A 57,671-nucleotide genomic window follows, 5' to 3' on the forward strand; every position below is an offset into this window, starting at 1 on the left:
GCGCTTCACGCCCTGTCCAAGCCGCACGTCGACAAAGACACCGGGGAGCACGACCCCCGCACGCCCGGCACCCGGCGGTTGGATGCGCTGGTCACGATGGCCAAACACGCCACCAACCCGGACAAGCCGGTCCGCGGCAGCGGGGCCGCCGCGCGGATCATCGTCACCATCCCCCTGGCCGACCTCGTCTCCGGCGTCCGCAAGACCAGCCTCGCCGAACAACTGGGCCTCTTGCCTACGCAGGACGAGGAGCCGGCGGATCGCGCCGACCTCGACGCCCCCACGCCCGACAGCGGCGCGGTTACCGGGTGCGCGGTAGGTCGCGGCCCGCGCGCCGAGGGAGAGCGGGCTGACGGATGCTCGGCTGGCCACAGTCGGCTCGACGGGGATGACGAACCTCGCGTGAGCGTTCACGCGCCTCGCGTGGGCGGCGACGGTCCGTGCTGCGGCGGGGTGCAGGACTCGACGACCAACGGGACCGGCTCCGGAGTGCTCGGATCCGGCGTGCTGGGGCACGACACGATCCGCTCCAGCATCGCTGGGTGCGGGACCACGCGGTACGGGCAGGTCCTCTCGCCGGCGGACGTGCGGATGCTGGCCTGCGACGCGCAGATCATCCCGGCCGTGCTCGGCACCCGCAGCGAACTCCTCGACCTGGGCCACGCCCATCGGCTCGCCAAGCCCGGACTGGCCACAGCCTTGGAGCTGCGGGACAAGACCTGCACCTACCCCGGGTGCCGAATACCGGCCGCCTGGACCGACAAACACCACATCACACACTGGGCCAACGGCGGACCAACGACCAAAGGCAACATGTGTTGCCTCTGCCGACACCATCACACCGTCGTGCACCGACACGGCCACGTAGCGACCGTCACGCCCTACGGGGTCACCTGGACGCGCGCCGACGGCACCCCCATCGGCAACCAACCCCGCCCCGACACCACAGCAGACGACTACGGGAGAGAACCGTCACCGGGGGCGCTGATCCCCGAACGCAAAGCCCTGCCCAGCGACCAACTCACTTGTGCCACCTAAACGCTCGAAGGCGCCCGAGACCTGCTGCCCCGGGCGCCTTCGGCAGCGACCTCCAGTCGCCGGCAGATCAGCAGTCAGTACTGAATGACCACGCGCCCATCGATCGCACCGCGGTGCATCTCGTCGAACACCTCGTTGATCTCCTCCAACTGCCGCACCGTGCACTTGGGCTTGATGAGACCGCGGTTGTAGAAGTCGAGAGCCTCGACCATGTCCTGACGCGTGCCGACGATCGAACCGCGGATCGTCAGACCCTTGAGCACCACGTCGAAAATGGGCGCCGGGAAATCACCCGGGGGCAGCCCGTTGAAGACGATCGTGCCGCCGCGCCGGGCCATGCCGATCGCCTGACCGAAGGCGTCCGGGTGCACCGCCGTGACCAACACGCCGTGCGCCCCGCCGGTGGCCTTCTGGATCGCCTTGACCGGATCGACGTTCCGGGCGTTGACCAGCACCTCCGCGCCATACGACTCCGCGAGCGCCAACTTCTCGTCCGAGACGTCCACCGCCGCGACTCGCATGCCCATCGCGATCGCGTACTGCACCGCCACGTGCCCCAGCCCGCCGATACCCGAAATGACCATCCACTGACCCGGACGCACTTCGGAGACCTTCAGACCCTTGTAGACCGTCACCCCGGCGCACAACACCGGCGCGACCTCCACCGGATCACTGCCTTTCGCGATCCGGGCCGCGAACCGCTCGTCGACCAGCATGTACTGACCGAAGCTGCCGTCCACGGCATAGCCGCCGTTCTGCTGCTCCGTGCACAACGTCTCCCAGCCGGTGCCGCAGTACTCGCACTGCCCGCAGGCCGACCACAGCCACGCGTTGCCCACGAGGTCGCCCTCCGTGAGCGTCGTCACGCCCTCCCCCAGGGCGACGACCTCGCCGACCCCCTCGTGGCCGGGGATGAACGGCGTGCTCGGCTTGACCGGCCAATCGCCCTCCGCGGCGTGCAGATCCGTGTGGCAGACACCGGTGGTGAGGAGCTTGACGAGCACCTGGCCCGGGCCCGGCTCCGGCACCGGCACCTCACTGACCGAGAGCGGCGTGCCGAACTCGCGAACCACTGCTGCGTGCATCGTTGTCATGGTCTTTCCCTTCAGTCGTCATTGACGTGCGATGGGGTCATTCAGAGCTTGTCGTGCTTGCCCGCGGTGCGCGCGGGGAAACGCTTCGTGAGCGGCGAATCACGGCCTTCTTTAGAAAAAGCCGACCTTGTCCGGCGAGTAGCTGACCAGCAGGTTCTTGGTCTGCTGGTAGTGCTCGAGCATCATCTTGTGGTTCTCGCGCCCGATGCCGGACTGCTTGTAACCGCCGAAGGCGGCGTGCGCCGGGTACTGGTGGTAGCAGTTGGTCCACACGCGGCCGGCCTGGATGCCCCGGCCCATTCGGTAGGCGGTGTGTGTCGACCGGGCCCACACTCCCGCGCCCAGCCCGTACGGCGTGTCGTTGGCAACCTTCAGCGCGTCGGCCTCGTCGTCGAACGTCGTCATCGACAGGACTGGCCCGAAAATCTCCTCCTGGAAGATCCGCATCGCGTTGTGCCCCTGGAAGACCGTCGGCTTGATGTAGTACCCGCCGGCGAGATCGCCCTCCAGCTCCGCCCTGTGGCCACCGGTGAGGACCGTCGCGCCCTCCTCCTTGCCGATGTCGATGTACCGCAGGATCTTCTCGAACTGCTCGTTGCTGGCCTGCGCGCCCATCATCGTGTCGGTGTCCAACGGATTGCCCTGCACGACCGCCTCGACCCGCTCGATGGCACGCGGCACGAAGGAGTCGACCATCGAATTCTGAACGAGGGCCCGCGAGGGACAGGTGCAGACCTCGCCCTGATTGAGCGCGAACATCGTGAACCCCTCGAGCGCCTTGTCGAAGAAGGCGTCGTCCTGCTCGGCGACGTCGTCGAAGAACACATTCGGGCTCTTGCCGCCGAGTTCCAGCGTCACCGGAATGATGTTCTCCGCCGCGTACTGCATGATGAGGCGGCCGGTGTTCGTCTCCCCCGTGAACGCGATCTTGGCGATGCGCGGGCTGGAAGCCAACGGCTTGCCGGCCTCGACCCCGAATCCGTTGACGACATTGACGACGCCGGGCGGCAGCAGGTCGCCGATGATCTCCATGACCTTCAAGATCGACCACGGTGTCTGCTCGGCCGGCTTCAGCACGACGGTGTTGCCCGCGGCCAACGCGGGAGCCAGCTTCCACACACCCATGAGAATCGGGAAGTTCCACGGGATGATCTGGCCGACGACGCCCAGCGGCTCGTGGAAGTGGTAAGCGATGGTGTTTTCGTCGAGCTCGCTGATACCACCCTCCTGGGAACGCAGGCAGCCGGCGAAGTAGCGGAAGTGATCGACCGCCAACGGGATGTCGGCGTTCAGGGTTTCGCGGACGGCCTTGCCGTTGTCCCACGTCTCACACACCGCGATGTCCTGCAGGTGCTGCTCGATGCGGTCCGCGATGCGGTGCAGCACGAGTGCCCGCTGCGCCGGAGGCGTGGTGCCCCACGCCGGTGCGGCGGCGTGCGCCGCGTCGAGCGCCTTGTCGATGTCCTCGGCGGTGCTGCGGGGGATCTGGGTGAACACCTGCCCGGTGACGGGGGTGGTGTTCTCGAAGTACTGGCCCCGCACCGGCTCGACCCACTCGCCGCCGATGTAGTTGCCGTAGCGCTCCTTGACCTCGATCTGCGAGTCGGACGATCCGGGCCTGGCGTAAACGGTCATGACATTCTCCTCGTCGTTGAGTTCGTCGGCCGACGCCCCGGTGGTGCGCCGTGGCGTGCAACTGGGGTGCGGCCGATTGGGGCAGGACGCTACGCAGCCAGAGGTTGCAGCGACGTTGCAACGCGCTCGCGCAGGGGTCATCGGCCCAGGTCAGGACCGTTCAACGGCGGTGAGAGGGCGGTGAGAGGGGTCAGCGCAGTTCGCTCTCGAGCCACTCCAGGTGGCGCACGATGCGGTCGCGTCGCGGAGAGCGTGGTGGCAGCCGGCGCAGTGTCGTGAGCCAGGCGTCGGCGTCGGTCTGCGCCTCCGGCAGCGCGAGGTAGGCCAGCATCGCCTCCACCGACCCGGCGCCCACGACGGTGTCCCGCAGCGCCCCCGAGACCTCCGCGCGCAGCCGACGCACCCCCGGCGCCTCCGACGGCGGCAGCACCTGCCCGGCGTAGGCCTCCAGCGCCGCCCGGTGCCAGCCCCGGCCCGTGTGCTCCAGCACCTGATCGGCGTCCGAGGCCAGCGGTGCGGCCAGCCGGTAGGGCCGCGACTGCGGCACCCAGGCCGGCGCCTCCGCCTCCAATCGGCGCCGTAGGCGCACCATCTCGGCCCGCAGGGTCGTGACGCTCGCCTCGGGATTGACCAGCGCGGCCAGCTCCTCCAGCCGCAGCCCGTCGGGGTGCCGGGCGAGCATCACCAGGATCTCCGTGTGGCGCAACGACAGCGCGATCGTGCGCCCCCCGTCGATGAGCAGCCCGGTGTCGCGCCCGAGCACCCGCAACTGCGCCGTGTCGGGCACCGCCGCCGGCGCCAGTCCGCGCAGCCGCTGCAACGCCAACTCGGCCTGGGCGGCGGCGATCGCGGCCCCCACCAGCGCGAGCGCGTGCGGCCCGACCGCCTCGGCCCCACCGGTCAGGTCGACGACGCCAAGCACGTCGCCCGTATCCGGATCGCGGATCGGTGCCGCGGTGCAATGCCACCCCCGCACGAGCGGGCTGAAGTGCTGCGACCCGGTGATCTGCACCCCCGAGCCCAGGATCAGAGCGGTGCCGGGCGCGCTGGTGCCGACGACCGCCTCCGACCAGTCGGCGCCGGGAGCGAAGACCATCGACTCGGCGCTACGCAACGCGCCCGCGTCGCCCTCCACCCACAGCAGCCGACCCCGCGCATCCCCGACGGCGACGATGATCCCGCTGTCGGTGCAGGGCTGCACGAGCAGGCGCCGCACCACCGGCATCGCCGCGGCCAGCGGGTGCGCCTCCCGGTAACCCGCCAGGTCGGCGCCGTCGAAGACCACCTCGGCCACGGCCTGGTCCGGCACCCGCAGGCGCGCCAACGACCGGTCCCACGAAGCGCGGACGACATCGGGCGCCCGGTCCGCCCGGGGCGCCGCGATGCCGTCCGCGGTGTTGTTCGCCGTGTTGTCCGACGTGTCGTCCTCTTTGTCCGACATGACTGGCCTGTCTGCAGGGGCTACTCGGTGGCAGATTCTGCTGCAGTCTGGCGACCTGTCAAGCGGTTGCGCCTCCGCGTGGCCCGGCTAGAACACCAATCCGAGCGCGAAGCCGCCCAGCAGGTAGCAGAACAGGGTGATCAGCAGCACGCCGACGATATTGAGCACGGCGCCACCCCGGGCCATCTGCCCGATGGTCACCACCCCCGATCCGAAGACGATGGCGTTCGGTGGCGTACCGACCGGCAGCATGAACGCGCACGTCGCGGCGAGGGCGGCGGGGATGAGCAGGGTCATCGCGTCGGCACCGATACCGACGGCCACGCCGCCGAGGATCGGGATGAACGTCGCGGCCGTCGCGGTGTTGCTCGTGATCTCGGTCAGCAGCAGCACGATCGCGGTGATCGCGGCCACCAGCAGCACGATCGGCAGCACGCCGAGGCCGACGACCTGCGCGCCGAACCAGTCGTCGAGGCCGCTGGAGGCGACCGCGCCGGCCAGGCTCAGACCGCCGCCAAAGAGCAGCAGCACGCCCCAGGGCAGGCCGTCCTCGGCGTCCTTCCACTCCAGCGTCATCTTGCGGGTGCCCTTGCCGGGCACGAGGAACAGCACGACACCGGCCAGGATCGCGATCGCCGCGTCGTCGAGGCTGTCGAGGAAGTTGATGATGCCGATGCTGTCGCCGATGAACGGGAGTTCGACGAGCAGGCCGGGCACGATCCACAGGAAGGCGGCACCGGCGAACACCGCACCGACGACCTTCTCGCCCTGGCTGACCGGGCCGAGCTTGTCGATCTCGCCCTGGATCATCTCCTTGCCGCCGGGCACCTCGTCGAGCTGGAAGCGGTACAGCACGCGGGTCATGAGGAACCACGCGATGAAGATGAACGTGAACGCCAGCGGCGTGCCGAGCATCATCCACTGCAGGAAGCCGATGCTGCGCTCGAGTTCGGTCTGCACGTAGCCGGCGACGATCGCGTTCGGCGGGCTGCCCAGCAGGGTGCCCAGGCCACCCATGGAGGCCGACCACGCGATCGCGAGCACGAGACACACGCCGAACATGCGGGTGTTGGGGTCGTCGATGACCGCGCTGATCTTGTGCCCCTTGGCCAGACGCTCCGCGGCGACACCGCCACTCTGATCGGAGTTGCGTTCGACGACGAGCGTCAACACGGACAGCGCGATCGGCAGCATCATCAGCGTCGTCGCGGTGTTCGACACCCACATCGACAGGAACCCCGTGGAGAGCATGAGGCCGAGCACGATCCTGCGCGGCTGCACGCCGACTGCCCGCAGCGTCATGAGGGCGATGCGCCGGTGCAGATTCCATTTCTCCATCGCGATGGCGATGAGGAAGCCACCGAGGAAGAGGAAGACGATCGGGGAGGCGAACGGCCCGGTCGCCTGGGCGATCGTCCCTTCGGTCACCACGGGCAGCACGATGATCGGCAGCAACGAGGTGGCCGACAGTGGCACCGCCTCGGTCATCCACCAGATCGCCATGAGCGTCATCAGCGCCGCGACATTGCGCGCATCAGGGCTCAGGTCTTGCGCCGCCCCCATCGCCAACCAGACCACACCTGCGGCCACCAGGCCCAGGATCCGCACCGTCCACAGTGTGCGACCCTTGCGTTCCTGGGTGTCGGCGTCGTCGTAGTCCTCGTACATGCCTTGGTGGCGTTCTTGCTCCTCAGGGGGAGCCGACGCGTCCGGCTGGTGAGACATACAGCCTCCTTGCTGCAGTAAAGGTGATCGCAGATGCGCGACAGTTACACAGCCTTGCGGGCAATTGCCGGGAACAAAGCCTTTGGCCACCCTATTGGTGACTGAACGCTGAACGTTGGTGGCGCGCACCCACCGTTTTGGACCGCGACAAAGCGAGGAGAGTTGACGTGTTCGATGTCGAGTTGCCGCTCTTCGTCGAGACCGTTGTGCTCGTCGTGGATTTCACGATCAAGGCGCTCGCCATCGGTATCGTCCCCGAGAATCGCCGCCCTTCGTCCTCCTCGGCCTGGCTGCTGCTGATCCTCTTCCTGCCGCTCGTCGGTCTCCCGCTGTTCCTGCTGCTGGGCAGCAGCCGCGTCAACAACCGCCGCCACCGCATCCAGGCGCAGGCCAATGCACTCCTCGATGACGGCCTGGCGCACCTGCCCACGGTCCCACCCGGGCTCGAGTTGCCGCCCGGGGTCGAGTCGATGATGGCGCTCAACCGGCGGCTGACCTCCCTGCCGTGCGTGCCCGGCACCGTCGAAGAGGTGCTCACCGACTATCACGGCATGCTCGCCGACATCGCGGCCGCCATCGACGGCGCCACCCGGTACGTGCACGTGCAGACGTATATCGCCCGCTGGGACGAGGCCAGCGACCCCGTGTTCGCCGCCATGGCCCGAGCCCGGGCCCGCGGCGTGGAGGTCCGGCTGCTCATCGACCACCTCGGTTCCCGGCGCTACCGCGGCTACCGGCGCACCAAGAAGCGCTTCAAGGAGGCCGGCTTCACCTGGCACCTGATGCTGCCGATCGACCTCCTGCGCCTGCGCTGGCGGCGTCTTGACCTGCGCAATCACCGCAAGGTCATCGTCGTCGACGGGCGCCTGGGCTACGTCGGGTCGCTGAACCTCATCGCCCCCCACTACGGCACCGACGTCCCCGGCGGCACCAAGCGCGAATGGCTGGAGACGGTGGTGCGGGTCAGCGGGCCCATCGTCGCCTCGTTGGAATCGGTGTTCGCCGTGGACTGGTACACCGAATGCGCGGAGTTGCTCGACGCGCAGACCTACCTGCCGGAGGCCGGTTCGAGCCCCGACCTGGCGATCGGGGGCCCGGTCAACGCGCTGCAGGTCGTGCCCTCGGGCCCCGGGTTCCAGACCCAGCCGAACCAGCGGCTGTTCACCTCCCTGATCCATCGGGCGCAGCGCGAACTGCTCATCGTCAGCCCCTACTTCGTGCCCGACGAGTCGATTCTGGAGGCGGTGACGACGGCCGCGCACCGCGGCGTGCGCGTCGAGCTGTTCGTCAGCGAACGGGCCGACCAGTTCGTCGTGCAGCACGCGCAGGCCTCGTACTACACCGTGCTGCTGGAGGCCGGGGTGCGGATCCACCGGTACCCCGCGCCCTTCGTGCTGCACGCCAAGTTCCTCACCGTCGACGACGAGGTCGCGGTCATCGGCTCCAGCAACATGGACATGCGCAGCTTCGGCCTCAACTACGAGATCAGCCTCATGGGCGCGGCAGGCGACATGCCGGCCCGCTTGCGGCGCATCGCCGCGGCGTACCGCGGGCCGAGTGCCGAACTGTCCCTAGCGGATTGGGAGACGCGGCCGTGGCTGCGGCGGTACACCGAAAATGTGGCGCGCCTGACCTCCGCCCTGCAATGAGCGCACCGGCCTGAGAAACTGCAGGGGTACGCCGTACCGCAAGCCAAGGAGGATCATGACCGACGCGGCCCAGTTCCAGGACATCGCCGACCCCGTGACGCTGGAGACCTTGCGGCAGTTGACCGAGCTGCCGACGCCGGTTGTCTCGCTCTACGTACCGACCGCCCGCTCCCGCCCAGAATCCGAGCGCGCGCCCTTGGAACTGCGCGCCCTGCTGGACCCGGCGCGCGAGCAACTGGCCGAGCGCGGCCTGACCGACGACGAGACCGACGCCCTGCTGGCTCCGGTGCGCGCGCTGCAGGAGGACCCGGTCGTGTGGAGCGAGCAGGCCGAGGGCCTGGCGATCTTCGCCTCCCCGGGCGGCATGCGCAGCTACCGGATCGCCCGCGACGTACCGGCCTCGGTGACCGTCGGACAGGTACCCCACCTGCTGCCGCTCGTGCCCGTCGCCGCCGGCGACGACCGCTACGTCGTGCTGACGCTGAGCCAGAAGCAGGTGCGCCTGTTCGAGGCGACCCCGCACTCCATCACGCAGATCGACCTCGGCGACACCCCAGCCGACATCGACGACATGGAGCGGCGCAACGTGCGTCAGACCCAACTGCAGCACCAGCACCAGCCGCGCGGGGGCGGGGGCGGGCAGACCGCGAGCCACCACGGCCACGGCGGCGCCGCCGATATCGCCGACATCCAGGTCGACAAGTTCGTCCGCGAGGTCGCCGACGGGGTCCGAAACCGGGTCGGTCGCACCGCGAGCGCCCCGCCGATCGTGCTCGCCGCGGTCGCCGAGTACCTGCCCAAGTTGAAGGAGACCGGGCAGCTGCCGACCCTGCAGGAGGAGATCGTCGCCGGCAACCACGAGGCCACCTCGCCCGCCGAGCTGCTCGAACGCAGCCGCTCGATCGCCGCGGCCCGCCTCGCCGACGACCGGCAGGAGCGCCGCGACCGCGCCGCCGAGCTGCTCGGCACCGGCCGCGCGACGCTCGACCCGCGGTCGGCGCTGGCCGCCGCGCGGGAGGGGCGCGCCGGGGAGCTGCTCATCGATCCGCAGGCCGTCGGCTCGGCCGACGACGAGGCGACCGCCCTCGACGAGGCTGTTGCCGCCGCCCTGCTGACCGGCGCCGAGCTGCACGACGTGCCCGACCTGCCGCAGGGCGCCCAACTCGCCGCGTTGCTGCGGTACTGAGGCGGTACTGACGCAGGTCCGACTCGGTTCCGAATCGGTACTGACGGGTCCGGGGGAGCGCCCTTGCGGGCGTGCCCTCAGGGCTCGATGAGCCCGGCGCGAATGGCGTACTTCGTCAGCTCCAGCCGGTCCTTGAGGCCCAGCTTGGTGAGGATGTTCGCGCGGTGCCGTTCGACGGTCTTGGGGCTGATGAACAGCATCTGCGCGATCTCCCGCCCGGAGTGCCCCTCGGCGATGAGCTTGAGCACCTCCTCCTCGCGGGAGGAGAGCACGCTCGCCTCCTCCTCCTGCCCGTCGCGGCGGGCGAGGAACTCGCGGATGATCGTGCTCAACGCGCCCGGGTAGAGGAAGGGCTCGCCGCGTAAGGCGGCGCGACAGGCGTGGATGAGGTCGCGGTCGGCGACGGACTTGTGCACGTAGCCGGCCGCGCCGACCTTCAGCGCCTCGAAGAGGTACTGCTCGTGGTCGTGCATCGACAGCAGCAGCACCGCGACGTCGAGTTTGCGGCGGCTGATCTCGCGGGCCGCCTGCAGCCCGGTCATCCGCGGCATCGACACGTCGAGGATCGCCAGGTCGACCCCGCCGGCCGCCACGGCATCGACCGCCTCCGAGCCGTCGGAGACCTCGGCGACCACCTGCAGGTCGGGCTGCGACTCCAGGATCAGACGCACGCCCTGGCGCACCAACGCGTGGTCGTCGGCGAGCAGAATCCGGGCGACGTGCGGGGTCTGGCTCATGATGTTGCCTCCTGTGGCTGGTGCACGGGCACCGTGAATCGAACGAGCGTGCCAGAACCCTTGGCGGGCTCGACGGTGAGCCAGCCGCCGACGATAGCGGCCCGCTCCATCATCCCGGTCCGGCCGGTGCCCGGTGGGCCCGTCAGGCCGACTCCGTCGTCCCCGACCTCCAGCAGGAGCCGGCCGCCGAGCGGACGCAAGGTGACCCAGACGGTGCGCGCGCTCGCGTGCCGCAGCACATTGGTCAGCGCCTCCTGGGCGATGCGGTAGACGACGAGGGCCTGCTCGTCGGTGGTGCCGGGCACCTCCCGGATGTCGCGGCGCACCTCGATCCGGCCCTCTCGGGCGGTCTGCGTGGCCAGCGCGGTCAGGGCCGGCTCCAGGCCCAGATCCTCGAGCACCCCCGGCCGCAACTGGGCGGCGACCCCGCGAACCTCCTGCAAGGCGGCCCGCACGACCTCCTGGGCGGCGACGACATCCTCGCGTTGCGGCTCGGGTACGGCGTCGACGATCCGGCCCAGGCGCAGCAGCGCCACCGTCAACGTCTGCCCGATCTGATCGTGCAGCTCACGGCTCACCCGCCGGCGCTCGCTCTCCTGAGCGGTCAGCGCGATGCCGGCCGCGCGGGTCTCCTGGGCGGCGAGCCGATCCAGCAGCGCGTTGTAGGCGGCGGCGACCCGGCCCACCTCGTCGTCGCGGTGCACCGGTGCCCGCCCGGGGGCGCTGACCTCGTCCCGCCCCTCCATTGCGATCCGCAGGTCCCGCAGCGGGGCCAAAGCCCGCCGCAGCAGGAGCGCCGCCACCGCCAGCACCAGGGCCAATCCGACACTCAGCTCGACGATCTCGGCGCCGCTGACGGGATGGGAGACCGACAACGGCGAGAGCACCAGCACCAGCAACGCGAAGACCAACAAGGCCGTCATCGCGGAGAAGATCTTGGCGAACAGCGTCAATGCCACCCACCTCCTCGTCGCCGTGCGGGACCAACGCTGGACCCGCTACATGTGTGCCCCCGCCCGGATGAGGGTCGGCACCACTGTGCCGCATGCCCGCCGTCCAGGCACGATGGCGTGGTCTGGACACGCAGGCGGGTCCCCGGTCGGCGCCGACAGGGGAGCTGGTCGGTAGGGAGCCGGCTGGGAGTTGAGGGAGGCGCTGTGCACGAGGCACCGATCGTCGTCGGGGTCGACGGTTCGTCGGCCGCGACCGATGCCACGGCCTGGGCTGCCGACTGGGCCGGGCGGGTCGGGTTGCCGTTGCGCCTGCTCACGGCCGGTAACCCCGCTCGGGCCCGCGGCGCCAAGGCCGTCACCTCGTTGTTCGTGCGGGAGACGGCCGCCGTGCTCGAATCGCACCCCGACCTGCACGTCGACTGCGTGCACGAGAACGCCGAGCCGTCGGCCGCGCTCATCGAGGCCAGCGGGTCGGCGGCGGCCCTGGTCATCGGCTCCCGGGGCGCCGGGGGCTGGGACGACCTGCGCGTCGGCAGCGTCGCCTACGACGTCAGCGCCTACGCCCGCTGCGTGGTCGCCGTCATCCCGCCGGTGGCCGGGGGGCACCTCGACGGGCCCGTCGTGGTCGGCGTGGACGGCTCGCCGGAGTCGGCGGAGGCGGCCGAGTTCGCCGCCCGCCAGGCGCACGACCGGGGCCTCGACCTGCTTGTCGTCACCGCCTACGACAACGGAGATCCCCAGCGCTCGCGGGCCGCCGGTGACCTCGCGCAGCGGATGGCCCGCGACGCCGTGCGCGACCTGCGCGGCTTCGCCGGTCGGGTGCACTCGCGGGCCGTCGTGGGTGCGCCCGCGTTGGCGTTGGCGCAGGCCGGGGCCCGCGCGTCGCTGCTGGTCGTGGGGTCGCGCGGGGCCGGCGGCTTCGCCGGCAAACTGCTCGGGTCGGTCAGCCGCGCGGTGCTGGGCCTCTCGGATCGGCCCGTGGCCATCGTGCGGGCCTGGGAGCCGCAGGAGGCCTGACCGGCCTCGCCAGAACGAGCGGCTCAGAAGATAGTGTTCGCTTTTACACGGTCAGCCGAGCAAAAACGAACACTATCTTTCGGGGTCAGCCGCCTAGCCTGGGTCGCATGCCCGCCTACGTCGCCTTTCTGCGCGCGATCAACCTCGGCCAGACCCGCAAATTCGCCAAGGGCGACCTCGTGGCCGCGACGCAGGCTGCCGGGGCGACGGCCGTGCAGAGCTACCTGACCAGCGGGAATGTGCTGCTCACGAGCCCGCGCACGAGTGCCGCGGAGGTGGCGGCCGACCTGGAGTCCGCGTACGAGGCCGATCGCGGCTTCGCGGTGCCCACGATCGTCTTTCCGCTGGCCGAGTTGCCGCAGCTCGTGGCGACCGGCGATGAGCTGCTCGCCGCCAACGGCCCCGCCGCCCAGTTCGCCGTGAGCCTCTACGCCCAGGCGCCGGAGCCCGCCGCGGTCGAGGCCGCGCACGCGCTCGCACAGGAGCAGCGGGACGCCGGCGAGGTCGCCGACCAGGTGTTCGTGCGCGACCGGGCCGCCTTCGTGCTGTTGCGGGTGGACGTGCACTCCTCGCAACTTCTGCGCGAGCGCGCCTTCGCCGACCTCGGCCAGGGCACCATGCGCACCCACGACGTGCTGCGTCGCCTCTGCGCCCGCTGGGCCTGACGCCCTCGCCCCCCGGTGGGCGCTAGGTCGACCGGGCAACATGGTGCCCCTTGGGCCGAGCGGCCGAGATGGGCGGGGCGTCAGGCGGAGACGACGAGGTGCTTGGCGCCGTAGAGGGTCATGCCGCGGCGGCGCTCGGTGGGCCCGGCGATGTGCAGGGTCGGGAAGCGCTGAACGAGGGCCTGCAGCGCGATCCGCCCCTCGAGGCGAGCCAGCGGTGCCCCCAGGCAGTAGTGCGCCCCGCCGGAGAACGCCAGGTGCTCGGCGGCGTTCGGCCGGGTGATGTCGAACTCCAGCGGCCGCTCGAAGACCTTGGGATCGCGGTTGGCGGCGGCCAAGAACGGGATGACCGCCTCGCCCGGTTCGAACGTCACCCCGCCGAGCTCTGTTCGCTCCAAAGCGAATCGGCTGGTCAGCTGCACCGGAGACAGGTACCGCAGGGTCTCCTCGACGGCGCCGGCGGCCAGGGCGGGGTCGGCGACGAGCGCCTGCCACTGCTGCGGGTTGCGCAGCAGGCACAGCACGGCGTTGCCAATGAGGTTGACCGTCGTCTCGAAGCCGGCCAGCAACAGCAGCGCGCACAGCCCGACCATGTCTTCGGGCGCGATGCGGTGCTCGTCTCGGGCCGCGACGAGTCCGCTGATGACGTCCTCGCGGGGGTCCTTGGCCCGCCGCGCGAACAGCTCCTCGAAGATGCGCCGCAGGTCCTGCTGGGTGCGGATCATCTCGGCGGCGTGCCGCGGCGAGCGCACCCCGTCGAGGGCGCCGCCGATCGCCGCGCCGTAGCGCAGGAACGTCGGCTCGTCGTAGTCCTCGATGCCCAGCAGGTCGACGATGACGGCGATCGGCAGGCTCGCCGAGAACCGGCTCATGAGGTCCCACGGCTCGTCCGCCGGCACGGCGTCGAGGAGCCGGTCGACGGTCTCCCGGATGCGGTTCTCGTAGCGGATCATGCGACCGCGGCCGAAGGCGGGCGTGACGATGCGCCGCAACCGCGTGTGGTCCGGCGGATTGAGCTGCAGCAACGACAGATCGATGTCGCCGTCGAACCAGCCGTCGCGGTCGTGCCCCGGCACCGCGCCGAAGGCCCTGGAGGTGAGGATCTGTTGAGTGAACGCGTGGTTGGTGGTGTACCGCAGTCCCAGCGAGGACTTCGGCAGCGGGTCGCCGGCCTCAGCCGCCCGCAGCTGCTCGTACCGGTCGTAGGGGTCGAGCCGCGACCCCGTGAACAGGTCTGCGACCGGGTCGCGGCGCACCTTCGCGGCGTAGAGCGTCGCGGCGCGTTGCACCACCATCGCCGCGCTCATCCGGGTGAACCGCAGCCACGTCGGCGACTCTCGGCCCCGCAGTCGAGCCGCCGACGTCGTCGGCGCGGGCGGGGGGAGGTCGGTGCCGGTGGTGCGCTCGGTCCGAATCGACATATCTCCAGCGTAAGCGGGGCGCTGCGACCGATTCTGCTCTCTGGGGGTCTCTAGTGAGTCCGCTAGTGATGCCTAGTCTTCGCGATCGTCCGAGCGCGGGGGTTCCGCGGGATTCCCAGGTCAGCTGCGTAGCCTGAGGAGAGCGGTCGCTCGGGCCGGCACCGGCAATCGGGAGTTGAATGTGAGCAGACGCAGGCGCGGCCCCGCTGCCCGCATGGGTGCGCTGGCCGCCACGGCGCTGCTGACCGTCGGGATCGCGGGTGCCGGTGCTCCCGCGTCGTCCGCCGCCCTGCCGGGCCCCGTCTCGCAGGGTGGCGTCGCCGCTGCGCTCCCGGCAGCGGCCCCCGGCGCGGCAACAACCCCCGGTGAGCAGGAGCTGCGGATCGCCGTCGCGCCGGAGCCGGACGGCGCTGCGGTCACCCTCGACGCCACGATCTACACCCCGCGCGCGACCCGCGCCGGTGCCCAGTATCCGGCGGTGGTGCTGGCCCACGGGTTCGGCGGCAGCAAGAACGACCTGGTCACCCGCGCCCGGCTGCTCGCCGAGCACGGCTACGTCGTGGCCGCATACAGCGCCCGGGGTTTCGGGCGGTCGTCGGGGCGGATCCACCTCAACGACCCCGCGCTCGAGATCGACGACGCCTCGCGGATCATCGACCTGCTGGCCCAGCGCACCGACGTGCTGCTCGACGGCCCGAACGACCCGCGCGTCGGGGTCGCGGGCGGCTCGTACGGCGGGGCGCTCGCGCTGATGCTCGCCGGGGCCGACCAGCGCGTCGACGCGACCGTTGCCGCGATCACCTGGCACGACCTGGCCGACTCCTTCCTGCCCGGCGCTACGAACGATCTCGACGGAGTCTTCAAGCGCCGATGGGCGTCGTTGTTCTTCTCCTCCACCGTCGCCGCCGGACTTCCGGTCGCGCCGGACACCACCCCACCGGCCGGCGCCCCGCCAACCGGGACGGCGACCGCTGACGCGTCGCCGACCGGCGCGGTCCCGACGGGCTCTGCGACCGCGGCACCGACCGCGACGGCCCCGACCGCGGCGGCCCCGACCGCGGCGGCCCCGACCGCGACACCGACTGCGGCAAGCCCGATTGGCCCGGCGACCAGGGAGGCCGCGGTGTGCGGGCGGTTCGACCCGACCGTCTGCCGCCTCTTCCTGCAGGCCGCCGACACCGGACGACCCTCGGCGCAGCTCGTCGAGTTGCTACGCGCCCACAGCCCCGCCCCCACCCTCGCCGCCAACCAGGCGCCGACGCTGCTGCTGCAGGGCATGCGCGACTCCCTCTTCGGGCTCGACCAGGCCGATGCCACCGCCAAGGAGCTGCGCGCGGCCGGCACCCCCGTGGCCGTGCAGTGGTTCGACGGCGGCCACGACGGCGGCGACCAGCCGAGCGACGAGTCCACGCTGCTCCCCTGGCTCGACCACTACCTCGCCCCGGACCGAGCCGCCACGACCGCCGCCGCCCCGACCGCCGCGACGACTACGCCTGCGACCGACGCCCCCTCCGTCACCCAGACAGCCCCCAGGCCGATGCCGCTGCCGGCGTTCACGGCGTCGGTCCCGGCGGCCACCGGCGGTGGAACGCGCACGATGACGAGCGAGGCCTACCCGGGCCTCGACGGCTCCGGCGGCAGCCGCCCCACGGTGTCGCTGACCCCCACCGATGCCAGCCCGCGCGCCGGACGGCTGCTTTCGCCGCCCGGTGCCGACCCCGCCGCCATCTCCGGGGCCGGTGGTCTGGGCGGAGCGCTGGCGGCCGACGCCGGCGGCCAAGGGGGCGGCGGGGGCGCCGGGCTCGTCGGCTACCAACTCGCGGCGCTGCCCGGGCAGAGCGTCGCTTTCGATACCGAGACGCTGCCCGACGCGGTGACGGTCATCGGTGCCCCGCGCGTGCGGCTGCAGGTCACCTCGACCGCCGCGGACGCCACCCTCTACGTCTCGCTGTGGCGCATGGCCGCGGGCGGTCCGGTGTCGCCGCGCGGCCTGGTCACCCCGGTGCGGGTGGCGACGACGCCGGGCGAGCCGGTGCAGATCGAGGTGCCGCTGCCGGCCGGCACTTACACGATGGCCCCCGGCGGCCGCTGGCGCGTGCTCGTCAGCGCCACCGACGCCGGCTTCGCGACCCCGACCGACGCCCGCGCCTATACCGTCGAGCTCGCCGACCCGACGCTCACCCTGCCGACCGTTCCCGGTGCGCTCGACAGCACCCGGGAGACCGACTCCGAGACCGTCGGCGTCGCGATCGCCCTCGCGGCCCTGCTCGTCGCCATCGCCCTCGCCGCCCTCCTCGGAGTCCGGCGGCGTCGCCGCGGCGACCAGCGCGACACCCGCGCCGCGTACGCCGACGTGCCCCTGGTCGTCGACAACCTCGTGCAGACCTACAAGGACGGACACAAGGCCGTCGACGACGTCTCCTGGCGCGCCGAGGCCGGGCAGGTCGTCGGGCTGCTCGGCCCCAACGGCGCCGGTAAGACGACGACGATGCGGATGCTCGTGGGGCTGATCCGCCCCGACTCCGGCAGCGTGCACGTGCTCGGCGAACCCGTGCACGCCGGCTCCCCGGTGCTCGGCCGCGTCGGCGCGCTCATCGAGGGCCCCGGCTTCCTACCGCACCTCACGGGTTTGCAGAACCTGCACGCCTATTGGGAGGCCACCGGCCGCGACCCCGCCGAGGCCGACTTCGACGCCGCCCTCGAGGTGGCAGCCCTCGGGGGCGCCGTCGACCGACCCGTGCGCACCTACTCCCAGGGCATGAAGCAGCGCCTCGGCATCGCCCAGGCGATGCTCGGGCGCCCCGAGGTGCTGCTGCTCGACGAGCCCACCAACGGCCTGGATCCGCCGCAGATCGCCGCGATGCGCCCCATCCTGCGCGCCTACGCCGCGACCGGGCGCACGGTCGTCGTCTCCAGCCACCTGCTCAGCGAGGTCGAGCAGACCTGCACGCACGTCGTCGTCATGAACGGCGGGAAGGTCGTCATGGCGGGGGCGGTCGCCGACCTCACCGGCGACGCCACGACCCTCATCCACCTCGCGTCGCCGACCGAGTCGCCGACCGAGTCGACGACCGAGTCGACGACCGAGTCGACCACCGAATCGCCCGTCGAGCCAACCGACGCGGAGCCGGGGGCAGCAGCGGAGAACGAGCCGGACCTCGACGAGGTGGCGGCCCGGCTGCGCGCGCAGTTCGGGGAGCGCATCGAGCACCTGCGCATCGACCACGGCGACCGGGCCCTGGCCATCAGCGGCGATGTGCCCCGCGCCGACCTGGTCGCGGCGGTGGTCGCCGCCGGCGGGCGGGTCGTCGAGGTGACCGCCCGACGACGCCTCGAGGAGGTCTTCCTCGGGGTCATCGGGCAGCGAGCCACCCCGGAGGCGAGCGGCGACGCGGGCCAGGCCACGCCCTCCGACACCGGCGACGACGAAGACGAGGAGCACCGCATGGATCGCCTCCGACAGGTGCGGGCCCGATGAGCCGGGAAGCAATCACGGACCACGTCGCGCAGGGCGCCGACCACGGCGAGCCGACGCGCAGGCTCGTTCGCCGACCGCTGTCGTGGCGGGCGGAGGTGCGCCGTCAACTCGGGCGGCGTCGCACGCTGTGGGCCTTCGGGTTGTTGTTGGCGCTGCCGGTCATCCTGGTGGCCGCCTTCAGCCTCGGCGACGAATCGTCGGGCGGCGGTCGCTACGTCGACCTCGCGCAGGCGGGCTCGGCGAACTTCGCGGTGTTCACGATGTTCGCGGCCAGCGACTTTCTCCTCGTCATCCTGGCGGCCCTGTTCGCCGGAGACGCCGTGCCCGCCGAGGCGTCGTGGTCCAGCCTGCGTTACCTGCTCGTCGCGCCGGTCGCCCGGATGCGGCTGCTGGCCAGCAAACTCGTCGTCGCCATCGGTTCGACGGTCACCGCCGGGGTACTGCTGGCCGGGTGGGCGCTGCTCGTAGGTGGCCTGGCCTACGGCTGGTCGTCGTACACCAGCCCCGGCGGGTTGAGCCTGGACTGGGCGGACTTCGGGCCGCGGTTCGCGCTGGCCGTCGTCATGATTCTGGTGACGTTGCTGCAGGTCACCGGCATCGCCCTGCTCATCGGGACGGTCAACGACGCCCCGCTGGGGGCGGTCGGCGGCGCGGTCCTCGTGACGATCGTGGCCAACATTCTCGACACGATCGACGCGCTCGGCGACCTACGCCACGCTCTTCCGATGCACTATTCGCGGTCCTGGATCCAGGCACTCTCCGCCGACATCACCTGGACCGACATGCAGCGCGGCGCGCTGTGGTCGCTGTTCTACTTCGTGCTCACCGCCGCGCTCGCGTTCTGGTGGTTCCGGCGCAAAGACGTGCTCAGCTGAGCCATCGTGGTTCTCAGCCCGCGGCCCTGGCCGCCCCACCAGCTAAGGAGATTCCATGCGTGAAGTCCCGCTCGACGCCCTGATCGAGGCGCACCCGCTGGGGGCGACCGTGCTCGATGTGCGCGAACAGCAGGAGTACCTCTCGGGTCACGTGCCCGGCGCGATCCACATCCCCATGGGTGAGGTGCCCGCCCGCCTGCAGGACGTGCCCCACGCCCAGCCCCTCTACGTCATCTGCGCCAGCGGCGGACGCTCGCAGGTCAGCGCGGCTCAGTTGGAGGCCGCCGGCTACGAGGCGGTCTCGGTGCAGGAGGGGACCAAGGGTTGGATCGCGCGGGGCCAGGCCGTCGTCACGGGCGGCTCACCGAACTAGCCCGATCGGCAACGCTCTTCGCCCCTGAGCAGATTCCAGACGTTCATTTGGGGTCAATGTTATTGATCCGTTGTCCTCGGGGGCTCGCGAGCCCGCGCGGGCAGGCCTAGATTCGCCAGCACCTTCGTCGAATTGAGGCATCGATGTCGCAACCTCTGGCCCAGCAGGAGCGGTTCAACACCGCTCGGGTCGTCCAGCTGGCCACCGTCGCCGCGTTGGGCGGTTTTCTCTTCGGGTTCGACACCGCCGTCATCAACGGCGCGGTCACCCCCATGCGCAACGAGTTCGGCATGGGGGCGGGCCTGACCGGCTTCGTCGTCTCGAGCGCGCTGCTGGCCTGCATGGTCGGCGCCTATGCCGCCGGGTCGCTGGCCGACCGCCTGGGCCGCGTGAAGGTCATGATCATCGCCGCGGTGCTGTTCACGATCAGCGCCGTCGGCTGCGGGTTCGCGTTCGGGCCGTGGGACATGATCTTCTGGCGCGCGATCGGTGGGCTGGGCGTCGGCGCGGCCTCCGTCATCGCGCCCGCCTATATCGCCGAGATCAGCCCCGCGAGCATCCGCGGTCGGCTGGGTTCGCTGCAGCAACTCGCGATCGTCACCGGCATCTTCGTGGCGCTGCTCTCGGACTTCGCCATCGCGGCCGCCGCCGGGGGTGGCGGTGAACCCTTCTGGTTCGGGATGGCCGCGTGGCGCTGGATGTTCATGGCCGAGGTCATTCCGGCGGTCGTCTACGGCGTGCTGGCGCTGACCATCCCGGAGTCGCCGCGCTATCTGGTGGCCAAGGGCGAGCACGAGAAGGGTCGGGAGGTGCTGGCTCGGGTGCTGTTGACCGGTGTCGACGAGCGCATCGCCGAGATCAAGCGCACCGTCACGCGGGACGCCAAGGCGTCGCTGGCCGACCTGCGCGGCGCCTCCGGCAAAGTGCTGCCGATCGTGTGGATCGGTATCGCGCTGTCGGTGTTCCAGCAGTTCGTCGGCATCAACGTCATCTTCTATTACTCGGCGACGCTGTGGCAGTCGGTCGGTTTCACCGAAGAAGACGCCCTCATGCAGACCGTCATCACGTCGATCACCAATATCGTCGTCACGCTCATCGCCATCGCGCTCATCGACAAGATCGGCCGCCGAAGGTTGCTGCTCACGGGCTCGGCCGGCATGTTCCTCAGCCTCGGCACGATGGCGTGGATCTTCAGCCAGGCGCCGCTGGTGCCCGGCCCCGACGGCAGCAGCATGCCGGTGCTGGGCGACACCGAGGGCGTCGTCGCGCTGATCGCCGCCAACGCGTTCGTCGTGTTCTTCGGGATGTCGTGGGGTCCGGGCGTCTGGGTGTTGCTCGGCGAGATGTTCAACAACCGCATCCGTGGCACCGCCCTGGGTGTGGCGGCCGGGGCGCAGTGGCTGGCCAACTTCGCCATCTCCACGAGCTTCCCGGGCATGGCCGAGTTGGGTCTCTGGTTCGCCTACGGCTTCTACACGATCGCCGCGCTGGCCTCGTTCTTCTTCGTCCTGCGTTATGTCCCCGAAACCGCCGGCAAGCAACTGGAAGACATGGAGTAGCCCCCGCCGGCGCAGGCGGGAGGGCGTGCGGCGGGGCGGGCGGTCAGTGCAGGGAGTCGTCGGCTGGGCCGAGGCGCCAGGCAGCGAACTCCACGCGCAGGCCCGCGCGGGTCGGTGAGGCGCAGAACGGCCCCGCCCGCCACGGCAACTGCGGATCGATCGGAGCCAGCCGCAGCAGCTGCCACGGCTCGTCGCCGCAGCGGGCGCGGACCGTCACCGCGGCACCCGATCGGCTCGCCCGCACCGTGATCTGGCGACCCGCCCAGTCGTCGACGGGCCCGGTCGACCAGTCCGAGACGCCGGCGGTGACGACAGCCCCGGCCATCAGCCGGCCGTCGGAGAACTCGACCCCGGCCTTGATCCAGTGCTCGGCGTCGGCGCGCAGCAGCACCCCCGCCTGGTCGAACTGCTCGCTGCCGCCCAGCACGAAGTCGACCTCTACGGCGCGCCCGTCGGGCAGGTCACCCAGCAGCGCCGGAGCGTCGTCGTGCACGAAACCGTATGAGGTGTGTCGCCACAGGTCGCTGCCGCGGGCAGGCGTGACGACCAGCCGGTCGCCCTCGCTGCGCACCGCCTCCGGGTCGACGGTCCATTTCCCCTGCTCCCAGGGCACCTCACGCTGCGTCACGACTGATCAGCCTCCGAAGCCGAGGAAGACCAGCAGGCGCCGCTCGAACTCCACCAAGGTCGTGCTCTCGAGTCGCCCCACCACCGCGTGCGCGTTGCTCCGACGCACCGTCGTCACCTTGTCGACCATCAGGTAGGACTCCTGGCTCAAGCCGCTGCTTGCGTCGGCCGGTACCGGAACGCGCAGCAGGGGCGCCTCGACCGCGGTCGTGGTGAGTGGGCAGACGGTGAGGGAATCGGTCGCGTCGAACCGATCGTCCTGGATGACCAGGGCCGGACGCGGCTTGGTCGCGTAGACGCCACCGGCGACGGTGACGATGTCCCCGCGTCTCATTCGGCCCAGTCTTCGGAGATCGCCTCGACGAAGTCCATGTCCCGCGCGGTATCGGCCGACGCGGCGACCGCCAGGGACTGACGGTGCGCCTGCGCCGCGAACTCCGGGGAACGGACGTCAGGCACCCAGATCTGCACCGGACGCAGCCCTTGAGCACGCATCCGCGCCCGGTACTCGCTCACCCGCTCCCGAACCGCCATGGGACAACGTTACATGTAACGCGACGAGCGGCTCAAGACGCGCGCATGGGAGTGCCTCACTCGCCGTCGGAATATAATTCACTCAGTGAAGTGTTAGGAGGCCTGTAAGCACTTCCACCAGCACGAACAGGACCTCCCGTGAACATCCTCGTCCTCATCGCCTCCATCCTCCTCGGCCTGGCCATGGTCGGTGCCGGGACCGCGAAGGTCCGTCACCAAGAGCCGGTGACGAGCACTCTCGACCGTCTGAAGGTGAGCCGTTCTCTCCAACGCACCATCGGGTTCCTCGAGGTGCTCGGCGGCATCGGCGTCGCCCTCGGCGGCGTCGCCATCACCATCGGCTCGCCCCTGGGCTGGCTCGGTGTGGCCGCTGCCATCGGCCTCGTCCTCATGATGGCCGGCGCGTTGTCCTGGCACGCCAAGGAGCGCGACACGCTCAAGAACTCTTCCGGAGCCCTGATTCTCTTCGTCTTCAGCGGCGCCGTCGCGGCCCTGCAGATCCTGACGGTCTGATCGAGACGATCTGATCGAAACCCTCTGACCGAAACCCTCTGAGCGGCCCTCCCCTCGCCGGACCGCCAGCCACTACTCGTCGCTCGAAAGGCGGCATCTCGTGTCTCGCATTCCCTACAAGTGGCTTGTCGCCACCGCCTTCGTCCTCGGGCTCTTCCTCGAGATCCTCGACATGACGGTGCTGAACACAGCCCTTCCCATCCTCGGTGAGTACTTCGGTGCCGACACCGCTCAGTTGCAGTGGCTCGTCACGGCCTATCTCGTCTCGCTGGCCGGGTTCATCCCGGCCTCCGGGTGGGTCGCCGACCGGTTCGGCGACAAGCGAACCTTCCTCTTCGCTCTCGCGGTCTACACCGGTGCCAACCTGTGGGCCGGCATGGCCGGCTCGATCAACGAGCTCATCGCGGCTCGGGTGACTCAGGGCATCGGCGGTGGCCTGCTCACCCCGGTCGGCACGGCCATGCTCTTCCGTGCGTTCCCGCCGAACGAGCGAGCCCGCGCCTCGGCGATGCTCGCCATCCCGACGACCCTGGCTCCGATGCTCGGGCCGGTGCTCGGTGGCTGGCTCGCCGACACCGTCTCCTGGCGGTGGATCTTCTTCATCAAGGTCCCGATCGGTGTGATCGCGCTCGTCTTCAGCGCGCTCGCCCTCAAGCCCGGTGAACGCACCGCGACGGGACGCTTCGACGTCCTCGGCTTCCTGACCGGAGGCGGTGGCCTGGCCACCTTGCTCGTCGGACTGGAACGCGGCGCCCGCGAGGGCTGGGCGGATCCGACCACCCTCGTTCTCGTCGGCCTCGGAGTGGCTCTGGGCGCGATCTTCGTCGTGACCGAGTCGCGTGTCGCCTCGCCCATGCTCGACCTCGGCCTGCTCAAGGACCGGATGTTCGCCCTGGGCAACGTGCTCATGCTTCCCGCGGCGGGCGCGTCGATGGGTGCGATGTTCGTCATCCCGCTCTTCGTCCAGACCCAGCGCGGCCTCTCGGCCACGGAGTCTGGCCTGCTCACGGCGTTCCAAGCCATCGGAATGCTCGCGGTCCTGCCGTTCACGAACCGCCTGTTCATGCGCTTCGGCCCACGCCGGCTGCTGCTCGGGGGTTTCACCGTCATCGCCGCTAGCCAGTTCGCCATGATGGCCCTCGGTCCCGAGACCAGCCTGAACCTGATCCGCGGCTCCATGTTCCTCATGGGCTTCGCCGGTGGCTTGGTGATGGTGCCCTTGCAGGCTGCGACGTTCTCGCAGATCAGCTTCGCCGCGACCGCACGCGCCTCGGCACTGTTCTCCACCGCCCGACAGGTCGCGGCCAGCGTCGGCGTGGCTTTGATCGCGACGACCCTGACGGTTAGGACCAGTCAGCGACTGGGGAACCTCGAGGAGGGCGACGAGCGCCGCGACGACGGCTGCCCAGTTCGGGGCCTACCACGACGTGTTCTTCGTCAGCGGGCTCATCGGCGTCCTCGGGGTCGCCCTGGCCCTGATGATCCGTGACGCCGACGCCGCGGCCAGCCGCACGCCGACACCCACGGCCGCAGTGGACAACGCCGCAGTAGACAACCCGGCCACCACCGGACCCATGCCTCTACCGGCGAACGCGACGAACGCGGTCGCCAAGGAAGGAAGCTCATGACCGACTACGGACGTCCACTCGAGTTCGGCTGGTTCGCCGGCCCCGAGGCCGGCGACGCCCGGGCGCTGCTCGCCGGGGCACGCATCGCGGACCGGGCGGGTCTCGACCTCATCGGAGTCCAGGATCACCCCTACAACGCAGGCCACCTGGACTCCTTCACCCTCCTGAGCGCGATGGCTGCCGTCACCGACAACGTCCGGCTCTTCCCGGATGTCGCCAACCTCCCGCTGCGCGGACCGGCGATGATCGGTCGGGCCATCTCCAGCCTCGACGTCATCTCCGAGGGCCGGGCCGAGCTCGGCCTCGGGACCGGAGTGTTCTGGGACGGCATCGCAGCCATGGGTGGCCCCCGGCTCGGCAAGGGCGAGTCCGTCGATGCGCTGCAGGAGGCGCTGACCCTCCTGCGCGGCTGGTTCGACGCCATGGGTCGGCAGTCGCTGACCATGGCCGGCGCGCACTACCAGGTGACCGGGGCGCACGCCGGTCCAGCACCCGCCCACCGAGTGGGCATCTGGCTCGGAGCCCGCGGCCCGCGCATGCTGAACCTGCTCGGCACGTACGCCGACGGCTGGCTGCCCGCGCTCGCCTTCATCCCGCCCGAGCAGCTCGCCGACCTGCACGCGCAGATCGACGACGCGGCGCAAGCCGCCGGTCGAGCGCCGTCGGAGATCAACCGGATCTACAACGTGTGGGGTGCGCACTCCACGCGCGACTGGATCGACATGCTCACCGAATTCACCCTCGAGTACGGCATGAACGCCTACGTCATCGGTGCGCCCCCGACCGAGTCGGCACTGCGCACGATCGGCGAAGAGATCGCCCCCGCCGTCCGCGAGGCCGTCGCCGCCGCCCGCGGCTGACCACCCACCTTCAGAACCCAAAGCAAGGAAACCACCATCATGACCGCGATCACCGAGACCACTACGACCACCACTGAGCACGGCCTCGACATCGACCTGACCTTCGCCGACCCAGCGGAGGCCGCCGCGATCGAACGGGCCGCCGAAGGCTTGCGCGCCAAGGGGTACGCCGTGCACGTCGTCGACACGGCCGCCGAAGCCCGCACGCTGATCGGCGAGATCCTGCCCACCGACGCGAGCGTCTTCACCAGCTCCAGCGAGACGCTGCGCCTGTCCGGAATCGACGAGGACATCAACGAATCCGGCAGGTTCGACGCCCTGCGCCCCCGCATCTTCGCGGCAGCCGCCGACGGCGCGACACCCGATGACATGCGTCGTCTCGCCGCCGCCCCGGACGTCGTCGTCGGCAGCGTCCACGCCGTGACAGAAGACTGGCGAATGCTCACCGCATCCGGTAGCGGCAGCCAACTGAGCCACTACAGCTACACCGCCGGCTCAGCGATCTTCGTCGTCGGCTCCCAGAAGATCGTCCCCGACGTCGCCGAAGGCCTCCGCCGACTGGAGACCTACGCCTATCCGATGGAAGACACGCGCTTCCGTGCAGCCGTCGATGCGCCGGCGCAACTGAACAAGATCCTCATCGTCAACGGCGAGATGTTCGAGGGCCGCGTGACGGTCGTCCTCATCCGCGAGGCGATCGGCTTCTGATCGACGGGGAGAATGGGGTCAAGGCAAGGGACCACCCGGCACACGCGCGCCGGAACAGGAGAAGCCACTCATGGCATCGGTGAAGATCGACAACGCGGCCCGGCTCGGACGAGGGCATCGGGGAGGAGACTGCAATGAGCGAACGTGAAGCTCGCCTGGCAGCCCTCGACGCCCTCGCTCGGGCGGGGCTCGTGGTGCGCCACTTCCTTGACGACGTCGCCGCCAGAAACGGGCTGAGTGGGCCACAGGCGCGTCTGGTGAGCGGCCTCGTCGAGCCGATGCCCATGGCCGCGGCCGCGGCTGCGGCCGGGTGCGAGCCCTCGCACCTGACCAGTATCGCCGGGCAGCTCGAGGAGGCCGGACTCGTCCGCCGCGACGTCGACCCTCACGACCGGCGAGTCCGGCGGGTCCGGCTCACCCGCAAGGGATCGCAGGTGCGCACGCGGCTGCTCGCCGAGCTGGAGACGGGCGCGCCCATCGTCCGGGACCTCGACGAGCAACAGGCCCGCCTGCTGACCCGGCTCCTGTCGCCATCGCCATGACGGGCAGATCGTCATGACGGACCGGCGGACCCAGCTGCCGCCGCCGTCGGCAGGTGATTTGGACGGTCGACCTGATGGCATCTAAGTTGGGCTGTCTGCGCGCGTGCCGAGCTCAGCAGTGCGCGGAGTCCCTTGCGTTGAAAGGTCTCTGGCGATGGCTGCGCCCCCTGTTTCTCGTGCCCGTACGGCGGTCGTCGCCGGGGTGACCGTCGCCCTCGTGGCCGCTGCGGCGATCACCGGCACCACCGCCTCCGCTGCAGTGAACCCGACTGCGGCAGTGCATCCGACTGCGGCCGCGAACCCGGGGGCGGCCGCGCGAAAGTACCTGGGCACCTCGCCGTCGAGTCACCGCTGGTTCTCCGGCGGCTACCCCGGCGGCCACATGAGCGGCACGCGAGCCAACTCCTGGGGCACCTGGCGCGGCAGCCCCAGCGACATGACCCTCACGTTCCCCGAGTACGCCACGTGGACGACGATGGCGAACTCCACCTGGCACATCGAGACGTACGGCACCCTCCGCGGGCGCCTCATGTACGGGCTGCCGCTGCTGCCCAAGAATGCCCGCCCGGCGCAGCTCAAGGACGTCGCCGCCGGCAAGCACGACGCCACGTTCCGCAAGATCGCCCGTGACCTGCGCACCCGCAACCGCGGCAATGCGGTCGTCAAGCTCGGCTGGGAGGCGAACGGCAACTGGATGTCGTACAGCGCCACCGCGGCCACGGCCCCGACGTATCGGGCGGCCTGGAGGCGGGTCGCGCAGGTCATGAAGAAGGAGTCACCTCGTCTGGTCTTCAGCTTCGAGGTCAACTGCGGCACGGCCATGGCGGGTCAGCGCAACCGCCTGGACTCCCTGACCAAGCTGTACCCCGGTAACGACGTCACGCAGCTCGTCGGCTGCTCCCACTACGACTGGTGGACCACCGGCGCCCGCACGGAGGCGCAGTGGCGCGCCTCGATCAAGCCGGCCCGCGGCCCCGGGCTCGCCGACGTCGCGGCGTTCGCCCGCGCCCGCGGCAAGGGCCTGTCGATCTCCGAGTGGGGGCTGGCCTCGCGCAGCCGACAGGGCAACGGCGACAACCCCTTCTTCATCCGCAAGATGAAGCAGTACTTCGACGCGAACAACGACATCCTCGCGGTCGAGATGTACTTCAACGACCCGTCGGGCATGGGCAATTCGCTGCTGCCGGAGGCTCCGCAGAACCCCAAGGCCGCCGCCGAATACCGGCGCCTCTTCTGACGCTCGACATCCCGTGCGCTGCACGGAGTGGGTCTCACTAAGGACACGAAACGCGTGGTGTCCGTAATGTCGCCCCACGTCATGACCCATGTTTCCGCTCATCCCGGCCTACCGCCGCCAACCCTGTGGCGGCGCCCGGTGCGGTATCGCGCGACCATCCGGCGCGCTCTCGACCAGAGCGGAGAGATTCATGACGATGAGACGGAAGGCGGCCCCGGTCGCCGTCGCGGCGGCAGTGGCCCTGGCCCTCGGCGCGTGCGCGCAGTCGGAGCGGGAGTCCGGCGGCGAGGCCACGGGCGGCGCCGGCGGCTCGTACAAGGACACGTTCACCTTCGGCGCCGCCGGTGCCCCCGAGGTGTTCGACCCCTTCTACGCCACCGACGGCGAAACCTTCCGGATCACCCGGCAGATGTTTGACGGGCTACTGACCATCAAGCCCGGCACCGCCGACCTGGCGCCGGCGCTCGCGGAGAAGTGGGAGCCGTCGGCCGACGGCAAGCAGTGGACGTTCACGCTGCGCCAGGGCGTGGTCTTCAGCGACGGTGAGCCGTTCAACGCTGAGGCCGCCTGCAAGAACTTCGAGAGGATGTTCGACCAGAACGAGGCCGCGGCCGCCGGGCCCGCCGAGTACTGGCGCAACACGATGGGCGCCTTCAAGTCCGACGCGGCCAACTCGCTCTACCAGGGCTGCACCGTCAAGGACCCGAACACGATCGTCATCGACACCAAGGAGGCGACGTCTAAGTTCCCCGCGGTGCTCTCGCTCGCGTCCCTGTCGATGCAGAGCCCCAAGGCGCTCGAAGAGGGCAAGGCCAACGAGGTCACCGCCCAGGGTGAGGGCTTCTCCTACCCCGAGTACTCGATGAATCCGGTCGGCTCCGGCCCGTACAAGCTGGAGAACTACGACCAGGCCAACCGCACGGTCACCCTCGTCGCCAACGACAAGTACTGGGGCGAGCAGCCCAAGACCAACAAGCTGATCTTCAAGATCATCCCCGACGAGTCGACCCGCCGGCAGGAGCTGCAGGCGGGCTCCATCGACGGCTACGACCTGCCCAATCCGGTCGACTGGAAGGGCCTGGAGGATGCCGGCAGCAAGGTCGAGGTGCGCCCCGCGTTCAACATCCTTTACATGGGTCTGAACCCGGAGAAGAACGAGAAGCTCAAGGATGTCGAGGTCCGCAAGGCCCTCTACCAGGCGATCAACCGGCAGCAGCTCGTCGACAGCCAGCTGCCCGAGGGCGCCAGCGTCGCCACGCAGTTCATTCCCGAGACCGTCGCCGGGTACAACGAAGCCCTGCAGCCGGTGGCCTACGACGCCGCCGCCGCGAAGGAGAAGCTGCAGGGGCTGACGCTGAACTTCGCCTACCCCTCCGAGGTCACGCGGCCCTACATGCCGAACCCGCAGCGGCTCTTCGAGGCCATCCGGGCCGACCTGGAGGCCGCGGGCGTCACTGTCAACGTCACGACCCGCCCCTGGAACGGTGGCTACCTCGACGGCGTGACCGCCGGCGCGTTCGACGCCTGGCTGCTCGGCTGGACCGGCGACTACAACTCGGCCGACAACTTCATCGGTACGTTCTTCGGCAACCTGGCGACCAACGACTTCCGCACGAAGGTCACCAACTACGGCACCGCCCTGAGCCAGGAGCTCGCGGCCGCCGACGCGACCGTCGACGAGGCCGAGCGCACGAACAAGTACAAGGAGATCAACAAGAAGCTCGTTGAGCAGTACCTCCCGGCGCTGCCCCTGACGCACAGCCCGCCGGCCCTCGTGGTCAGCGGCAAGGTCGAGGGCCTGGTCGTCAGCCCGCTGACGGCCGAGGAGTTCAGCACCGTGCAGGTCAAGCAGTAGGGCACTACGCCCGCATCAGAGCGCAGCTCGGGTCCGTCGCGGCACACCCCGCCGCGACGGACCCGGCTCCCGTGGGCTTCGTGTGGCCCGACCGCCCTCACCCGAAAGGCGCGTAGTGCTCAGATTCATCGTTCGACGACTGCTGCAGATGGTCGGGGTCGTGCTCGTCCTGTCGCTGCTGCTGTTCATGTGGCTGCGGTCCCTGCCCGGTGGCCCGGTCTCGGCGATCCTCGGCGAGCGGGCCACTCCGGAGTCTCGTGAGGCGCTGACCAGGGCGCTCGGGCTGGATCAACCGCTGCCGGTGCAGTACTTACGGTTTCTGCAGCGGGCCGCAGAAGGCAACTTCGGCGTCTCGACCGGGGTGCTGCCCGGCCGCGACGCCCTCGAGATCTTCTTCATGCGGCTCCCGGCCACGATCGAGCTGAACTTCTTCGCGATGCTCATCGCCGTCTCCATCGGCATCCCGCTCGGCTACTTCGCGGCCCGGCGGCGCGGCACGATCCTGGACAACGTCTCGATCGTCTGGTCGCTGATCGGCGTCGCGGTCCCCGTCTTCTTCCTCGCGTTCCTGCTGCGCTACTGGTTCGCCGTGCAATGGCAGTTGCTGCCGGTCTCTGGGCGACAATCCAGCGGCCTCGACGCCACCCACATCACCGGACTGTTCGTGCTCGACGGCCTCCTGACCCGGGAGTGGGACGCCGCGTGGGACTCGTTCCTGCACCTCATTCTCCCGGCGGTGGCGCTCGCGACGATCCCGTTCGCGGTGATCTTCCGCATCACGCGGGCCGCGGTGCTCGACGTCATGGAAGAGGACTACGTTCGCACCGCCGCGTCCAAGGGACTGCTGGATCGCACGATCCGCGGACGGCACATTCTGCGCAACGCGATGTTGCCGGTCGTCACGATCATCGGCCTGCAGATGGGGGCCCTGCTCGCCGGAGCCGTACTCACCGAGCGGGTCTTCTCCTTCGGCGGGATCGGAGAGGCGTTGGCGATCGCCTTCGAACGGCGCGACTATGCGGTGCTGCAGGTGTTGATTCTGGCGGCCGCGGCGATCTACGTGCTGGTCAACCTGCTCGTCGACATCGCCTACGCGCTCATCGACCCCCGCGTGCGGACCCGGTGACGCTGTGAACCGACCCGATACCCCCGACACGCCCGAGGCCACCTCGGCGCGCAAGCCCGCCGCCGACGCCCCCGAAAGCCCGGCCACCGGGTCGCACCTGCGCGATGTGCTCACCGGGCGCCGCAAGAAGGACCGGATCGACGACCTCGCCGAGGCCGGCGTCATCGACGAGTCCAAGGGCGTCTCGCTCGTGGCCAGCGCCTGGCGGCGGCTGCGGCGCAACCCGATCTTCCTGATCGGGGCAGCCATCACGGCCGCGTTCGTGCTGCTCGCGTTGCTCTCGCCGTTCCTGGCGCCGCACGACCCCGCGGCGCGGCTGCTCATCGACCAGGTGCGCCCGCAGACCAACCCGGTGCCCGGCCCGCAACCCGGCTTCCCCCTCGGCGCCGACTCCTAGGGCCGCGACCTGTTCTCGCGGTTGCTCGTCGGCAGTCGTCAGACGCTCATCGTCGGGGTCATGGCCACCCTCGGTGGCCTCGCCGGCGGCCTGATCCTGGGGACGCTCGCCGGAGCGTTCGGCGGCTGGGTCGACGCCTTCGTCATGCGAGTCGTCGACGTCATGCTCTCGCTGCCGAGCCTGCTGCTCGCGTTCTCGATCGCGGCGATGGCGCAGCGCCCGAGCCAGTGGACGGTGATCACCGCGATCGCCATCGTCAACATCCCGATCTTCGCCCGACTGCTGCGCGGCTCGATGCTCGCCCAACGACATTCGGATCACGTGCTGGCCGCTCGGGCCCTCGGCGTCAAGCCCTCGGCGATCGTGTTCCGGCACATGCTGCCCAACGCGCTCGGCCCGGTCATCGTGCAAGCCACCCTCGTGCTGGCGACGGCGATCATCGACGCGGCGGCCCTGTCGTTCCTCGGCCTGGGCAATCCCGACGACCGCGCCCCGGAGTGGGGCCAGATGCTCGGCATGGCCCAGCAGTACCTCTCCGACCACCCGCACCTGGCGGTGTACCCGGCGATCTGCATCATCATCGTGGCGCTCGGCTTCACGCTGATGGGCGAGTCGCTGCGCGAGGCCCTCGACCCCAAGACTCGGAGGTAGCGCGATGCCTGCTTCGTCGACCGACACCCGCGCGCAGTCCGGCACCGCGAGCGCGGCCCCGCTGCTACAGGTGCGCGACCTGTCGGTGACCTTCCAGCGGCAGGGCGAGCGGCCGTTCACCGCCGTCGACGGCGTCAGCTTCGAGGTGCGCCCCGGCCAGACCGTCGGCCTCGTCGGCGAATCCGGGTGCGGCAAGTCGGTGACGTCGCTGGCGATCATGGGGCTGCTGCCCCCGCGGGGCAACAAGGTCACCGGCTCGGTCGAGTTCGGCGGCACGAACCTGCTGACCCTGGGCAAGAAGCAGATGCAGGACCACCGCGGCCGCGACCTGGCGATGATCTTCCAGGACCCGCTGTCCAGCCTCAATCCCGTGATCCCGATCGGCATCCAGGTCACCGAGGTGCTCGAACGACACCGCGGGATGTCGCGGCGGGCCGCGCGACCGATCGCCCGCGAGATGCTCGACAGGGTCGGCATCCCTGACCCCGACCGGCGCCTGACCGACTACCCGCATCAGCTCTCCGGCGGCATGCGGCAGCGGGCGCTCATCGCGATCGCGCTGGCCTGCGAGCCGCGGCTGCTCATCGCCGACGAGCCCACGACCGCGCTCGACGTGACGATCCAGGCCCAGATCCTGACCCTGCTGCGCGACCTCGTCGAACAGACCGGCACGGCGCTCATCATGATCACCCACGACCTCGGCGTCGTCGCCGGGCTGTGCGACGAGATCAACGTGCTCTACGGCGGCCGGATCGTCGAGCGCGGCGAGCGGCACGAGCTGTTCGCGCAGCCGCGGCACCCGTACACCGCCGGGCTGCTCGCCTCCATCCCGCGGCTCGACGCTCCCCGGGGCGCGCGGCTGACCCCGATCCCCGGGTCCGTCGCCGACAACCTGCCGTGGACCCACGCCTGCGCCTTCGCCCCGCGCTGTAGCCGGCCGATCGAGGTGTGCCGCACCCAGACTCCCGATCTGGTCGAGCGCGGGACGCGGGCCCTGCGCTGCCACAACCCGGTGCCGCCCGCGCCGCAACAGGCGCCCGGCGACGCGGACGGCGCATCGCACACTCGTGAGGGGGACCAGTGAGCCGGACCGACACCGCCTCCGCTCCGGCTCCGGGGCTCGACGCGGACACCCTGCTGAGCGCCACCGGCGTCAAGGTGCACTTTCCCATCAAGCGCGGGGTGATCTTCGACCGCACGATCGGCCACGTCTACGCCGTCGACGGTGTGGACCTGACGATCAAACGCGGCCAGACCTACGGGCTGGTCGGCGAATCGGGCTGCGGCAAGTCGACGTTGGGGCGGGCGATCCTCAACCTCGAGCCGCCGACCGACGGCTCGGTGGTCTTCGACGGCGTCGACATCGCCTCGCTCAAGGGGGAGACGCTGCGGCGGCGCCGCAAGGACATTCAGATGGTCTTCCAGGACCCGCTGTCGTCGCTGGACCCCCGCCAGTCGGTCGAATCGCTGCTCATCGAGGGGATGAAGGCGCACGACCTGGCGCCCGACGCCAAGGCCGCGAACGCTCGGCTGCGGCAGTTGCTGGCCGACGTCGGGCTACCCGCGGCGGCGCTGCATAAGTACCCGCACGAGTTCTCCGGCGGGCAGCGGCAGCGCATCGGCATCGCCCGCGCGCTCTCGGTGGAGCCCAAGCTCATCGTCGCCGACGAGCCCGTCTCCGCCCTCGACGTCTCAGTGCAGGCGCAGGTCATCAACCTGCTCGAGGACCTGCAGGAGGCGTACGGCCTGACGTACCTGGTCATCGCCCACGACCTGGCGGTCGTGCGGCACATCAGCGACCGCATCGGCGTCATGTACCTCGGGGCTCTGGTCGAGGAGGCCGGCGCCGACGACCTGTACGCCCGGCCGCTGCATCCGTACACGCGCGCGCTGATGTCGGCGGTGCCGGTGCCCGATCCCCTCGTCGAGGACCGCCGCGAACGCATCCTGCTGACCGGCGACCTGCCCTCACCCTCGCGGCCTCCGGCCGGCTGCCGCTTTCACACCCGCTGCCCGTGGCGCCAGGAGACCCGCTGCGACACCGAACGGCCCGCGCTGCGCCCCGTGACCTTGGCGGGGGTGCCCGAGACTCACCTCGTGGCCTGTCATTTCGCCGAGGACATCGACGCGGGTCGCATCCAGCCGCACGCCGTCGCGGCCGGCGCCGTCGACCCCTCCGCCGACGAATCCGCCGACGTCAGCTTCGGTGGACCCGCGAGCCTCACCGAGGCCACCGGACCCTGACCGTCCACATCCCTGGCTGTCCACATCCGGACCGTCCACATCCTGGGCGCTGCGCTGGCTGCCGACGGTTGCGGTTGCGACGGCGACGCTGGGCAGGGAGGGCGACGGTCGGCGGAGGGGCGGCGCGGGTGGGGTTGGGGCTGAGGGGCTGGTCAGGCGGGCGCTCCGGCTCCGGTCTGGACGGCCCAGAGACCGGCGTAGGTGCCGCCGCTGGCGAGCAGCTCGTCGTGCGTGCCTGACTCGACGATCCGGCCGGCCTCCAGCACCCAGATGCGGTGGGCGTGCCGCACGGTCGAGAGCCGGTGCGCGACGACGAGAGCGGTGCGGCCCAGGGCCTCGCGACGCAGGGACGACTGGATGGCCGCCTCGGTCTAGTTGTCGACGGCGCTGGTCGCCTCGTCGAGCACGAGCACCGCCGGATCGCGCAGCAGCGCCCGCGCGAGTGCCAACCGCTGCCGCTGCCCACCCGAGAGCGTGACCCCGCGCTCGCCGACCCAGCTGTCGAGGCCCTGCGGCAGCGCCTCGATGAAGTCCAGCGCGGCCGCGGCCCGGGCGGCCTCCCGGATCTGCTCGCGCGTCGCACCCGGCCGCCCGTAGGCGATGTTGTCGGCGATCGAGCCGGCGAAGACGTAGACGTCTTGGGCGACATAGCCGATCGCCCCGCGCAGCGAATCCCAGTCGAGCTCGCGCACATCGCGCCCATCCAGGGCCACCGTGCCGACCCGCGGGTCGTCGAAGCGCAGCACGAGCCGCAGCAGGGTCGACTTGCCGGCCCCGGTCGGCCCGACGATCGCGTGGGTCTGGCCCGCCGGCACGTGCAGGTCGATGTCGTGCAGCACGTGCGGCTGCTCGCCGTAACCGGTGCTTACCCCGCGCAGCTCCAGCGCCCCGGCGGGCTTGGCGGGCAGAGAGACCGAGCCGGCCTTGACCTCGATCGGCTCACCGAGCAACGTCAGAATGCGGGTCGTGCTGGCCCGGCCGCGCTGATACAGGTCGAGCACCTGCGCGATGTCGGTCAGCGGCCACAGCAGCCGCTGGGTCATGAACACCAGCACCGAGTACATGCCGACCTGCAGCGTGCCGTTCAGGGTGGCCCAGCCGCCGAGCAGCAGCGTGCACGTGAACCCGGCCAGAATCGCCATCCGGACCAGCGGCACGAACGCCGCCGAGCTGCGGATCGCCCGCACGTTGGCCTCCCGATACGCCTCGGAGTAGCCCGCGATCCGGGTCCGCTCGCGGTCTTCGGCGGTGAACGCCTTGATCGTCGCGATCCCGCCCAGGTTGGCCGACAGCGCCCCCGAGACATCGGCCACGGCCTGGCGCACGCCGGCGTACAGGGGCTCGAGGCGCTTTTGGAACCACAGCGACCCGATGACGATGAGCGGGATCGGGAGGAAGGCGAACAGCAGCAGCTGCCAGGAGGCGATGGCGAAGACCGCGCCGACGAGCACGATGTTCAGCGCGGTCTGCAGGATGCGTGGGGCGCCGACATCGAGAAAACGCTCGAGCTGATTGACGTCGTCGTTCAGGGTTGCCAGGGTCGCGCCGGCGGGGCGGGATTCGTGCCAGCGCAGGTCGAGGTGTTGGGCGTGGTCGTAGGCCTGCACCCGCAGGTCGTGCTCGACCCCCTGGGCGACCCCGCGCCAGAGCACGTCGGCGATGTACTCGCTGGCCGACTCGATGATCCACACGACGACGTTGATGACCGCGAGCCACGCGAGCTGGGAGTAGCGCGACTCGACCCCCAGCACCTGCCCGACGAACGAGGCGTCGCCGCGCACCACGACATCCACTGCCGCGCCGATGAGCAGCTCGGGCACCACGTCGGCGACTTTGTTGACCACCGAGGCGGTCACCGCTGCGATCAGCCGCGGCCGATGCTGCCCGTAGCGCGCCCAGAGGGCGTGCAGCGGGCGGTCGGGGTCCATGCTGACGTCCAGGGGGACCGTGGCGGAGGTCGGGGAGTGGGTCGCGGAAGGCACGCCTCACCTTTCCATCGGGTCGAGTGCGGCGTTGCGCGAGGTGTTCGGATCGTCACAGGCGGCACCGCTTGCCAGATCACGCACCCTAACCCCTAAGGTGCCTTAGGTAAGCCTTACCTTCGTCGAGAGACCCGCCCCCATGCGATCCCGTTCCCTGGCCGGCGCCACCGCCTCCCTCCTGCTGCTGGCCCTGGCGGCCTGCGGTTCCAGCACCGCCGACCCCGCTGCGAACAGCACCACCCCGGCCGGGGAGGCCGCGACCGGCGCGGCCTTCCCCGTGACGATTCAGCACGCGTTGGGCAGCACGACGATCGAGAGCAAGCCGGAGCGGGTGGCCACGGTCGCGTGGAGCAACCACGAGGTGCCGCTGGCCCTGGGCGTCGTACCGGTCGGCATGAGCAAGGCGACGTGGGGCGACGACAACGGCAACGGCGTGCTGCCGTGGGTCGAGGAGAAGCTCACCGAGCTGGGTGCGCAGACCCCCGTGCTGTTCGACGACACCGACAGCATCGACTACGAGGCGGTCGCGAACACCAAGCCCGACGTCATCCTGGCCGCCTACTCGGGATTGACCAAGGAGCAGTACGACACTCTGAGCAAGATCGCGCCGGTCGTCGCCTACCCCAAGGCCGCCTGGGGCACGTCGATGGACGAGATGATCAAGCTCAACAGCTTGGCCATCGGTCTGGGTCCCGAGGGCGAAAAGCTGGCCACCGACCTCGATGCGCAGGTCAAGGCCACGGGGGCGAAGCACCCTGAGCTGGCCGGCAAGACCGCGCTGTTCTCCTTCATCGACACCACCGACCTGAGCAAGGTCGGCTTCTACAACACCAACGATCCCCGCGCGGCGCTGTTCACCGAGATCGGCATGACCGAGGCCAAGGCCGCCACCGAGTCGGCCGCGGCCGGCCCCGCCTTCTTCGGCACGATCAGCGCCGAGCAAAGCGACTCCTTCGCCGACGTCGACCTGGTCGTCAGCTACGCCAAGGACGAGGCCGCGACGCTCAAGGCGGTCGAGGCCGATCCGCTCTGGTCGAAGATCCCCGCCGTGAAGAACGGCTCCATCGCGCTGCTCAAGGACGACACCCCGCTGGCCGCCGTCGCCAACCCCTCGCCGCTGTCGATCCCGTGGGGCATGGACAAGTACCTGGCGGTGCTCGACGCCGCGGCTACCAAGGCGCCGTGAGTTTCCTGCTCGCGACGCGGGCGAAAACGCGCAGCGGGCCGGGCGTCGCCACCGCCCGGCCCGCTGCGGCTGCCCGGACGGTGGGCGCCGAGGGCGCCGAGGGCGCCGAGTTGGGCACCGAGTCGCCCGCCGAGCTGCCCGCCGAGCTCGCTGGGCGGCGGCGCTCCCCCGCGACCCGCTGGACCTGGTTGGGGGTGGCGCTCGTCGCGCTCGTAGCGGCGGCGCTGGCCTCGGTGACCTTCGGGGCGCGCGAGATCGCGTGGTCCGATCTGGTGGCGGCGCTGCGCGGACATGAGGAGACGGTCTCGCAGGCGGCGGTGGCCAAGCGCATTCCGCGCACGCTGCTCGCGCTGCTCGTCGGGGCCGCGCTCGGGGTGGCCGGGACCGTCATGCAGGGCGTGACCCGCAACCCGCTGGCCGATCCCGGCATCCTGGGGGTCAGTTCGGGGGCCTCGCTGGCGGTCGTGAGCGGCATCGCGTTCTTCGGTCTGGCCAGCCCGACCGGCTACATCTGGGTCGCGATTCTCGGCGCGGGCATCGCGGCGGTGTTCGTCTACGTCGTCGGGTCGCTGGGGCGCGGCGGGGCCACCCCGCTGAAGCTGGCCCTGGCCGGCGCGGCGACCTCGGCGGCGCTGACGTCGCTGATCAGCGCCATCCTCCTGCCCCGCATCCAGGTGATGGACTCGTTTCGGTTCTGGCAGATCGGCGGGGTGGGCGGAGCCAGCCTCGGCAAGATCGTGCTGGTGCTGCCGTTCCTGGTCGTCGGCACCCTCTTGTGCCTCGTGATGGCTCGCGGGCTCAACTCGCTGGCGCTCGGGGACGAGTTGGCGGCCGGGCTCGGGGAGCGAGTGATGCGCACCCGGATCGTCGCCGCAACGGGCGCGGTTGCGCTCTGCGGAGCGGCGACCGCCGTCGCCGGCCCGATCGGCTTCGTCGGACTCGTCGTGCCGCACGCGTGCCGACTGCTCGTGGGCCCTGATCACCGCTGGCTGCTGCCGTTCTCGGCGATCGTCGGGGCCGTGTTGCTCACGCTCGCCGATGTGGTCGGCCGGGTGGTCGCCCGTCCCGACGAGATCGACGTCGGTATCGTCACCGCCCTCATCGGCGCGCCGGTCTTCATCGCGATCGTGCGCCGGCAGAAGGCGCGGGCGCTGTGAGCGCGCCGGCACGCCGGTCTGCAGTGACGCCTACCGCGCCGGTGGTCCCCGCGAGTGTCCGTGAGCGGGTCGCTCGCGGGCGGGTCAACCGGGCCCGAGCCCGCGTGGTGGCGGTGGCGGTGCTCGCCCTGATCGCCGCGAGCCTCTTCGCGGTCGCCCTCATGGTGGGTCAGACGTTCTACGGCGCCAGTGAGGTGCTGCGCGTCGTCCTCGGCCAGACGGTGCCGGGCGCCAGCTTCACCGTCGGTGAGCTGCGGCTGCCGCGGAGTGTGTTGGCGGTGCTCGCGGGCGCCGCCTTCGCCCTGGCCGGGGTGACCTTTCAGACGATGCTGCGTAACCCGCTGGCCTCGCCGGACATCATCGGCATCAGCTCCGGAGCCAGCGCGGCGGCGGTCTTCGGCATCGTCACCTTCGGCCTGAGCGGGGCGACGTTGTCGATCGTCGCGATCGTCGCGGCGCTGGCCACGGCGTTGCTGATCTACGGACTGTCGTACTCCGGCGGGGTCGCCGGTACCCGGCTGATCCTCATCGGCATCGGCATCTCTTCGATGCTGCATTCGGTCGTCTCCTACCAACTCATCAAGGCCGCGACGTGGGATCTGCAGACCGCCATGCGCTGGCTGACCGGCTCGGTCAACGATGCGACGTGGCAGGTCGTCGCGCCTCTGGCGGTGGCCCTGGCGGTGCTGGCTCCGGTGCTGTTCGGCCAGGCCCGCAACCTGACCCTGCTGCAGCTCGGTGACGACACGGCCGCCGCGCTCGGGGTCAGTGTCGAGCGCACACGATTGTTGGCAATCGTGGCGGCGGTCGCGCTCGTCGCGTTCGCCACGGCCGCCGCCGGGCCGATCGCGTTCGTGGCCTTCCTCTCCGGCCCCATCGCCGCCCGCATCGTGCGCCCGGGCGGCTCGCTCATGCTCCCGGCTGCGTTCGTCGGGGCGTTGCTCGTGCTCGGCGCCGACCTGCTCGGGCAATTCGCGTTCGACGCCCGCTATCCGGTGGGGGTCATCACCGGCGCCCTCGGCGCGCCCTACCTGGTGTACCTGCTGGTGCGCACCAATCGTTCCGGAGGTTCGTTGTGACCGTTGACCATTCGCTGATCGCCGAGCGGGTTCGGCTGGGTTACGGCGAGCGCACCGTCGTCGACGAGCTAGACCTGTCGATCGAGCCGGGAGCCATCACGGTGATTGTCGGCGCCAACGCGTGTGGCAAGTCGACGTTGCTGCGCGCGTTGGCGCGGCTGCTGACCCCGAGCAGCGGGCGGGTGCTGCTCGATGGTGCGGACCTGCACCGGCGATCGACGAAGGAGGTGGCGCGCACGCTCGGACTGCTGCCGCAGTCCCCGGTGGCGCCGGAGGGGATCGTCGTGGCCGACCTCGTGGCCCGGGGCCGCAGCCCGCATCAGCGGATGTTCGCGCGCTGGTCGCCGGCCGACGACGAGGCGGTCGCCGCGGCCCTGGAGGTGACGGGCACGGCCGACCTGGCCGACCGCTCCGTCGACGAGCTCTCCGGCGGCCAGCGGCAGCGCGTGTGGATCGCGATGGCCCTCGCGCAGCGCACCGACGTGCTGCTGCTCGACGAGCCGACGACCTTCCTCGACATCAGCCACCAGGTCGAGGTGCTCGACCTGCTCACCGACCTCAACCGGCTGCGCGGCACGACGATCGTCATGGTGCTGCACGACCTCAACCTGGCCGCGCGCTACGCCGACCGGCTGGTCGCGGTGGCCGGAGGCCGGGTGTACGCGCAGGGCGCGCCGGGGCAGGTGCTCACCCAGGAGGTCGTGCAGGAGGTCTTCGGCCTGCGCAGCCAGGTGGTGCCCGACCCCGTCTCCGGTACCCCCATCGTGCTGCCCATCGGCCGGCACCACGTGCGCGCCCCCGAGCCCGCGGCCAGCTGACCGCGCCGTCAGCTGACCGCGCCGTCAGCGCCCGGCCGCACCTCCGCTTATCCGCCGGGCCCTCCGCCCGCCAGTCCACATCGTGGGCGTTGCGCTGGCTGCCCAGGGGCGCGGTTGCAACGGCGACGCTCGGCAGGGAGGGCGCCCGTCGGCGGGAGCGGGCTGCGTGCTGGCCAGTCCACATCGTGGGCGTTGCGCTGGCTGCCCAGGGGCGCGGTTGCGACCGCGACGCTCGGCAGGGAGGGCGCCCGTCGGGTGGGCGTTCTGCTGACCGGGCCCGTCCACATGCTGGATGTTGCGCTGGCTGCCCAGGGATGCGGTTGCGACCGCGACGCTCGGCAGGGAGCGCGCCCGTCGGGGGCCGGCGGGCTAGACCTCGGTGCTGGCCACTAGTCGCTCGACGCTGTCGAGGATGAGGTCGAGCGCGAAGTGCAGGTCGGCTTGGTCGTCGTGGGCTCGGTCGTAGAAGCCCGAGTTCCAGGTCGCGAACAGGCTCGGAAAGCGCGCGGGGTCGAAGTAGCGCTCCCACACGGAGGCTCGGGCTGCCCAGTGCTCGTCGGCCGATTCTCCCGTGCGCGAGGCTTGGGCGGCATCGGCGATCTCGCCGCGCGCGATGCCGAAGATGTAGGACTCCAGCAGCTCACTGACGCGGGCCGCCTCGCCGAGCGGCAGGTGGGCGTCCCGTCCGACCGCCAGCAGGTCGTCGCTGATCGTGAGCACCCGCGGGCCGGGTGGCAACCGCCAGAGGTTGGCGTGCACGAGCCAAGGATGCCGCCGATACATCGCGAGCGCCTGCTCGGCGTGGTGGATATACCTCTGCCGCCACCCCTGACTGGCCTGCGAGCGGGTACGCGCGGCGTATGCCCGGTCGATCATCAACTCGAATAGCTCGTCTCGGCCAGGGACGTAGGTGTAGAGCGACATCGCGCCGACCCCGAGGCGACGGGCCAGCGCGCGCATCGACAGCGCCTCGAATCCCTCCTCGTCGGCCAGGGCCATCGCCGCGTCGAGCACCTCGTCCAGCGTGATCTTCGGGCGTCGGCCGCGGGCGGATGGGGCTGGGGGGTCCCACAGCAACTCGACGACGCGCTGCCCCGCGGCGGTGCCTTCGCCGGGCTCCGCGGGGGCCACGGCGGGCTCGGCAGGGTCGGCGCCCTCGGCGTCAGCGGCGGTCCGGTTTGTGCTCATCGCCTAGCCACTCCCTTCGCCGTGATCGATGACGTACAGAGTACGTCTTGTGATTCTCGTACGATGTACGGTACGGTCGCGTTATCTACGTACACCGTACGAGTGTGGCCAGCGGTATCGCGTCGCACTCGGCGACAGCAGGGGGACCCAATGATCCATACGCAAGCGCTGACCCGGACGTTCACGTCCGGCAAACAGAGCGTCGAGGCCGTCGCCGGCATCGACCTCGACATCGGCCGCGGCGAACTCGTCGCGGTCCTCGGGCCGAACGGAGCGGGCAAATCGACGACCCTGCGGATGCTCACGTCGCTGCTGCCGCCGACCTCCGGGGTCGCGCGAGTTGCCGGGATCGACGTCACCGCGGATCCCGCCGGGGTGCGGGCCCGGATCGGTTACGTCGGGCAGAAGGACGGAGCGGGTCACAACTATCGGGTCGCCGACGAGCTGCTCATGCAGGGCCGCTTCTACGGGCTGGACCGGGCCGCGGCCCGGCAGCGGGTCGACGAGCTGCTGAACACCCTCGACCTGCCTGGCCTGGGGATGCGCAAGGTGAGCACCCTTTCAGGCGGGCAGAAACGCCGCCTCGACATCGCACTGGGCCTCGTGCACTCCCCGGGGCTGCTGTTTCTCGACGAGCCGACGACCGGCATGGACCCGCAGGCCCGGGCGAATCTGTGGGAGCACATCGGCGCCCTGCGCGAGCGGCTGGGCATGACGATCGTCGTCACGACCCACTACTTGGAGGAGGCCGACGCGATGGCCGAGCGGGTCGTCATCGTCGATCACGGCAAGATCATCGCCGACGACACGCCGGCGCGGCTCAAGCGCAACCTGGCCGGCGACCACATCGACGTCACCGTGCCCCGCGCTCAAGAGGTGGTCGCTCGCGAGGTGCTGGCCCAGCTCGGCACGGAACCGGGCACGGTACCCGCTGTCGTTGACCCCGTGCCGGGAGGGGCCGTGCCGCGGGCCGAGTTGGTCGGCGTGCGGGTGCGCGTGCCCTCGGGCCCGGCGGCGCTGCCCCCGGCGCTGGCCCGACTCGCCGCAGCGGGGGTCGAGGTGAGCGCGGCGAGCGCCCAGCAACCCACGCTTGACGACGTCTTTCTCAACCTGACCGGCCGCAGCCTGCGTGAAGGAGCCGAAGCCTAATGTCCACCACCGACCTGACGACGACCCCTGCGCCCGCGCCTGAAACGCCCGCGCCCGTGCGCCGCGGCCTGTTCGCGGACATCGGCTCGGTGTGGATGCGCGAGACGCTGACGATCCTGCGCGACCCGTTCTCGCTGATCTTCTCGCTGCTGCAGCCGTTGGTGTTCCTCGGCCTGTTCGCTCCGCTGCTGGCCGGGATGTCGGGGGAGGGTGGACCGGCGACGCTGCAGTGGTTCCTGCCCGGCGTGGTCGTGATGATCACGATGTTCGGCACGTCGATGACTGGCTCGAATCTGCAGTTCGAGATCATGACCGGCGCCTTCGAACGCATCCTGGCCACCCCGCTGCGCCGCTCGGCCCTGCTCGTCGGGCGGGCCTTGAAGGAACTGACGCCGCTGCTCGTGCAGGCCCTCGTCATCGTGCTCGTCGCGTGGCCCTTCGGTTTCGCGCTGCATCCGGCGCACATCGCCGTCGGCCTGGTGATCATCGGCGTCTTCGGAGTCGGCGTCGGCGCCCTCTCGTACGCGCTGGCCATCGCGGCGCGCAAGGCGGAGTGGATTTTCTGGGCGGTGCAGCAGACCCTGCTCTTCCCGCTGCTCATCCTCTCCGGCATGATGCTGCCGCTGGAGACCGGGCCGCGGTGGATGCAGGTCGCCGCCCAGTTCAACCCGCTGACCCACATCGTCGACGCCCTGCGGGTGCTGTTCGCGGGCGGCTTCGACATCACGGTCGGCTACGGCGCGCTGGCGGCCGTGCTGACCTGCGCCGTCGGCCTGACCGTCGGAGTCCGCTCCATCACCCGCACGGTCCTCTAGCCCCGACGCCGACCCGCCCACCCGCCGGTTGGCTCGCTCGCTCGTCCGCATCCTGGATGTTGCGCTGGCTGCCCAGGGTTGCGGTTTCAACCGCAACGCTCGGCAGGGAGGGCGACTGTCGGGGTTTGGGGTGCCGGGCCCGGGCTGTCCACATCCTGGATGTTGCGCCGGCTGCCGACGGTTGCGGTTGCGACCGCAACCCTGGGCAGGGAGGGCGACCGTCGGCCTGGAGGCTGACTTCGGCCAGGACTTGGCGGGCCCCAACCGCCCGCGAGGGGCTACCGCGAGACGTCCAGCACCTCGATGCGGCACGTAGGCCCGGTCGCACGGTCGAGCCGCCCGTCGCCGGTGACGAGCGGGACCTCCAGCGCCTCCGCGAGAGCGACGTAGGCCGCGTCGTAGGCACTGAGGCTGTGGCGCAGTTGCCAGCTCCGGTTGAGTAGCGCCGGGTGGGCAGCGCGCCGGAGTGGGAGCGCCACCAGGTCCTCGATGGCGGTCTGGGCGCGAGCCGCCGTCACCTGGCTCGAGCGCACCAGGCCGCGCAGGACCGACAGCACCTCCAGGTCGATGATGGCTGGCGCAGCGAGGCGCTCTCCGCGCAGCCTGGAGCGCGCGCGTGCGCCGTCGGCGCCGTCATCTACCAGTGCGACGGCGAGCACGCTGGAGTCAACGACGATCACGGTCGTCGCGCACCATGGCGGCGGCCTGCGCGAGGTGCACCGAACCGCCCGATCTTGCCCCCGCGCGGTCCAGCACCTCATCTACCGTCGGCTGGGCCGCTTCCTCGATGAGGCGGGTGAGCAGGTACTCCTGCAGCGATTGATGCGCCGCTGCCGCGCGGGCACGCAGGACCGCATGGGTCGCTTCAGGTACGTCTTTGATCTGCACACTGGGCATGGGGCCATTATGGCGCCATGCTCAGGCGGCGGCCAGTCTGGGCGGCCCAGCAGGCGCGCCCGATGGATGCCGCCCCTGCCGACGTTGCCGGCAAGCACTCGATCAATCGCCCGTCCACATCCTGGGTGGTGTGCTTGCTGCCGACGAATGCGGTTGCGACCACAACCATCGGCAGGGAGGGCGACCTTCGGCGGAGGGGGCTGGGCCGGGGCCGGTGGTGAGCTGCTACTCCTTGAGCGGCTACTCCTGCAGGAGGCCGCGGATGTCATCGGCGGTGAGCATGGTGTCGATGGCGCCGCCGGCGTCGATGACGTTGGCGAACAGGTCGCGTTTGCGTTGCTGGAGAGCGACGACCTTGTCCTCGATGGTGTCGGCGGCGATGAGCCGGTAGACCATGACGGTCTTGTCCTGGCCGATGCGGTGGGTGCGGTCGACTGCCTGCTGCTCGGCGGCCGGATTCCACCACGGGTCGAGCAGGAAGACGTAGTCGGCCTCGGTCAGTGTCAGGCCGAAGCCGCCGGCTTTGAGGCTGATGAGGAACACGGGCGCATCTCCGTCGCGGAACTCCTGGATGCGCGCCGGCCGGTTGCGGGTGCGGCCGTCGAGGTAGGCGTACTCGATGCCGTCGGCCGCGAGGCGCTCGCGCACCAACCCCAGGAAGCCGGTGAACTGGCTGAACACCAGGGCTCGGTGCCCCTCGGCGGCGACCTGCGCGATCTGCTCGGCGAACGCCTCGACCTTGCTGGCCGGGATGCGGGCGTGCTCGGGGTCGACGAGAACCGGTGCCAACGCCAACTGCCGCAGCACGGTCAGCGACCGGAAGATCGCCACCCGGTTTCGGTCGAAGTCCTTCAGCAGCCCGAGCACCCGCTGCCGCTCGCGTTGCAGCCGCCGGTCGTAGGCGCGCCGGTGGGCGGGCGCGAGGTCGATGCGCATCACCTGCTCCTGCTTGGGCGGCAACTCGGGCGCGACTGCCTCCTTGGTGCGGCGCAGCATCAGCGGCCGCACCCGCCGCTGCAGCCGCGCCAGCCGCTCCTGATTGCCCTCGTTCTCGATCGGTTTGCGGTAGGTCTCGACGAACGCCCCGAGCTTGGGAAACAACCCGGGTGCCGTGATCGAAAGCAGGGCCCACAGGTCGAGCAGCGAGTTCTCCAACGGGGTGCCGGTGATCGCGATCTTCGTCGGTGCGTTCAGGGATCGCACCACCTGGTGGGTCTTGGCGCGCGGGTTCTTCACGGCCTGGGCCTCGTCCAGCAGCACCGCTGACCACGGCTGCTCCAGGAAGGAGTCGGCATCGATCCGCACGATCGCGTACGAGGTGACGACGATGTCGCACTCCGCGGCGAGGTCGGGCAGTGGCTCGCGGCGTTTGGCGCTGGTCTGGGTGACGGCGCGCACCCGCAGCCCGGGGGTGAACCGGGCGGCCTCCCGGCACCACGTGTCGATGACGCTGGTCGGCGCGATGACGAGCGCGGGCCGCTCCAGCTGCCCGGCGGCCTTGGCGTGCTCCAGCGCCGCGAGCGCCTGCATGGTCTTGCCCAGGCCCATGTCGTCGGCGAGCACCCCACCGAGCTGGTGCTCGCGCAGGTAGGTGAGCCATTGGAAGCCGTCGAGCTGGTAGGGCCGCAGCGTCGCCTGCAGGCCGGGCGGCGCGGGGAGCGGCTCGCGGTCGGTATCGGCGAGTAGTCCGCCGACGGACTCGCGCCACTGGGCGCACTCGGTGGTCGTCGCGGCGATGTCGGCCAGCTCGTCCCACAGCCCGGCCTGCCAGCGGCTGATCCGCAACTCGTCGCCATCGCTGAGCTCGCGGGCCTCCTCGATGAGTTGCCGCAGCTGGTCGAGCTGCGGCAGGTCGAGGCTGAACCAGGTGCCCGAGTCGAGCAGCAGGTGGGGATCGCCCTGGCACAGCGCGGCGAACAGCGGCCGAAACGGCACTTCCTGCTCGCCGAGGCGCACCTGCACGTCGAGGCTGAACCAGTCGTTCTGCCCGTTGGGTGCCCCGTCGCCGCGAACGTCGAGGTGCACGGTGGGCGTGAGCTCAGAGGCCCCGTAGTCGGCGGCCTCCCCGATGACGAGCACATCGACGTCCGGGTCCGCGTCGAGCACCGGCAGCACTTCGGCGCTGAACGCGGCGGTCTGCATGCCGGTCAGCGCTGCGCCGCTGCGCAACAGCAGGCGCCCGCTCCCGTCACGCCAGACGGGGGCGCTCACGTGCGCACCGATCAGTGCGGTGCACCGCTCGATGATGATCCGCTCGGCGTCCGGGTCGCGCAACGCCTCGTTGCCGCGCAGCGGCAGCGCCTCGTCGCCGTAGGTCATACTCCAGGCCAGGTGCACTCGGTGCCCCTCGCCGTAGGTGGCCTGCAACCGCAGCCGGGGTGCCTGCGGCTCGGGGAAACGCACGCTCGCATCGCTGCTGAGCACTTCGACGCGCCGCCGCAGGGCCGGGTAGTACCCGGTGAAGAACTTGCCGGCCTCGTCGGCGGGAACCTCGATGCGCCCCGCGGAGAGCAGGCCCTCGATGTCGCCCGATGGCAGGGTGACCGGGGCGATCACCAGCCCAGGGGTGACACCGGCGGGCGCGTCGCCGCGGCGGAACAGCACCGAGGCCGGCTCACCCAGCAGCGCAACCTCCGTGGCGTCCCACAGGCGTCCGTCGTGCCGCACGCGGGCGGCCACCGACAGCGGCACCTGCCGGGCGGGCGCCGCTGCCGGCTCCTGCCCATCCGCCGCAGTGGCTTGCGGGTCGTCCACCCCGTGCGGGCTCGCCGCCCGGACGTCGACCGCCAGCGTCGCCAGGGCGTCGGAGACGACCACCTGCTGCCCCGCGATCGGGGTGACCAGTTGCACTCCGGCGGCCACCGCGTCGGCGAGCAGCCGGACCGTGTGCGACCCCAACGAGTCGAGCCGGATGCAGTCGGCGGAGTTGTAGTAGGTGTAGGAGTTGCCTCCCGCGGTAGCGACCCGGTCGATGGCCTGCAGCGCCGCAGCCTCCGCGCGAGCCTCCGCGCGCGAGCCGGTGCGGTTGGCGAAGTACTGGCCGTAGCGGAACTGCCCCCACGAGACGCCGGACTTCACCCAGCGCCCGGTGGCACCCCGGCGCATGGGCCGCAAGATCACCCGGCATCCGGCGGGCGGTAGCTCCGCGGTGGCCGCGGGCCAGTCCAGCAGCAGGGCAAGGCTCGCCTCCTCCTCCGGCGAGCCACCGACAGCACCGGTCAGCGATTGCAGCAGCTGGTGCCAGGTGTGGCCCGCACGACCCTGCTGCGGAGCAGCGCTATCTGGCACGACGCTCAACGGTGTCGCCGCGGGCGGCGCGGTGGCAGACCCCGCGCGCTGGCTGGCGCGCACCGCGTCGAGCAGCGCGGCGACGACATGCTTGCAGTCACTCTCCATGGGACACGTGCAGGTGTTGTCCCAGTCGAGGTCGATGCCCTGGCCGGTGGTGTGGATCATCACGTGGTACGGCTGCCTTCGGTTGCCGCGCACCACCCCGAACAGCGCGCGCCCGCCACCAACCGGATGCAGGCTGACGACCATCCGGCTGTCGGCGTATTGCCGCCCGCGTTGCAGCGCACCCGTCGGCAGCTCTTCACAGGCCGAGTCGTAGACGTCCTCGACCCACGCAGGCATGCGCGAGGAGGGCTGGGGGCTGGAGGGGACTCCGGTGATCGTCACGTCGGCAACGCTAGGTGCGACCACCGACAAGGTTGCGCCGACAGGCCGAACACGCGATCAATCGATCGCCCCGTCTACCCGTCAGGCCAGATCACCGGATACGCGCATCACAACCCTCCATCCCAGGCCCGCCCAGCCGTCCACATCCTGGATGTTGCGCTCCCTGCCGACGGTTGCGGTCGCGACCGCAACGCTGGGCAGGGAGCACGCCCGTCGGCGGCTGGGGGCGGCGGTCGGCGGCGGTGGGCAGCGGCGAGCGTCTACCTCTCACCGGGACGGTGTACGTCCTGGTCCTCCCAGTAGGACTCCTCGGCGGCGTCGATGCGCGGCCGCTGACCGAGGCGACGACGCGTCTCCACGGCCTTGCGCTCGAGCTTTTGGGCGCGGCGGTTCAGACGCAGTCGCTTGAGGGGTCCGATGGGCTCGTCGCCGATCGGCGCGCCGTCGGGGCGCCGATCGGAGGAGACGGGATTGAGGTCGCCCGGCTTCGGGGCCCGGTAGTCGGGGTTGAGGGTGTCGTCGACCGACACCTGACCGGTCACATCCTGGTGGTCCCAGTGCAGCGTGTGCGGCGCGGACTCGGTGACGAAGTTCGGCGTCTCCTTGAAGTGCACTTCGCGCGGATCCTGCGGCATGTTCGGCGCGGGCGGGTTGGCGGTGAACGCCGCCACCATGAGCAGCACCCGAGCCAACAGGTTGACGAACAGCAGCAGGGTCGCCAGCGACGCCGACGCGGCCAGCAGCGGGTTGTCGCTGACGGACGACACAATGCTGGTACCGAGGAACAGGATCACCTGAACCGCGACGCCGCCGACCGCCGACCCCAGCCACAGATCCTTACGTAGCGGCCGCACCGCCGCCGTGACCCGGAACAGGAACGCGAACGTCACCGCGGACATCGCCGCCGCCGCGAGCAGACCGCCGGCCCTTACGAGGAACGACGCGACCGGGCTCCCGTCGAGGCCGATGAAGCCGATAACGACCTGCCCCAAGGTGCTGGCCGCCGTGCCGAGCAGCGCGGAGGACACGATGCCGAACGCCATCGCGATGAACCCCAGCAGGTCCCGCACCTTCTGCAGCACCGGGTTCTCGACCGGGGCCACGATGCCGAACATGTCCTGCACGCAGGAGCGGATGTTCGTCATCATCCCGATCGCGGTCCACAGCAGCACGAGGGCGGCCACGATCGAGGCGACATTGACCGCCGAGTCGAGCACGAGCGCGTCGGGGTTGATCATCCCCTGCCCGCTGCCGTCCTGCAGGATGCCCGGCAGGGCCTCGTTGACGGCCTCGATGACCTGAGACCGAAGCTCCTCGTTGCCGCCGATCGTCGCCATGAACACGGTCCAGGCGATGGTCAACGCCGCGACGATCGAGAAGATCGCCGAGTAGGCGATACCGCCGGCCAGCAGGCCGCCGCGGGCCTTGCCGTAGCGCTGCAGCGCGCGGACCGGGCGCGACTCCTTGATCGTCTCGATGAGCTTCTTGGGCGTCGACTCCTCGCTCTCGCGGGTGTCCTCTGGGGCAGTGTCCGTGGCCGACATACCGGCCACAGTACTGAGACCCGCCTCCCGGGGCATCCCGGTACGCCCGCGGGTCGGCGCCGTCATCCGCGCTCGGCGAGCACCCCGCTGATGCGTTCGATGATCTGCGTGAGGATGGGCAGCGGGGTCCCATAGTTGAGGCGGGCGAAGCCCTTGGCGGCGTCGCCGCACGCGGGACCGGGGGTCAGCGCGACCTGGGCATGTTCGCGGAAAATCGCGGCGGGGTCGTCGCCCAGGCCGCGCTCGCGGAAGTCCAACAGCGCGAGGTAGGTGCCCTCGGGCTGCTGGTAGCGCACCCCCGGCAGCTTCTCGGCGACGAGGTCGGACAGGGCCGTGCGGTTACGGTCGAGGTAGGCCAGGATGTTGGTCAGCCACGGCTCGCCCTCGTCATAGGCGGTGATATTGGCGACGATGCCGGGCAGCGACGCGCCCTGCTCGACCCACCGACCGGCCCGCACCCACGCCTGCCGGTGCTCGGGGTTGCTGAAGACGATCTGGGCGCACTTCAGACCCGGCAGGTTGAACGCCTTGCTGGCCGAGGTCGCCGTGATCGTGTGCGCGGCGGTCCGCTCGTCGAGCGTCGCGTACGGCACGTGTGTGCGGCCCTGGTAGATCAGCGGCGCGTGGATCTCGTCGGAGAACACCAGGCCGCCCTTGGCCTCCACGACGTCGGCGATGGCCAGCATCTCGTCGCGGGTCAACACGCGCCCGATCGGGTTGTGCGGATTGCACAGGGTCAGCAGTTGCGCGCCCGCGTCGAACGCGGCGGCGAGGGCGTCGAGGTCGTACACCCACCGATCCCCGTCACGGGCCATCGGCACCTGCAGGATCGGCCGGTCCCACCAGTCCGGCAGCAGCAGGAACGGCATGTACGCCGGCGTCGGCACGATGACGGGGGTGCCGGGCCGGGTGAAGTTCTCGATGATCGCTCCCATGCCGGCCAGTACGTCCGGCAGCGGCCGAACCATCGCGGGGTCCAGGCTCACCCCGTAGCGCCGCTGCGCGAACTGGGTGTAGGCGCGCCCGAGATCATCGACGATCCCCGGCGGGTTGTAGCCGAACCGCGCCCGGTCGACCACCTCGTGCAGCGCCCGCGCGACCGGCTCGGCGACGCCGAAGTCCATCTCCGCGATCCAGGCGCCGTAGCTGTCCGGATAGGTCAGCCACTTGCTGCTGCCGCGCTCGCGCAGCGAGTCGACGGTGATGGCGTCCAGGCGGGAGGTGAAGTCCATGGGCCCAAGTGTGGCGGGTCACCGACGACCGGATGCGGTCGGGCCGGGCGCCGACGGCTCGCGTCGCCTACGCCAGTTGCACACCGAAGGCGGGGATGAGCAGGCCGCGGAAGGCGCCGTTGCGCACCTTCAGCAGCGGTAGGCCGTCGCGGGTCTCGCGGCCTTCCATCAGCGCCGGAGAGGGCCGGGGTAGCCGTAGGGTGCGCCGGGCCACGGGCCGTCCGTCCGCGCCGACCGCGTAGCCGACGTGGGTGCCGGCGCGCAGCACCCCCTGCCGCACGGGGGTAAACGCGAAGGCGTCGCGCACGTCGAGCGGATAGGCGATCCGCGCCCGTTCCTGAATCCACTGTCCTCGTAGCGCGCCGGAGTCGATCCGCAGCCACACCCCGGGCCGATCCGCCATCCACGAGCGGAGCCCGAAGCGCACCGTTTCGGCCGCGCGCGGCCCGGTGCGGGTCGAGGTCAGCGTGCGTCCGTCGGTGCCGCGGGTCACCAGCGAGTGGCGTCCCGGCGCCAGGTACGCCCGCCCGGCCGCGTAGCCGGCGGGGGCGTCGCTCTGGAACGCGTCGGCCAGTCGCGCCAGGTCGGGGCTACCGGTCAGGGTGTGCAGCTTGTACAGCTGCTGCACGTGGATGCCGTGGTAGCTGGCGCTGAACACCTCGTGGTTGAGGCAGTACTTGGAGGTGCGCCCCGGCATCCGGATGTCGGCGGCGTGCGTGCGGGTGGCCTGCACGGCGCCGAGAAAGAGCTGCCTGGCGCGGGCGTCGCCGGTGACCCACCAGTAGTCGTACAGCCCGTAGACCGCGAAGTTGTGGCCGTTGTAGGCGCGGTCGACGTGCTCGCCGACGTACTCCTCGCACCACAGCAGCTGCTGCCGGTCGACCTCCACGGTCCACGGCTGCCCGGCCGCGGGCGGGTTGAGGAAGGTGGCGAGGATGTCGTCGGCGGCCCGCTGCCAGCGCGCCTCGCGGGTCACCTCGAACAGGGTGATGAACGCCGACAGCGCCTGCCCCTGGGCCATGGCCGAGTACCAGGGCGCGCGCATCGTGAACTCCGCTTTGCCGTGCAGGGGAAAGTCGAAGGGGTAGGGCAGGTAGAGGGCGCCGCGCGCGGTGTGGGCGTAACTCAGGATCCGTTCGCCGTGCCGCACCGCGAGGTCGAGGTAGCGCCGGTCGCCGCTGTTGCGGTAGCTCCACAGCCAGGTCAGCAGGTGGGCGGACTGCAGCACCGGATGGTCGTAGAGCCGGCCCTCGCGGGCGTACATGACGATGCCGTCGGCGTCGTGGGGGCGGTTCGGGGAGCGCAGGGCTGCGCGGCCGACGTACGCGAACGGGCGGCCGGCATTCTCCACCTTCTGCACCCGGTCGCCACCGACGAGGAAGGCGCCCAGGGTGCTGCCCTCGACGCGGACGAGCTCGGTCCGATGCGCCAGCGCCGAAGCCCGGGGGGTCGCCAGCGCCCCGGCGGTGGCCGGCCTCCCGGCGGAGGCAGAGCCGGCCACGGCGAGCCCGGTCAACCCGGCGCAGAAGGTGCGGCGGGGAATCCTTGCGGTCATCGAGTCACTCCACCTTCACGTCGGCGGCGTCGATCGCCAGGCCCGCGAGCGGGCCGTCGGCGACGGTGAAATAGGTGCGCCCCTCGCGGCTGAACCGCCCGGCCAGGTGCACCGGGGTGGCCTGACCAATCAGCACACTGCTCTGTGCGGTCCAGTGCCCCGCGGTATCGGCGGCGTAGCCGGTCTGGGTGCCGGCACCGAGCATCCCGGCGCGGGGCAGCCCGAACGTCACGGCGTCGCGCGCGCCCTGCAGCCAGGCGTGGTCGGGCTGCTCGCGCACCCAGGTGCCGGCGAGGGTGCCCGAGTCGACCCGCAGCCACACCCCACTGCGGCCGGGCAGCAGCGTGCGAGCCCCGAACTCCACGGCCTGCGCCGCGGCGACGTCGGCGATCCGGGTGCTGGCCGGCTGCCCCTGCTCGTCAACAGTGACGGCCTCGACCCGACCGGCGGCGATCATCCCGCTGCCGCCCTGTCGGTCCCGGGGGGCGTCGTCGATGAAGGCGTCGCCGAGCCGGGCGAAGTCGGTGCTGCCGGTGAGAGTGTGCAACGTGAACAGTTGCCCGATGTGCACCCGGTGGTAGTTGTCGTCGGACACCCGGTGCGTCAGGCAGTACCGGGAGGTGCCGCCGGGCACCCGGATGTCGCGGACGCGCACCCGGGTCGCCTCCAGCCCCCCGAGCACCACCTGTCGGGCCTGCGGGTCGCCGGTGAGCCACCAGTAGTCGTAGACGCCGAAGAGCGCGAACATATGGCCGTTGAACGCGCGGTCCGGGTTCGGTCCCGCGTACTCCTCGAACCACAACAGTCCTTTGTCGTCGACGTCGACGGTCCACGGCCGGCCCTCCGCCCGCGGCCGCAGGAAGCTGGCGAAGGTCTCGTCGGCGGCCTCCCGCCAGCGCGGCTGACCGGTGGTCTCGTAGAGCGCCACGAACGCCGAGAGCGCCTGGCCCTGCGCCATCGCGGAGTACCAGGGCGCGTGCATCGGGTGCGCGTCGTCGCCGTGCAGCGCGAAGTCGAAGTGGTAGGGAAAGTAGAGCGCGGAGCGGGTGTGTTCGCCGGTCGTGAGCAGCCGCTCGCCATGGGCGATGGCTTTGTCGAGGTACTCGCGGCCGCCGCCGTTGCGGTAGCTGGCGGTCCACATGGGAATGTGTCGAGCCTGCAGTACAGGGTGGTCGTGGGTCTGCCCACCGCGCTCGTAGACGAGCACCCCGGCGTCGTCGTGCGGCCGGTCGGGGGTCAGCGGGGCGAGACCCGCGCGGGCGTAGGGCCGCTGCTCGGGGCCGACGCGCCGCAGCGTGTCGGAGCCGGTGCGAAAGGCCGGTAGCGAGGTGCCGGTGATGCGGGCCCAACCGGAGGTCGCTGGGGCTTGGGCGTCGGTGATGGTGGCGGCGGCGGTCAACGCGGCGGCCAACGCCGGGCCGGTCGAGCCGGGCAGCAGGCCGACGCGGGCCAGGGACGCTGCCCCGGACACCCGCGGCTCGCCCGCCGACAGGGCCGAGAAGACCGTGCTCTGGTCGGTGACGATCCGTTGCTCGGGGATCCGTTGCGCAGGGGCCGGTTGCGCGGTGGCGGTGGGTGAGACTCCCACACCGGCCGCGAGTGCCAGGGTGAGCGTCAGGGTGGGTGCCAGGGCAAGGGTGAGCAGGGCGCAGCGGCTGCGCATAGGGCAGTCCCTTCCGCGGCCCCCGCCACCCGCCTTGCCGAATCCGGTCGTTCGTCAACTCAGTCGTCAACGCAATCGGCAGTTTGGATGCGGTGCTGAGGAATTCGCCTCGAGTCTCAGACCTGGACTGCGGCGATGCCGCACCGGGTTCTGCGCGCTCGGCGACCCTGCGCGCAGGTCGCCGTCAGAGTTCGTCGACGATCCGCGGTCGCGGCGCGAGGGGTCGGTCCAGCGGCGCGGGCGCGCCGGGCGCGAGCTGGGTGGCCCGGGAGATGTCGAGCACCTGCGGCGGCACGAGATAACGGGTGTCGTCGCGGCCCGACCAGCGGTCGTGGGCGACGCAGCGCAGCGCGGAGACGGGGATCCGCATCCGCCAGAGGCCGACGGGCCGGTCGAGCAGCAGCGTCAGGTAGTCGGCGCAGTCCTGTGCGGCTTGGCGGGAGCGGCTCCACACCAGGTCTCCGGCGCTCCACAACTCCAGGTCGCGGGGCAGGTCACCGGGCCGATCGGTCAGCGCCGGCGGGGTGTAGGTACCGCCAAAGAGGGTCAGCCAGTCGGCGAGGGAGCGTTCGTAGCGGGCGGCGGTGCCGAGAAAGAAGCAGGTCGCGGGCACGTCGGCCAGCTCGGCCGCCAGCTCCGGTCGCCTCAGCGCGCCGCGTTCGAAGAGCTCGAAGAGCAGCCGTACGCGCGGCTCGTGGGAGTCCTCGATGCCGGTGAGGTAATCGTGCAGCCGGGCGGGCGGGTAGTCCACCCCCGAGCACACCGCCTCCCGCACCTCGACCTCGAACCGGTCCTCCAGGGCCGCCCGGATGCGCTCGACCGCCTGCAACCCTCGCAGCTGTCGCTCGACCTCTTCCCGCGTCTGCCCAGAATCGTGTGCCATGGCTGCTCGTCCCCCTCGCCGCCGATGCGATGGCGTCCGCGGCCTGCGGTGTGAAACCGGCCGCGGATGATCCCCGAGCGGTGATCATAGGTCGAGCGTCCAAGTCCGCTCTCGACCCACATGCTCGGCCGGCGGCGGGCGCCCGGGCTCAGCCGAAGAGGTGGCGATCCAGCAGGGGCCACCACGGGGCGGCCCCGCACCGGTCCCACACCTGCTCCGGGGGGAGCCACACGACCGGCTGCCCCTCCGGCCCGATCCCGTCCTGTCCGATCGACTCCAGCTGCGCGCCGTAGACCGCGACGTGGCTGATCGGGTGGAGCTGGGGGTCGGGAACGGGCCCGGCGAAGCGGATCCGCTCGTAGCCGACGCGCGCCAGCAGGTCGGGCGCCAGCTCGATGCCGGCCTCCTCGGCGACCTCCCGGACCGCGCTCTCCCGCGGGGTCTCCCCCGGTTCTCGTTTGCCGCCCGGGCATTCCCACCCGCCGCGCTTCGGGCTCCCGACGAGGAGCAAGCGGCTGTCGGCGTCGGTGACGGCGGTGACGGCGGCGATGGTCGATTCCGGCGGTGCCTCGAACGGCGAGCGGAGGATCTCCAGCCGGTGCGGGGCTCCGAGAGACGGCAGCCCGTTCACGATGCTGGCCAGCGGCCGCTCCCCGCGCCGTTTGCGGAAGCGCAGTCCGGCGCGTTGGACCGCCGCCAGCAGCTCGCGATTGCTGACCGGCACGGCTCCGGCGGCGACGACCTCGTCGTAGCGCGAGGCCGGCACGTCGTAATGGTCCCCGTCGTAGGAGCGCGGATGCAGCCCCGTCGCGCCCGCGAAGTCGTGCAACTCCTCGATCGAGGTATCGCTGGCCAGGTGGCTGAACAGTTGATCGCGGAACGGCCATACCGGCGGATCGAGCAGGATCATCGCCGCCCCCTCAGTGGTCGAGACTCATCAGCACCAGCCGCGGACGCACCTGGCGGATCAGTTCGAAATCACCGTCGGCATGCAGGATGCCCGCACTGTGGGACAGTGCGGTCTCGGCGATGAACAGGTCTCCGATCGCCCGCCGATGCCACATGCTGCGATGATGCGCCAGGTCCGATTGGAGCCGAAGGACGCGGGCGCAGATATCGATCGGCGCATCGAGCACGGAGAAGGAATCGTGGAGTTCGGCGTGTTGGGTGTCGTAGTCACGGGCCGAGCGCGCCGAGTAGAGCCATTCGAGCAGGCCCATCTCGCAGATCGCGAGACGGGCCGGACTGATGCCTTCGGGCAAGTGCGCACCGCTGGCAAGCCGGACATGGGCGCTCTTGTCGACGATCCACAGGTTCAGCGCCACTGTTCACCCGAAAGCAGCACACTCACGTCGACGCCGTCGGGTACGCCTCGCAGGTGCCGGTCCAACCGCGCCCGGTGGCGCTGCTCATCCTGATGATCCTCGGCGATGAGTAGCCGCAGAGCCTGCTCGACCGTCGCACGTAGGGTGCCGCCCGTTGCTGCCACGGCTTGTGCGACGAGTCCTTCGTCGAGCTCGATGGTGGTGCGCTTCACTGCCATGCGTACATATTAGGCGAGGAACAGTACATATTCCATGCTGCGTCTACCGAGAAAGTCGGTAGTGACTCAGACGCCGGAGGAGTCGGTGGCGTAGCAGGAGACGGGGCCCTCGATGTCGATCCGCACGCGTGAGCCGGGCTCGGGCGGGCGGGCGCATCGGGCGAGGACGCGGCCGCCGGACGCCCCGGGCAGGTCGAGGGCGACGAGGGTGTCGTGGCCGAAGTACTCGACCTCCGCGACGGTGGCGACGACCGCGTGGGCCGAGCCCATCGGGGCGGCCAGGGCGGGGGTGAGCACGAGTTGTTCGGGGCGCAGCACGGCGATGCCGCCACCGGGCGGCACGTTCGAGTCCTCCGGGAGGGGGCCCAGGGCGGTCTCGCCGTTCGCGGAGACCGGCAGCTCGACGACATCCCCGACGAAGCGGGCGACCTCCAGGGAGGTGGGGGTCGAGTAGACGTTGGCGGGGGCGTCGTGCATGACGATCCGACCCCCCTGCATGACCGCGACGGAGTCGGCCATCGACAGGGCCTCCTCCTGGTCGTGGGTCACCATGAGCGCGGTCGCGCCGGCCGCCAGGAGGGCGTGGCGCACGTCGGCGCGCACGGCGCCGCGCAGGGCGGCGTCGAGCGCGGAGAACGGTTCGTCGAGCAGCACGAGTTGCGGTTCGGGCGCGAGGGCCCGCGCCAACGCCACCCGCTGTTGTTGACCGCCGGAGAGTTGGCTGGGCGGTAGATCTTCGGCGCCGGGCAGGCCGACGAGGTCGAGCAGTTCACGCACGCGGGCCGACGTGCGGGCCTTGCGCCGCAGCCGCCCGGGCAGGCCGAAGGCGATATTGCCGGCGACATCCAGGTGCGGAAAGAGGGCGCCGTCCTGGGGCACGATGCCGATGCCGCGGCGCTCCGGGCTGACGAACACGCCCGGGCCGGCGAGGGTTCGGCCGCCGACCTGCAGGGTGCCGGAGTCCGGCGCCAGGTGCCCGGCCACGATCCGCAGCAACGTCGTCTTGCCGCAGCCCGACGGTCCCAGCAGCACGCTGAGGTCGCCCTCGCGCACGTCGAAGTCGACGTCGCGCAGCACCCGGTGCGCGCCGAACGCCTTGTTGACGGCGCGGATCTGCACGCTGCTCATCGTTCCCCCTCCCGATCGTCGGCTCGCCCGGCGCCCGGCCCCTGCGCCTTGGCCGGGCGCTGGCCGCCGAACGCGCCGCTGGTGTGCAACAGCCACAGCGTAGGGGCGATCCCCAGTGCCACGAGCGCCGCCGCGTACGGAACGGCCTGCCCGTGCGCGGCGATCGAGGTGTAGGTCCACAGGCTGGTGGCCAGGGTGTCGACGCCGGTGGGGTGCAGCATGAGCGTCGCGGGCAGCTCCTTGGCGCTGATGAGGGTGACGAGCGCGGCGCCGGTGGCGATGCCGGGGGCGGCCAGCGGCAGCGTGACACGCCGCCACGTCGTCAACCTGGAGTTGCCGAGGGAGCGCGACACCTCCTCCAGGGCCGGCGAGCTGACGGCGACGGCGGCCCGCACGGCGCCCACGG

Annotated in this window: 51 protein-coding genes and 1 pseudogene (1 of these 52 running past the window's edge); 26 read left to right on the forward strand and 26 right to left on the reverse strand. The window is 70.8% G+C overall.

Annotation, left to right across the window (positions count from 1 at the left end; translation table 11 throughout):
• On the forward strand, positions 1–1,038 hold a 1,038-nt coding region (locus KILIM_RS04280), incomplete at its 5' end, for an HNH endonuclease signature motif containing protein (protein ID WP_006591398.1).
• Between the two features lie 74 nt (positions 1,039–1,112).
• On the opposite strand, the gene adhP is transcribed toward KILIM_RS04280, so the two are convergent.
• The 4 genes from adhP to KILIM_RS04300 all read right to left on the reverse strand — a co-directional run bounded on the left by adhP (position 1,113) and on the right by KILIM_RS04300 (position 6,933).
• Positions 1,113–2,123 (reverse strand): alcohol dehydrogenase AdhP, encoded by a 1,011-nt coding sequence (gene adhP, locus KILIM_RS04285; RefSeq protein WP_040562202.1) that lies wholly within the window; start codon positions 2,121–2,123, stop codon positions 1,113–1,115.
• A gap of 120 nt (positions 2,124–2,243) precedes the next feature.
• A complete protein-coding gene (gene exaC / locus KILIM_RS04290) occupies positions 2,244–3,767 on the reverse strand; it encodes an acetaldehyde dehydrogenase ExaC (protein ID WP_006591400.1) in 1,524 nt (507 codons plus the stop codon).
• A 190-nt stretch (positions 3,768–3,957) separates the two neighbouring features.
• Positions 3,958–5,208, reverse strand: a complete 1,251-nt coding sequence (locus KILIM_RS04295; protein ID WP_006591401.1) for a helix-turn-helix domain-containing protein — start codon at positions 5,206–5,208, stop codon at positions 3,958–3,960.
• 87 nt (positions 5,209–5,295) lie between these two features.
• On the reverse strand, positions 5,296–6,933 hold the full coding sequence (locus KILIM_RS04300) for an SLC13 family permease (RefSeq protein ID WP_006591402.1): 1,638 nt from the start codon (positions 6,931–6,933) through the stop codon (positions 5,296–5,298).
• A 167-nt stretch (positions 6,934–7,100) separates the two neighbouring features.
• Between KILIM_RS04300 and cls the strand changes: the two genes are divergently transcribed.
• On the forward strand, positions 7,101–8,582 hold the full coding sequence (cls, locus tag KILIM_RS04305; protein WP_006591403.1) for a cardiolipin synthase: 1,482 nt from the start codon (positions 7,101–7,103) through the stop codon (positions 8,580–8,582).
• A gap of 55 nt (positions 8,583–8,637) precedes the next feature.
• A complete protein-coding gene (locus KILIM_RS04310) occupies positions 8,638–9,768 on the forward strand; it encodes a baeRF3 domain-containing protein (protein ID WP_006591404.1) in 1,131 nt (376 codons plus the stop codon).
• 77 nt (positions 9,769–9,845) lie between these two features.
• Here the strand turns inward: KILIM_RS04310 and KILIM_RS04315 are convergent, their stop codons facing one another.
• Positions 9,846–10,505 carry a response regulator gene (locus tag KILIM_RS04315; protein WP_006591405.1) on the reverse strand — a complete coding sequence of 220 codons (660 nt, stop codon included), beginning with the start codon at positions 10,503–10,505 and terminating at the stop codon, positions 9,846–9,848.
• Positions 10,502–11,464 carry a sensor histidine kinase gene (locus tag KILIM_RS04320; RefSeq protein WP_006591406.1) on the reverse strand — a complete coding sequence of 321 codons (963 nt, stop codon included), beginning with the start codon at positions 11,462–11,464 and terminating at the stop codon, positions 10,502–10,504. The genes KILIM_RS04315 and KILIM_RS04320 overlap by 4 nt, the downstream gene beginning before the upstream one ends.
• A 198-nt stretch (positions 11,465–11,662) precedes the next feature.
• Between KILIM_RS04320 and KILIM_RS04325 the strand changes: the two genes are divergently transcribed.
• Both KILIM_RS04325 and KILIM_RS22055 read left to right on the forward strand, forming a co-directional pair.
• The gene (locus KILIM_RS04325) at positions 11,663–12,475 is read left to right on the forward strand and encodes a universal stress protein (RefSeq protein ID WP_006591407.1); all 813 of its coding nucleotides are present in this window, start codon (positions 11,663–11,665) and stop codon (positions 12,473–12,475) included.
• A gap of 107 nt (positions 12,476–12,582) precedes the next feature.
• On the forward strand, positions 12,583–13,140 hold the full coding sequence (locus KILIM_RS22055) for a DUF1697 domain-containing protein (RefSeq protein WP_006591408.1): 558 nt from the start codon (positions 12,583–12,585) through the stop codon (positions 13,138–13,140).
• An 80-nt stretch (positions 13,141–13,220) separates the two neighbouring features.
• On the opposite strand, the gene KILIM_RS04335 is transcribed toward KILIM_RS22055, so the two are convergent.
• A complete protein-coding gene (locus KILIM_RS04335) occupies positions 13,221–14,561 on the reverse strand; it encodes a cytochrome P450 (RefSeq protein ID WP_006591409.1) in 1,341 nt (446 codons plus the stop codon).
• Positions 14,562–14,742: 181 nt separating this feature from the next.
• Here KILIM_RS04335 and KILIM_RS04340 point away from each other — a divergent pair, with 181 nt between their 5' ends.
• The 4 genes from KILIM_RS04340 to KILIM_RS04355 all read left to right on the forward strand — a co-directional run bounded on the left by KILIM_RS04340 (position 14,743) and on the right by KILIM_RS04355 (position 20,846).
• Positions 14,743–18,039, forward strand: a complete 3,297-nt coding sequence (locus KILIM_RS04340; RefSeq protein WP_157551452.1) for an alpha/beta fold hydrolase — start codon at positions 14,743–14,745, stop codon at positions 18,037–18,039.
• Positions 18,036–18,914 carry an ABC transporter permease gene (locus tag KILIM_RS04345; protein WP_006591411.1) on the forward strand — a complete coding sequence of 293 codons (879 nt, stop codon included), beginning with the start codon at positions 18,036–18,038 and terminating at the stop codon, positions 18,912–18,914. Before KILIM_RS04340 ends, KILIM_RS04345 begins: the two co-directional genes overlap by 4 nt.
• 55 nt (positions 18,915–18,969) lie before the next feature.
• Positions 18,970–19,287 (forward strand): rhodanese-like domain-containing protein, encoded by a 318-nt coding sequence (locus KILIM_RS04350; RefSeq protein ID WP_006591412.1) that lies wholly within the window; start codon positions 18,970–18,972, stop codon positions 19,285–19,287.
• Positions 19,288–19,430: 143 nt separating this feature from the next.
• Positions 19,431–20,846 (forward strand): sugar porter family MFS transporter, encoded by a 1,416-nt coding sequence (locus tag KILIM_RS04355; RefSeq protein WP_006591413.1) that lies wholly within the window; start codon positions 19,431–19,433, stop codon positions 20,844–20,846.
• Between the two features lie 43 nt (positions 20,847–20,889).
• Here the strand turns inward: KILIM_RS04355 and KILIM_RS04360 are convergent, their stop codons facing one another.
• Genes KILIM_RS04360 through KILIM_RS04370 form a run of 3 tightly spaced genes read right to left on the reverse strand, consistent with a single transcriptional unit; the run spans position 20,890 to position 22,007 of the window.
• Complete coding sequence (locus KILIM_RS04360; RefSeq protein ID WP_006591414.1) at positions 20,890–21,474, reverse strand: DUF1349 domain-containing protein; 585 nt, start codon at positions 21,472–21,474, stop codon at positions 20,890–20,892.
• A 6-nt stretch (positions 21,475–21,480) separates the two neighbouring features.
• The gene (locus tag KILIM_RS04365; RefSeq protein WP_006591415.1) at positions 21,481–21,807 is read right to left on the reverse strand and encodes a type II toxin-antitoxin system PemK/MazF family toxin; all 327 of its coding nucleotides are present in this window, start codon (positions 21,805–21,807) and stop codon (positions 21,481–21,483) included.
• Positions 21,804–22,007 carry an antitoxin MazE family protein gene (locus KILIM_RS04370; RefSeq protein WP_006591416.1) on the reverse strand — a complete coding sequence of 68 codons (204 nt, stop codon included), beginning with the start codon at positions 22,005–22,007 and terminating at the stop codon, positions 21,804–21,806. Before KILIM_RS04370 ends, KILIM_RS04365 begins: the two co-directional genes overlap by 4 nt.
• 138 nt (positions 22,008–22,145) lie before the next feature.
• On the opposite strand from KILIM_RS04370, the gene KILIM_RS22060 reads away from it, so the two are divergent.
• The 11 genes and pseudogenes from KILIM_RS22060 to KILIM_RS04425 all read left to right on the forward strand — a co-directional run bounded on the left by KILIM_RS22060 (position 22,146) and on the right by KILIM_RS04425 (position 33,768).
• Positions 22,146–22,520: a DoxX family protein gene (locus KILIM_RS22060; protein WP_006591417.1), complete on the forward strand. Its 375-nt coding sequence runs from the start codon at positions 22,146–22,148 to the stop codon at positions 22,518–22,520.
• Between the two features lie 100 nt (positions 22,521–22,620).
• On the forward strand, positions 22,621–24,009 hold the full coding sequence (locus KILIM_RS04380) for an MDR family MFS transporter (RefSeq protein WP_006591418.1): 1,389 nt from the start codon (positions 22,621–22,623) through the stop codon (positions 24,007–24,009).
• Positions 24,010–24,144: 135 nt separating this feature from the next.
• Positions 24,145–25,008, forward strand: a complete 864-nt coding sequence (locus KILIM_RS04385; RefSeq protein WP_006591419.1) for an LLM class flavin-dependent oxidoreductase — start codon at positions 24,145–24,147, stop codon at positions 25,006–25,008.
• 39 nt (positions 25,009–25,047) lie between these two features.
• A complete protein-coding gene (locus KILIM_RS04390) occupies positions 25,048–25,716 on the forward strand; it encodes an LUD domain-containing protein (protein ID WP_006591420.1) in 669 nt (222 codons plus the stop codon).
• Positions 25,717–25,850: 134 nt separating this feature from the next.
• Positions 25,851–26,258, forward strand: coding sequence for a MarR family winged helix-turn-helix transcriptional regulator (locus tag KILIM_RS04395; protein WP_006591421.1), 408 nt, complete (start codon positions 25,851–25,853; stop codon positions 26,256–26,258).
• A gap of 154 nt (positions 26,259–26,412) precedes the next feature.
• Positions 26,413–27,495 (forward strand): glycoside hydrolase family 26 protein, encoded by a 1,083-nt coding sequence (locus KILIM_RS04400; RefSeq protein WP_006591422.1) that lies wholly within the window; start codon positions 26,413–26,415, stop codon positions 27,493–27,495.
• 190 nt (positions 27,496–27,685) lie between these two features.
• Positions 27,686–29,350, forward strand: coding sequence for an ABC transporter substrate-binding protein (locus KILIM_RS04405; protein ID WP_006591423.1), 1,665 nt, complete (start codon positions 27,686–27,688; stop codon positions 29,348–29,350).
• A gap of 115 nt (positions 29,351–29,465) precedes the next feature.
• On the forward strand, positions 29,466–30,476 hold the full coding sequence (locus tag KILIM_RS04410) for an ABC transporter permease (RefSeq protein ID WP_006591424.1): 1,011 nt from the start codon (positions 29,466–29,468) through the stop codon (positions 30,474–30,476).
• 136 nt (positions 30,477–30,612) lie between these two features.
• A pseudogene (locus tag KILIM_RS04415) lies at positions 30,613–31,524 on the forward strand (ABC transporter permease).
• A gap of 4 nt (positions 31,525–31,528) precedes the next feature.
• On the forward strand, positions 31,529–32,608 hold the full coding sequence (locus tag KILIM_RS04420; protein WP_006591427.1) for an ABC transporter ATP-binding protein: 1,080 nt from the start codon (positions 31,529–31,531) through the stop codon (positions 32,606–32,608).
• Positions 32,605–33,768 carry an ABC transporter ATP-binding protein gene (locus tag KILIM_RS04425; RefSeq protein ID WP_006591428.1) on the forward strand — a complete coding sequence of 388 codons (1,164 nt, stop codon included), beginning with the start codon at positions 32,605–32,607 and terminating at the stop codon, positions 33,766–33,768. The genes KILIM_RS04420 and KILIM_RS04425 overlap by 4 nt, the downstream gene beginning before the upstream one ends.
• Before the next feature lie 152 nt (positions 33,769–33,920).
• On the opposite strand, the gene KILIM_RS24590 is transcribed toward KILIM_RS04425, so the two are convergent.
• Both KILIM_RS24590 and KILIM_RS04430 read right to left on the reverse strand, forming a co-directional pair.
• Positions 33,921–34,058: a hypothetical protein gene (locus KILIM_RS24590; protein ID WP_006591429.1), complete on the reverse strand. Its 138-nt coding sequence runs from the start codon at positions 34,056–34,058 to the stop codon at positions 33,921–33,923.
• Between the two features lie 81 nt (positions 34,059–34,139).
• Positions 34,140–35,750 (reverse strand): ABC transporter ATP-binding protein, encoded by a 1,611-nt coding sequence (locus KILIM_RS04430; RefSeq protein WP_006591430.1) that lies wholly within the window; start codon positions 35,748–35,750, stop codon positions 34,140–34,142.
• Positions 35,751–35,889: 139 nt separating this feature from the next.
• Here KILIM_RS04430 and KILIM_RS04435 point away from each other — a divergent pair, with 139 nt between their 5' ends.
• From KILIM_RS04435 to KILIM_RS04450, 4 genes are read left to right on the forward strand one after another with little or no spacing between them, the layout of a single operon-like run.
• The gene (locus KILIM_RS04435) at positions 35,890–36,936 is read left to right on the forward strand and encodes an iron-siderophore ABC transporter substrate-binding protein (RefSeq protein ID WP_006591431.1); all 1,047 of its coding nucleotides are present in this window, start codon (positions 35,890–35,892) and stop codon (positions 36,934–36,936) included.
• The gene (locus KILIM_RS04440) at positions 36,933–38,093 is read left to right on the forward strand and encodes a FecCD family ABC transporter permease (protein ID WP_006591432.1); all 1,161 of its coding nucleotides are present in this window, start codon (positions 36,933–36,935) and stop codon (positions 38,091–38,093) included. Before KILIM_RS04435 ends, KILIM_RS04440 begins: the two co-directional genes overlap by 4 nt.
• A 41-nt stretch (positions 38,094–38,134) precedes the next feature.
• Positions 38,135–39,172 carry a FecCD family ABC transporter permease gene (locus KILIM_RS04445; protein ID WP_006591433.1) on the forward strand — a complete coding sequence of 346 codons (1,038 nt, stop codon included), beginning with the start codon at positions 38,135–38,137 and terminating at the stop codon, positions 39,170–39,172.
• Positions 39,169–39,990, forward strand: a complete 822-nt coding sequence (locus tag KILIM_RS04450) for an ABC transporter ATP-binding protein (protein ID WP_006591434.1) — start codon at positions 39,169–39,171, stop codon at positions 39,988–39,990. Before KILIM_RS04445 ends, KILIM_RS04450 begins: the two co-directional genes overlap by 4 nt.
• Before the next feature lie 369 nt (positions 39,991–40,359).
• Here the strand turns inward: KILIM_RS04450 and KILIM_RS04455 are convergent, their stop codons facing one another.
• Complete coding sequence (locus KILIM_RS04455) at positions 40,360–41,178, reverse strand: TetR/AcrR family transcriptional regulator (RefSeq protein WP_006591435.1); 819 nt, start codon at positions 41,176–41,178, stop codon at positions 40,360–40,362.
• A 150-nt stretch (positions 41,179–41,328) separates the two neighbouring features.
• On the opposite strand from KILIM_RS04455, the gene KILIM_RS04460 reads away from it, so the two are divergent.
• Both KILIM_RS04460 and KILIM_RS04465 read left to right on the forward strand, forming a co-directional pair.
• Positions 41,329–42,327, forward strand: a complete 999-nt coding sequence (locus KILIM_RS04460; RefSeq protein ID WP_006591436.1) for an ABC transporter ATP-binding protein — start codon at positions 41,329–41,331, stop codon at positions 42,325–42,327.
• A complete protein-coding gene (locus tag KILIM_RS04465) occupies positions 42,327–43,142 on the forward strand; it encodes an ABC transporter permease (protein WP_006591437.1) in 816 nt (271 codons plus the stop codon). Before KILIM_RS04460 ends, KILIM_RS04465 begins: the two co-directional genes overlap by 1 nt.
• Before the next feature lie 278 nt (positions 43,143–43,420).
• Here the strand turns inward: KILIM_RS04465 and KILIM_RS04470 are convergent, their stop codons facing one another.
• From KILIM_RS04470 to KILIM_RS04530, 13 genes are all read right to left on the reverse strand, one after another.
• Positions 43,421–43,822, reverse strand: a complete 402-nt coding sequence (locus tag KILIM_RS04470) for a type II toxin-antitoxin system VapC family toxin (protein WP_006591438.1) — start codon at positions 43,820–43,822, stop codon at positions 43,421–43,423.
• Positions 43,809–44,039: a FitA-like ribbon-helix-helix domain-containing protein gene (locus KILIM_RS04475; protein WP_006591439.1), complete on the reverse strand. Its 231-nt coding sequence runs from the start codon at positions 44,037–44,039 to the stop codon at positions 43,809–43,811. The genes KILIM_RS04470 and KILIM_RS04475 overlap by 14 nt, the downstream gene beginning before the upstream one ends.
• A gap of 240 nt (positions 44,040–44,279) precedes the next feature.
• A complete protein-coding gene (locus KILIM_RS04480; protein ID WP_157551456.1) occupies positions 44,280–47,717 on the reverse strand; it encodes a DEAD/DEAH box helicase in 3,438 nt (1,145 codons plus the stop codon).
• Positions 47,718–47,977: 260 nt separating this feature from the next.
• Entirely contained in the window at positions 47,978–49,261 is a 1,284-nt protein-coding gene (locus tag KILIM_RS04485; RefSeq protein WP_246308481.1) for a YihY/virulence factor BrkB family protein, read from the reverse strand.
• A 62-nt stretch (positions 49,262–49,323) separates the two neighbouring features.
• Positions 49,324–50,493 (reverse strand): MalY/PatB family protein, encoded by a 1,170-nt coding sequence (locus tag KILIM_RS04490; RefSeq protein ID WP_006591442.1) that lies wholly within the window; start codon positions 50,491–50,493, stop codon positions 49,324–49,326.
• 67 nt (positions 50,494–50,560) lie between these two features.
• The gene (locus KILIM_RS04495) at positions 50,561–52,048 is read right to left on the reverse strand and encodes a D-glucuronyl C5-epimerase family protein (protein WP_006591443.1); all 1,488 of its coding nucleotides are present in this window, start codon (positions 52,046–52,048) and stop codon (positions 50,561–50,563) included.
• Positions 52,049–52,052: 4 nt separating this feature from the next.
• Positions 52,053–53,711 carry a D-glucuronyl C5-epimerase family protein gene (locus KILIM_RS04500; protein WP_006591444.1) on the reverse strand — a complete coding sequence of 553 codons (1,659 nt, stop codon included), beginning with the start codon at positions 53,709–53,711 and terminating at the stop codon, positions 52,053–52,055.
• A gap of 184 nt (positions 53,712–53,895) precedes the next feature.
• Positions 53,896–54,594, reverse strand: a complete 699-nt coding sequence (locus tag KILIM_RS04505; protein ID WP_006591445.1) for a hypothetical protein — start codon at positions 54,592–54,594, stop codon at positions 53,896–53,898.
• Between the two features lie 148 nt (positions 54,595–54,742).
• Positions 54,743–55,504 (reverse strand): DUF4031 domain-containing protein, encoded by a 762-nt coding sequence (locus KILIM_RS25275; protein WP_006591446.1) that lies wholly within the window; start codon positions 55,502–55,504, stop codon positions 54,743–54,745.
• 10 nt (positions 55,505–55,514) lie between these two features.
• The gene (locus KILIM_RS04515; protein ID WP_006591447.1) at positions 55,515–55,919 is read right to left on the reverse strand and encodes a PIN domain-containing protein; all 405 of its coding nucleotides are present in this window, start codon (positions 55,917–55,919) and stop codon (positions 55,515–55,517) included.
• On the reverse strand, positions 55,910–56,137 hold the full coding sequence (locus tag KILIM_RS04520) for a type II toxin-antitoxin system VapB family antitoxin (protein WP_006591448.1): 228 nt from the start codon (positions 56,135–56,137) through the stop codon (positions 55,910–55,912). The genes KILIM_RS04515 and KILIM_RS04520 overlap by 10 nt, the downstream gene beginning before the upstream one ends.
• Positions 56,138–56,203: 66 nt before the next feature.
• Complete coding sequence (locus tag KILIM_RS04525; RefSeq protein ID WP_006591449.1) at positions 56,204–57,265, reverse strand: ABC transporter ATP-binding protein; 1,062 nt, start codon at positions 57,263–57,265, stop codon at positions 56,204–56,206.
• Positions 57,262–57,671: the final stretch of an ABC transporter permease gene (locus KILIM_RS04530; RefSeq protein WP_006591450.1), read on the reverse strand. The gene runs 1,120 nt beyond the window's last position; only the last 410 of its 1,530 coding nucleotides appear in the window; its start codon lies beyond the right edge, outside the window; its stop codon occupies positions 57,262–57,264. Before KILIM_RS04530 ends, KILIM_RS04525 begins: the two co-directional genes overlap by 4 nt.

The organism is Kineosphaera limosa NBRC 100340 (assembly GCF_000298215.1).
Lineage (GTDB): Bacteria > Actinomycetota > Actinomycetes > Actinomycetales > Dermatophilaceae > Kineosphaera > Kineosphaera limosa.

Coding starts and splice junctions, on each gene's coding strand:
- KILIM_RS04465 (WP_006591437.1), top strand. CDS start 42,327: ATGTCCACCACCGACCTGACGACGACCCCTGCGCCCGCGCCTGAAACG.
- KILIM_RS04295 (WP_006591401.1), bottom strand. CDS start 5,208: ATGTCGGACAAAGAGGACGACACGTCGGACAACACGGCGAACAACACC.
- KILIM_RS04395 (WP_006591421.1), top strand. CDS start 25,851: ATGAGCGAACGTGAAGCTCGCCTGGCAGCCCTCGACGCCCTCGCTCGG.
- KILIM_RS04365 (WP_006591415.1), bottom strand. CDS start 21,807: ATGAGACGCGGGGACATCGTCACCGTCGCCGGTGGCGTCTACGCGACC.
- KILIM_RS04310 (WP_006591404.1), top strand. CDS start 8,638: ATGACCGACGCGGCCCAGTTCCAGGACATCGCCGACCCCGTGACGCTG.
- KILIM_RS04350 (WP_006591412.1), top strand. CDS start 18,970: ATGCGTGAAGTCCCGCTCGACGCCCTGATCGAGGCGCACCCGCTGGGG.
- KILIM_RS04495 (WP_006591443.1), bottom strand. CDS start 52,048: ATGACCGCAAGGATTCCCCGCCGCACCTTCTGCGCCGGGTTGACCGGG.
- KILIM_RS04455 (WP_006591435.1), bottom strand. CDS start 41,178: ATGAGCACAAACCGGACCGCCGCTGACGCCGAGGGCGCCGACCCTGCC.
- KILIM_RS04315 (WP_006591405.1), bottom strand. CDS start 10,505: ATGAGCCAGACCCCGCACGTCGCCCGGATTCTGCTCGCCGACGACCAC.
- KILIM_RS04460 (WP_006591436.1), top strand. CDS start 41,329: ATGATCCATACGCAAGCGCTGACCCGGACGTTCACGTCCGGCAAACAG.
- KILIM_RS04300 (WP_006591402.1), bottom strand. CDS start 6,933: ATGTCTCACCAGCCGGACGCGTCGGCTCCCCCTGAGGAGCAAGAACGC.
- KILIM_RS25275 (WP_006591446.1), bottom strand. CDS start 55,504: ATGATCCTGCTCGATCCGCCGGTATGGCCGTTCCGCGATCAACTGTTC.
- KILIM_RS22055 (WP_006591408.1), top strand. CDS start 12,583: ATGCCCGCCTACGTCGCCTTTCTGCGCGCGATCAACCTCGGCCAGACC.
- KILIM_RS04435 (WP_006591431.1), top strand. CDS start 35,890: ATGCGATCCCGTTCCCTGGCCGGCGCCACCGCCTCCCTCCTGCTGCTG.
- adhP (WP_040562202.1), bottom strand. CDS start 2,123: ATGCACGCAGCAGTGGTTCGCGAGTTCGGCACGCCGCTCTCGGTCAGT.
- KILIM_RS04390 (WP_006591420.1), top strand. CDS start 25,048: ATGACCGCGATCACCGAGACCACTACGACCACCACTGAGCACGGCCTC.
- KILIM_RS04370 (WP_006591416.1), bottom strand. CDS start 22,007: ATGGCGGTTCGGGAGCGGGTGAGCGAGTACCGGGCGCGGATGCGTGCT.
- KILIM_RS04490 (WP_006591442.1), bottom strand. CDS start 50,493: ATGGACTTCACCTCCCGCCTGGACGCCATCACCGTCGACTCGCTGCGC.
- KILIM_RS04520 (WP_006591448.1), bottom strand. CDS start 56,137: ATGGCAGTGAAGCGCACCACCATCGAGCTCGACGAAGGACTCGTCGCA.
- KILIM_RS04400 (WP_006591422.1), top strand. CDS start 26,413: ATGGCTGCGCCCCCTGTTTCTCGTGCCCGTACGGCGGTCGTCGCCGGG.
- KILIM_RS04475 (WP_006591439.1), bottom strand. CDS start 44,039: ATGCCCAGTGTGCAGATCAAAGACGTACCTGAAGCGACCCATGCGGTC.
- exaC (WP_006591400.1), bottom strand. CDS start 3,767: ATGACCGTTTACGCCAGGCCCGGATCGTCCGACTCGCAGATCGAGGTC.
- KILIM_RS04420 (WP_006591427.1), top strand. CDS start 31,529: ATGCCTGCTTCGTCGACCGACACCCGCGCGCAGTCCGGCACCGCGAGC.
- KILIM_RS04525 (WP_006591449.1), bottom strand. CDS start 57,265: ATGAGCAGCGTGCAGATCCGCGCCGTCAACAAGGCGTTCGGCGCGCAC.
- KILIM_RS04355 (WP_006591413.1), top strand. CDS start 19,431: ATGTCGCAACCTCTGGCCCAGCAGGAGCGGTTCAACACCGCTCGGGTC.
- KILIM_RS04485 (WP_246308481.1), bottom strand. CDS start 49,261: ATGTCGGCCACGGACACTGCCCCAGAGGACACCCGCGAGAGCGAGGAG.
- KILIM_RS04405 (WP_006591423.1), top strand. CDS start 27,686: ATGACGATGAGACGGAAGGCGGCCCCGGTCGCCGTCGCGGCGGCAGTG.
- KILIM_RS04335 (WP_006591409.1), bottom strand. CDS start 14,561: ATGTCGATTCGGACCGAGCGCACCACCGGCACCGACCTCCCCCCGCCC.
- KILIM_RS04505 (WP_006591445.1), bottom strand. CDS start 54,594: ATGGCACACGATTCTGGGCAGACGCGGGAAGAGGTCGAGCGACAGCTG.
- KILIM_RS04385 (WP_006591419.1), top strand. CDS start 24,145: ATGACCGACTACGGACGTCCACTCGAGTTCGGCTGGTTCGCCGGCCCC.
- KILIM_RS04345 (WP_006591411.1), top strand. CDS start 18,036: ATGAGCCGGGAAGCAATCACGGACCACGTCGCGCAGGGCGCCGACCAC.
- KILIM_RS04500 (WP_006591444.1), bottom strand. CDS start 53,711: ATGCGCAGCCGCTGCGCCCTGCTCACCCTTGCCCTGGCACCCACCCTG.